General features: G+C 35.3%; 47 protein-coding genes. 13 read left to right on the top strand and 34 right to left on the bottom strand.

Translation table 11 applies throughout. The features are described 5' to 3' along the window. The first annotated feature begins 208 nt into the window (after positions 1-208). Together RTY06_RS14660 and recA are read left to right on the top strand one after the other, a co-directional pair. The gene (locus RTY06_RS14660; RefSeq protein ID WP_312825720.1) at positions 209-367 is read left to right on the top strand and encodes a hypothetical protein; all 159 of its coding nucleotides are present in this window, start codon (positions 209-211) and stop codon (positions 365-367) included. A 377-nt stretch (positions 368-744) separates the two neighbouring features. Continuing rightward, entirely contained in the window at positions 745-1,746 is a 1,002-nt protein-coding gene (gene recA, locus RTY06_RS14655) for a recombinase RecA (RefSeq protein WP_116034683.1), read from the top strand. Positions 1,747-1,784: 38 nt separating this feature from the next. Here recA and RTY06_RS14650 read toward each other — a convergent pair whose 3' ends face one another. The 20 genes from RTY06_RS14650 to RTY06_RS14555 all read right to left on the bottom strand — a co-directional run bounded on the left by RTY06_RS14650 (position 1,785) and on the right by RTY06_RS14555 (position 25,732). Further along, positions 1,785-2,462 (bottom strand): porin family protein, encoded by a 678-nt coding sequence (locus tag RTY06_RS14650; RefSeq protein ID WP_312825719.1) that lies wholly within the window; start codon positions 2,460-2,462, stop codon positions 1,785-1,787. Between the two features lie 106 nt (positions 2,463-2,568). Beyond that, positions 2,569-3,441: a succinate--CoA ligase subunit alpha gene (sucD, locus tag RTY06_RS14645; protein WP_116034687.1), complete on the bottom strand. Its 873-nt coding sequence runs from the start codon at positions 3,439-3,441 to the stop codon at positions 2,569-2,571. Between the two features lie 109 nt (positions 3,442-3,550). Then, the gene (locus tag RTY06_RS14640; protein WP_312825718.1) at positions 3,551-4,453 is read right to left on the bottom strand and encodes an LpxD N-terminal domain-containing protein; all 903 of its coding nucleotides are present in this window, start codon (positions 4,451-4,453) and stop codon (positions 3,551-3,553) included. A 214-nt stretch (positions 4,454-4,667) separates the two neighbouring features. Next, on the bottom strand, positions 4,668-5,231 hold the full coding sequence (efp, locus tag RTY06_RS14635; protein ID WP_027384968.1) for an elongation factor P: 564 nt from the start codon (positions 5,229-5,231) through the stop codon (positions 4,668-4,670). Positions 5,232-5,262: 31 nt separating this feature from the next. After that, positions 5,263-6,051, bottom strand: coding sequence for an acyl-ACP--UDP-N-acetylglucosamine O-acyltransferase (gene lpxA, locus RTY06_RS14630; protein ID WP_312825717.1), 789 nt, complete (start codon positions 6,049-6,051; stop codon positions 5,263-5,265). A 3-nt stretch (positions 6,052-6,054) separates the two neighbouring features. Beyond that, entirely contained in the window at positions 6,055-7,449 is a 1,395-nt protein-coding gene (locus RTY06_RS14625; protein ID WP_312825716.1) for a bifunctional UDP-3-O-[3-hydroxymyristoyl] N-acetylglucosamine deacetylase/3-hydroxyacyl-ACP dehydratase, read from the bottom strand. A gap of 48 nt (positions 7,450-7,497) precedes the next feature. Beyond that, positions 7,498-8,517, bottom strand: coding sequence for a UDP-3-O-(3-hydroxymyristoyl)glucosamine N-acyltransferase (gene lpxD, locus RTY06_RS14620; protein WP_312825715.1), 1,020 nt, complete (start codon positions 8,515-8,517; stop codon positions 7,498-7,500). 73 nt (positions 8,518-8,590) lie between these two features. Then, complete coding sequence (locus RTY06_RS14615; RefSeq protein WP_312825714.1) at positions 8,591-9,805, bottom strand: HD domain-containing protein; 1,215 nt, start codon at positions 9,803-9,805, stop codon at positions 8,591-8,593. A 166-nt stretch (positions 9,806-9,971) separates the two neighbouring features. Next, the gene (locus RTY06_RS14610; RefSeq protein ID WP_312825713.1) at positions 9,972-10,343 is read right to left on the bottom strand and encodes a hypothetical protein; all 372 of its coding nucleotides are present in this window, start codon (positions 10,341-10,343) and stop codon (positions 9,972-9,974) included. A gap of 92 nt (positions 10,344-10,435) precedes the next feature. Beyond that, positions 10,436-11,284, bottom strand: coding sequence for a diacylglycerol/lipid kinase family protein (locus RTY06_RS14605; RefSeq protein ID WP_312825712.1), 849 nt, complete (start codon positions 11,282-11,284; stop codon positions 10,436-10,438). Positions 11,285-11,445: 161 nt separating this feature from the next. Next, complete coding sequence (locus tag RTY06_RS14600; protein WP_312825711.1) at positions 11,446-11,895, bottom strand: DUF6526 family protein; 450 nt, start codon at positions 11,893-11,895, stop codon at positions 11,446-11,448. A gap of 1 nt (position 11,896) precedes the next feature. Further along, a complete protein-coding gene (locus RTY06_RS14595; protein ID WP_312825710.1) occupies positions 11,897-12,691 on the bottom strand; it encodes an RsiV family protein in 795 nt (264 codons plus the stop codon). 89 nt (positions 12,692-12,780) lie between these two features. Further along, complete coding sequence (gene gyrB / locus RTY06_RS14590) at positions 12,781-14,715, bottom strand: DNA topoisomerase (ATP-hydrolyzing) subunit B (protein WP_312825709.1); 1,935 nt, start codon at positions 14,713-14,715, stop codon at positions 12,781-12,783. Positions 14,716-14,937: 222 nt separating this feature from the next. Further along, the gene (locus tag RTY06_RS14585) at positions 14,938-15,528 is read right to left on the bottom strand and encodes a hypothetical protein (RefSeq protein ID WP_312825708.1); all 591 of its coding nucleotides are present in this window, start codon (positions 15,526-15,528) and stop codon (positions 14,938-14,940) included. An 81-nt stretch (positions 15,529-15,609) separates the two neighbouring features. Next, a complete protein-coding gene (locus tag RTY06_RS14580; RefSeq protein WP_312825707.1) occupies positions 15,610-17,037 on the bottom strand; it encodes a glutamate synthase subunit beta in 1,428 nt (475 codons plus the stop codon). After that, the gene (gltB, locus tag RTY06_RS14575) at positions 17,037-21,569 is read right to left on the bottom strand and encodes a glutamate synthase large subunit (RefSeq protein ID WP_312825706.1); all 4,533 of its coding nucleotides are present in this window, start codon (positions 21,567-21,569) and stop codon (positions 17,037-17,039) included. The genes RTY06_RS14580 and gltB overlap by 1 nt, the downstream gene beginning before the upstream one ends. A gap of 545 nt (positions 21,570-22,114) precedes the next feature. Next, positions 22,115-23,815 (bottom strand): lysine--tRNA ligase, encoded by a 1,701-nt coding sequence (lysS, locus tag RTY06_RS14570; RefSeq protein WP_312825705.1) that lies wholly within the window; start codon positions 23,813-23,815, stop codon positions 22,115-22,117. A 163-nt stretch (positions 23,816-23,978) separates the two neighbouring features. Further along, entirely contained in the window at positions 23,979-24,410 is a 432-nt protein-coding gene (locus RTY06_RS14565) for a DUF2314 domain-containing protein (RefSeq protein WP_312825704.1), read from the bottom strand. A gap of 15 nt (positions 24,411-24,425) precedes the next feature. Next, the gene (gene rlmF, locus RTY06_RS14560; protein ID WP_312825703.1) at positions 24,426-25,349 is read right to left on the bottom strand and encodes a 23S rRNA (adenine(1618)-N(6))-methyltransferase RlmF; all 924 of its coding nucleotides are present in this window, start codon (positions 25,347-25,349) and stop codon (positions 24,426-24,428) included. After that, positions 25,349-25,732, bottom strand: a complete 384-nt coding sequence (locus tag RTY06_RS14555; protein WP_312825702.1) for a c-type cytochrome — start codon at positions 25,730-25,732, stop codon at positions 25,349-25,351. The genes rlmF and RTY06_RS14555 overlap by 1 nt, the downstream gene beginning before the upstream one ends. Before the next feature lie 85 nt (positions 25,733-25,817). On the opposite strand from RTY06_RS14555, the gene dusB reads away from it, so the two are divergent. Then, positions 25,818-26,807 carry a tRNA dihydrouridine synthase DusB gene (gene dusB / locus RTY06_RS14550; protein WP_312825701.1) on the top strand — a complete coding sequence of 330 codons (990 nt, stop codon included), beginning with the start codon at positions 25,818-25,820 and terminating at the stop codon, positions 26,805-26,807. Between the two features lie 139 nt (positions 26,808-26,946). On the opposite strand, the gene RTY06_RS14545 is transcribed toward dusB, so the two are convergent. The 7 genes from RTY06_RS14545 to RTY06_RS14515 all read right to left on the bottom strand — a co-directional run bounded on the left by RTY06_RS14545 (position 26,947) and on the right by RTY06_RS14515 (position 37,993). Next, positions 26,947-28,560 carry an MFS transporter gene (locus RTY06_RS14545; protein WP_312825700.1) on the bottom strand — a complete coding sequence of 538 codons (1,614 nt, stop codon included), beginning with the start codon at positions 28,558-28,560 and terminating at the stop codon, positions 26,947-26,949. A gap of 105 nt (positions 28,561-28,665) precedes the next feature. Continuing rightward, on the bottom strand, positions 28,666-29,784 hold the full coding sequence (locus tag RTY06_RS14540) for an HlyD family secretion protein (protein WP_312825699.1): 1,119 nt from the start codon (positions 29,782-29,784) through the stop codon (positions 28,666-28,668). 22 nt (positions 29,785-29,806) lie between these two features. Then, a complete protein-coding gene (locus RTY06_RS14535; RefSeq protein ID WP_312825698.1) occupies positions 29,807-31,117 on the bottom strand; it encodes a TolC family protein in 1,311 nt (436 codons plus the stop codon). 88 nt (positions 31,118-31,205) lie between these two features. After that, positions 31,206-32,051, bottom strand: a complete 846-nt coding sequence (locus RTY06_RS14530) for a helix-turn-helix domain-containing protein (protein ID WP_312825697.1) — start codon at positions 32,049-32,051, stop codon at positions 31,206-31,208. A gap of 135 nt (positions 32,052-32,186) precedes the next feature. Further along, on the bottom strand, positions 32,187-33,590 hold the full coding sequence (locus RTY06_RS14525) for an efflux transporter outer membrane subunit (protein WP_312825696.1): 1,404 nt from the start codon (positions 33,588-33,590) through the stop codon (positions 32,187-32,189). A gap of 20 nt (positions 33,591-33,610) precedes the next feature. Further along, on the bottom strand, positions 33,611-36,757 hold the full coding sequence (locus RTY06_RS14520; RefSeq protein WP_312825695.1) for an efflux RND transporter permease subunit: 3,147 nt from the start codon (positions 36,755-36,757) through the stop codon (positions 33,611-33,613). Positions 36,758-36,844: 87 nt separating this feature from the next. Then, a complete protein-coding gene (locus RTY06_RS14515) occupies positions 36,845-37,993 on the bottom strand; it encodes an efflux RND transporter periplasmic adaptor subunit (protein WP_312825694.1) in 1,149 nt (382 codons plus the stop codon). Positions 37,994-38,378: 385 nt separating this feature from the next. Here RTY06_RS14515 and RTY06_RS14510 point away from each other — a divergent pair, with 385 nt between their 5' ends. Then, positions 38,379-38,930, top strand: a complete 552-nt coding sequence (locus tag RTY06_RS14510) for a hypothetical protein (RefSeq protein WP_312825693.1) — start codon at positions 38,379-38,381, stop codon at positions 38,928-38,930. A gap of 3 nt (positions 38,931-38,933) precedes the next feature. Here the strand turns inward: RTY06_RS14510 and RTY06_RS14505 are convergent, their stop codons facing one another. From RTY06_RS14505 to RTY06_RS14480, 6 genes are all read right to left on the bottom strand, one after another. Next, positions 38,934-39,698: a class I SAM-dependent methyltransferase gene (locus RTY06_RS14505; RefSeq protein WP_312825692.1), complete on the bottom strand. Its 765-nt coding sequence runs from the start codon at positions 39,696-39,698 to the stop codon at positions 38,934-38,936. Positions 39,699-39,816: 118 nt separating this feature from the next. Continuing rightward, a complete protein-coding gene (gene tnpA / locus RTY06_RS14500; protein WP_312825691.1) occupies positions 39,817-40,287 on the bottom strand; it encodes an IS200/IS605 family transposase in 471 nt (156 codons plus the stop codon). Between the two features lie 179 nt (positions 40,288-40,466). Continuing rightward, on the bottom strand, positions 40,467-41,276 hold the full coding sequence (gene map, locus RTY06_RS14495) for a type I methionyl aminopeptidase (protein ID WP_312825690.1): 810 nt from the start codon (positions 41,274-41,276) through the stop codon (positions 40,467-40,469). A gap of 92 nt (positions 41,277-41,368) precedes the next feature. Beyond that, positions 41,369-41,800 (bottom strand): BT0820 family HAD-type phosphatase, encoded by a 432-nt coding sequence (locus RTY06_RS14490; protein ID WP_116034791.1) that lies wholly within the window; start codon positions 41,798-41,800, stop codon positions 41,369-41,371. 182 nt (positions 41,801-41,982) lie between these two features. Then, positions 41,983-43,509, bottom strand: a complete 1,527-nt coding sequence (gene gpmI, locus RTY06_RS14485) for a 2,3-bisphosphoglycerate-independent phosphoglycerate mutase (RefSeq protein ID WP_312825689.1) — start codon at positions 43,507-43,509, stop codon at positions 41,983-41,985. 290 nt (positions 43,510-43,799) lie between these two features. Then, entirely contained in the window at positions 43,800-44,462 is a 663-nt protein-coding gene (locus tag RTY06_RS14480; RefSeq protein WP_312825688.1) for a hypothetical protein, read from the bottom strand. A 511-nt stretch (positions 44,463-44,973) separates the two neighbouring features. Here RTY06_RS14480 and RTY06_RS14475 point away from each other — a divergent pair. The 3 genes from RTY06_RS14475 to RTY06_RS14465 all read left to right on the top strand — a co-directional run bounded on the left by RTY06_RS14475 (position 44,974) and on the right by RTY06_RS14465 (position 47,802). Then, the gene (locus tag RTY06_RS14475; protein WP_116034755.1) at positions 44,974-45,306 is read left to right on the top strand and encodes a translation initiation factor; all 333 of its coding nucleotides are present in this window, start codon (positions 44,974-44,976) and stop codon (positions 45,304-45,306) included. 237 nt (positions 45,307-45,543) lie between these two features. Beyond that, positions 45,544-46,731, top strand: coding sequence for a TIGR03862 family flavoprotein (locus tag RTY06_RS14470; protein WP_312825687.1), 1,188 nt, complete (start codon positions 45,544-45,546; stop codon positions 46,729-46,731). Positions 46,732-46,947: 216 nt separating this feature from the next. Then, complete coding sequence (locus RTY06_RS14465) at positions 46,948-47,802, top strand: nucleoside phosphorylase (RefSeq protein ID WP_312825686.1); 855 nt, start codon at positions 46,948-46,950, stop codon at positions 47,800-47,802. A gap of 69 nt (positions 47,803-47,871) precedes the next feature. Here the strand turns inward: RTY06_RS14465 and RTY06_RS14460 are convergent, their stop codons facing one another. Then, complete coding sequence (locus RTY06_RS14460) at positions 47,872-48,429, bottom strand: DNA-3-methyladenine glycosylase I (RefSeq protein WP_312825685.1); 558 nt, start codon at positions 48,427-48,429, stop codon at positions 47,872-47,874. A 146-nt stretch (positions 48,430-48,575) separates the two neighbouring features. Between RTY06_RS14460 and RTY06_RS14455 the strand changes: the two genes are divergently transcribed. The 6 genes from RTY06_RS14455 to argS all read left to right on the top strand — a co-directional run bounded on the left by RTY06_RS14455 (position 48,576) and on the right by argS (position 55,676). After that, positions 48,576-48,914 (top strand): hypothetical protein, encoded by a 339-nt coding sequence (locus RTY06_RS14455; protein WP_312825684.1) that lies wholly within the window; start codon positions 48,576-48,578, stop codon positions 48,912-48,914. A gap of 91 nt (positions 48,915-49,005) precedes the next feature. Further along, complete coding sequence (locus tag RTY06_RS14450; RefSeq protein ID WP_312825683.1) at positions 49,006-50,166, top strand: M28 family peptidase; 1,161 nt, start codon at positions 49,006-49,008, stop codon at positions 50,164-50,166. A 251-nt stretch (positions 50,167-50,417) separates the two neighbouring features. Beyond that, a complete protein-coding gene (locus RTY06_RS14445; protein ID WP_312825682.1) occupies positions 50,418-51,602 on the top strand; it encodes a sigma-54 dependent transcriptional regulator in 1,185 nt (394 codons plus the stop codon). A gap of 232 nt (positions 51,603-51,834) precedes the next feature. After that, entirely contained in the window at positions 51,835-53,199 is a 1,365-nt protein-coding gene (locus RTY06_RS14440) for an MATE family efflux transporter (protein WP_312825681.1), read from the top strand. Positions 53,200-53,214: 15 nt separating this feature from the next. Beyond that, positions 53,215-53,844, top strand: coding sequence for a hypothetical protein (locus RTY06_RS14435; RefSeq protein WP_312825680.1), 630 nt, complete (start codon positions 53,215-53,217; stop codon positions 53,842-53,844). Positions 53,845-53,912: 68 nt separating this feature from the next. Continuing rightward, positions 53,913-55,676, top strand: a complete 1,764-nt coding sequence (gene argS / locus RTY06_RS14430) for an arginine--tRNA ligase (protein WP_312825679.1) — start codon at positions 53,913-53,915, stop codon at positions 55,674-55,676. The last annotated feature ends 87 nt before the right edge of the window (positions 55,677-55,763 follow it).

The following is a 55,763-nucleotide window of genomic DNA, read 5'->3' as shown; positions in this document are numbered from 1 at the left end:
CTTCTCATAAAAAATGCCCCTAAAAAGTGTATAACTTTTTGGGGGCAGTCCATTTCTGAGGTTTTTTTATATTTTTAAAAGGATAAAATTCACAATTATTCTCTGGAGCAAATAACCATAACTTTATCTGAAAGGAAAAAACAAATTGACAACCACGTTTTAAAGACTCTAAACTCAATTCAGATATTTTTGAGAAATAGGAAACGATATGCATCTAGTAGGATTTCCTAATGCAAAAGTTGGTTTTGAAGGTTTTGAAAAATTCTCTCACTACTTTTATGATACTGATCCAGTTGTAAAAGATATTTATTTTTCACAATCATTTACAGGAATTTTAAAGCAAATCGAGATCTACATCAGAAATTGAAAATCTATAAAATGTTAAGAATTTGCTATAAAACTAGAATAATTTATTCTTATGCTAGACTTTCTATCAAGAAACATTATAAAAACTGGGATACCAAAAACCGAGGAGAGCCTATAAATTCTTGGAATATAAAAAACAAAAAACTGTTCCAAATATCAAAAATAATTTTCAATAAAATCTGCGCAAAATTAGTCGGTAGAAAAATAGAATAAAAAAAGGAGTTAAGGATTAAATGAAAGTCTTAAATGACTATCTAAGTATCATAAAAATTCCAATTTCCTTTAGACACTAGCTAATTCAATAAAAACTCATAAACAAAATAATATTGGATTTTGATTTTAAAATTCCGTATTTTTGAGAATAATTTTTTTGAAATAATGAGTACAGCTGACGATAAGAAAAAAGCATTACAATTGGTGCTTGAAAAACTAGATAAAACCTATGGTAAAGGAACTGTAATGACTTTGGGAGAGGATTCTGTTGATACAACAATAGAAGTAATCCCTTCTGGTTCTTTGGGGATTGACCTTGCTTTAGGTGTAGGTGGATATCCTAGAGGAAGAATCATAGAAATCTATGGGCCAGAATCTTCTGGTAAAACAACCCTCACTCTTCACGCCATTGCAGAAGCTCAAAAAGCAGGAGGAATTGCGGCTTTTATAGATGCCGAACATGCTTTTGACAGAAACTATGCAGCCAAATTAGGAATCGATTTAGAAAACCTAATTATTTCTCAACCAGACAATGGTGAGCAAGCTTTAGAAATTGCTGACAACCTAATCAGATCTGGAGCAATAGATATCGTAGTAATTGACTCTGTTGCCGCTCTTACACCAAAAGCAGAGATAGAAGGTGAAATGGGAGATTCTAAAATGGGACTTCATGCAAGATTGATGTCTCAAGCTCTTAGAAAATTAACAGCTACAATTAACAGAACAAAATGTACTGTCATTTTCATTAATCAGCTTCGTGAAAAAATTGGAGTGATGTTTGGAAATCCTGAAACTACAACCGGAGGAAACGCACTTAAGTTCTATGCCTCTGTAAGAATCGATATCAGAAAAGCAAGTGCACCTATCAAAAATGGAGACGAAGCTATTGGTAGTCGTGTGAAAGTAAAGGTGGTTAAAAATAAAGTTGCACCACCTTTCAAAATGGCAGAATTCGATATTATGTATGGAGAAGGAGTTTCCAAAGTTGGAGAGATCCTTGATACTGCTGTAGATCTTGCCGTAGTTAAGAAAAGCGGATCTTGGTTTAGCTACGAAGATACAAAACTAGGACAAGGACGTGACGCTGTAAAAGAAGTATTGAGAGATAACCCAGAATTATCGGAAGAAATTGAAGGTAAAATCAAAGAAATCATCAAGAATAAGTAATCAAAATAAAAGGCTGTGAATTATTACAGCCTTTGTTTTTATTTGAAGAAGTAAGTCAAACCTAAGCTTAGAACATGCTCCGATTTTTTCTTTTGTGTATCAGGATCCATCGTCCAAGTCTCTACAAGATTAGGATAAGTATTTGATAGTCCAATATCATATTTGAGTGCAATCTCTAGTTGTCTTTTATAGCTAAAACCAATACCCGCACCGATTCCAAAATTGAAAGAATTGGCTTTTCCATTGATATCCGGGTAATCTGGATTTGTTACATTTGGATCATAATATCCTCTTTCAGCTGGTGCGTTCTTTACTTTTTGACTGATCAAAAAATTAAATCTAGGTCCTACCAATCCATAAAACTCAGACTCTGCTTGAGAGAAATAAGCTTTAAAATTAAATGGAACACTCAAGTAATTGTTAGCATAAACTGCGTGCTCCCATCCAACTGTCTTTTCATATTTTCTGTCTCCTCCTTCGCCAGCTCCAAAATACAAAACTTCTGCCTGAATGTAAAATTGTTCATCAATACCTATTGGCACTTGTGCTGTAACTCCACCTAACACAGAGAACCTTGGCCCCGAAGGATTGTGAGCATTTATAACTCTAGAATATGTTCCTCCTGCAACGATACCAAACTCAGTAGATCTGAAATCAATTTGCGCTTGAGAAAAAAACGACATTAACAATAAGGACCCAAAAAGGTTTTTTTTCATAACTTGTGTTTTTATAAATATTTTTCTTTTCAAATTTAAATAAAAAAAATGAGAAGCCCAGAAGAGCTTCTCAAAATATCTTTAAAAGTATTCTAACTAAAGAATTTTATGCTAAAACAGCAGCAACAGTTTTACCAATCTCTGCAGGAGAATCTACAACGTGGATACCGTTTTCTTTCATAATAGCCATTTTTGCTTGTGCAGTGTCATCAGCTCCTCCAACGATAGCTCCTGCGTGTCCCATTGTTCTACCTTTTGGAGCAGTTTGTCCAGCGATGAAACCTACAACTGGTTTTGTAGAACCACTAGCTTTGTACCATCTTGCAGCTTCAGCTTCTAGAGATCCTCCAATTTCTCCAATCATTACAACAGCTTCAGTTTCTGGATCATTGATAAACAATTCCAAAGCTTCTTTTGTAGTAGTTCCGATAATTGGGTCTCCACCGATTCCGATAGCTGTAGAAACACCATAACCAGCTTTTACAACCTGATCAGCAGCTTCATAAGTCAAAGTTCCAGATTTTGAAACGATACCAACTTTTCCTTTTTTGAAAACGAAACCAGGCATAATTCCGATTTTAGCTTCGTCTGAAGTGATGATACCAGGACAGTTTGGACCGATCAAACGAACATCTCTGTCTTGGATATAATCCTTAACTTTTACCATATCAGCAACAGGAATTCCTTCTGTGATACATACAATAACTTTGATTCCTGCTTCAGCAGCTTCCATTACTGCATCTGCAGCAAATGCAGGCGGAACGAAAATAATACTCACATTAGCACCCGCTTTTTCTACAGCTTCTGCAACTGAGTTGAAAACAGGTTTACCAAGGTGCTCAGTTCCTCCTTTTCCCGGAGTTACACCACCAACAACGTTGGTTCCGTAATCGATCATTTGACCTGCGTGAAAAGTACCTTCGTTACCAGTAAATCCTTGTACGATAACTTTAGAATCTTTGTTTACTAATACTGACATTTTTTATTATTATTTATTGATTTTATAAACATTTGTTACTCGCAAAAATAACGATAATTATTCAGAATTTTCTTTATAAAATACTTTTTTTGAATATTAAAAATATGATTTACTTCAGATTTTTGATTTTAACTTCTTTTCTAAGATACTGTTTGAACTCCTCCGCAATCGGACCAAAATAAGTACCTTTTTTCAAATCTCTATTAACACCGACTTTTGCAAGAAGTACTGTTCCTTTTTCGATTCTGACACCAGATGCCATCCCAACTTGCCCCCAAATTGTTACTTCATCTTCAATAATACAACATCCAGCAATTCCAGTTTGTGAAGCTATCAAACATCTTTTTCCAATAATTGTATCGTGTCCAATTTGGATTTGATTGTCTAAAACAGACCCTTCTCCAATGGTTGTAGAATCGGTAACACCTCTATCAATGGTACATCCATTCCCTATTTCAACATTATTTTCGATGACAACGTTCCCTACAGAAATTAATCTATCAAAATTACCATTCAGTTTTCTGTAATAGAAAGCGTCGCCTCCTAAAACTGTATTAGCTTGAATAATAACATTATCTCCTATTACAGTTCTATCACCGATCACAACATTGGGGAAAATATGGCAATTTTTTCCAATTCTTACATCATTTCCAATAACAACAGATGGATGAATGGAAGTCCCGTCTCCTACTTCCAAATCGTGAAGTTCTTCTTTGAAATTTGAAATCCTTGTGAAGTGCGTATTGATTTTATTAAAATCTCGAAAAGGATCATCTGAAACCAAAAGGGCTTTACCTTCCGGACATTCTACTTCTTTATCGATTAAGATGATTGTAGCAGCAGAATTGAGAGCCTTGTCATAGTATTTTGGATGGTTAACAAAAACTATTTCTCCTGGTTTTATCATATGAATTTCATTGGTTCCTAGAACCGGAAAATTTTCGTCTCCGATATATTTTGCACCAATGATATCTGCAATTACTTTAAGTGTTTGAGGTTGATTGAAAGTCATAACTAGATGTTAGAATTTAGACATTAGATTTGGGTAAAATCGTCTTTATGAATACGAATCTGCAGCCCGACTTGAGTGGAGCTCTTTTTCTTTTTTGACAGAAAAAGAAAAAAGCGGGAACGGAAGGCGGATTAAGCTGCCCCAAATAAAAAATAATTGATCTAAAATAAAAATGGAAGTTTGAAGATCAACTCCAGACTTCCATCTTTTAATTTTATTTTACTCTTTCCAAGTAAGAGCCGTCTTCTGTGCTGATTTTAATTTTGTCACCTGGCTCGATGAACAATGGAACCATTACTCTTGCGCCTGTTTCTACGATTGCATTTTTCAAAGCGTTGGTAGCTGTATTTCCTTTAACCCCAGGATCAGCTTCGATAACTTCTAAGTAAACTGACTGAGGAAGTTCCGCAGAAAGTGGCGTTTCATCAGCTTCTTTCAAGATGATTGTTACCTCTTCCCCTGCTTTCATCAAGTTAGAGTTCTCGATCATTTCTTTGTTAAGATAAAGCTGAGAGAAGTCCTCGTTATTCATGAAGTGGAATCCATTCTCATCATCATAAAGATATTGGAATTTTCTTGTGATTACCTTTACCTCATCAATTTTGTGACCTGCTGAAAAAGTATTATCAAGAACTTTTCCATTGGTTACAGATTTTAATTTTGTTCTTACGAAAGCAGGACCTTTACCTGGTTTTACGTGTAGAAACTCGATTACTTTGAAAATATCATTGCTGAATTCTATGCAAAGTCCTTTTCTGATATCGTTGCTTGTTGCCATTAGTTATATATAAACTTATAATTATTTTAAATTATTCTTTTCCAGAACCATAACCTTTTACAATACCTCGAGGAGAATTCTGGATAAATGTAATGATCTCATCTCTCTCCATTGTAGGTAGCATTTCTTTCTCAATGAATTCTATTGCTTGAGTCGTATTCATTTTCATTTGGAAAATAGCTCTGTAGATTTTTTGGATTTCGAAGATTTTGTCATTAGTAAAACCTCTTCTTCTAAGTCCTACAGAATTGATTCCTGCATAAGATATTGGTTCTCTAGCAACTTTAACATACGGTGGGATATCTTTTCTGATTAATGAACCACCGGAAATCATAGCATGTTTTCCAATTTTCCCAAATTGTTGAATCGCTGACAAACCTCCCATGACTGTGAAATCTCCAATTTCTACGTGCCCTGCAATTCCACAACCGTTGGCAATAATCACATTATTCCCAATGATACAGTCGTGAGCAACGTGAGAAGTCGCCATAATCAAGCAGTTCTCTCCTACTTTTGTATAGCCAAGTGCTTTTGTTCCTCGGTTGATGGTAACACATTCTCTAAGAGTTGTCCCGTCACCAATAATGGTTTGAGTATCTTCTCCATCAAATTTAAGATCCTGTGGCACAGCCGAAATAACTGTTCCTGGAAAAATCTTACAATTTTTTCCGATTCTAGCGCCATCCATAATGGTGACATTAGATCCAATCCAAGTTCCTGCTCCTATAACTACGTCTGCTGCGATAGTACTGAACGGTTCTACGGTTACATTTTTACCAATTTTGGCACGTGGATCTACTGCTGTTAGCTGATGAATCATAAATTAAATTTTAGTTTTTGCAACTTGAGCCATCAGTTCTGCTTCAACAACAACACTGTCTCCAACATAACCATAACCTTGCATATGTACAATTCCTCTTCTGATTGGTTCTATTAATTCTATCTTGAAAATAACCTGATCTCCTGGAACCACTTTTTTCTTGAACTTTACGTTATCCATCTTCACGAAGTAAGTAGAATAATTCTCAGGATCTGGAACATTAGCTAAAACCAAAATTCCTCCAACCTGAGCCATCGCTTCGATTTGTAAAACCCCTGGCATTACTGGTTCTTTTGGGAAATGTCCTACGAAGAACGGTTCGTTCATAGTAACATTTTTAAGTCCCACAACATGAGTATCGGATAATTCTAAGATTTTATCTACCAACAAAAAGGGAGGTCTGTGTGGTAATAATCTCATAATTCCGTTGATATCGAAAACAGGCTCAGCCTTCAAATCGAAATCTGGAACGTTTTTTCTTTTTTGCAATTTGTATTGTCTGTTTAGTTTTTTTGCAAACTGAGTGTTTACAAAGTGTCCTGGTTTATTAGCAATAACTCTACCTTTGATTCTAACTCCTACTAAAGCCAAATCACCAATTACATCAAGCAATTTGTGACGTGCAGCTTCATTAGTATAATTAAGGGTTAAGTTATCAAGAATACCGTTTGGACGGATAGAAACTTGGTCTTTTCCGAAAGCAACTTTTAGTTTTTCAAGAGTCTCTGGTGTCAACTCTTTATCAACATAGACAATGGCATTACTGATATCACCACCTTTGATAAGATTGGCATCCAAAAGTTGCTCAAGTTCATGTAAAAAGCTGAATGTTCTAGCAGAAGCAATCTCATCCTTGAACTCGGAAAGATTTTTCATACTAGCATTTTGAGTTCCCAAAACTTTGGTACCAAAATCTACCATTGTTGTAATCTCATAATCGTCAGCAGGAATGACAGTAATTTCAGAACCTGTAGAAGGGTCAATATAGTTCATCACTTCTTTGATCACAAGATATTCTCTAGGAAGTTCTTGTTCCTGAATGCCTACTTTTTCTATCGCTTCTACAAAAAACTTAGAAGAACCGTCCAAAATTGGAGGCTCTGCACTGTTCATTTCAAGAATTGCGTTATCAACATCCATCCCGACCAAAGCAGCTAAAAGATGCTCGCAAGTATGGATTTTAACACCCAGTTTTTCAAGAGTAGTCCCTCTTTCTGTAGTGGTTACGTAATTAACATCAGCCTCAACTTGAGGATGACCTTCTAGGTCTGTTCTTACGAATACAAATCCAGTATTTTCTTTTGCTGGTTTGATTCTCAAATTAACCTCTTTTCCTGTGTGAAGACCTATTCCAGAAAGCTGGATTTCTTCTTTGATTGTTTTTTGTTTATCACTCATTGTAATAGTTTTGAGGCGGGAAGAACTATGTCTTGGCTCCTGATACCTTTACTCTGATTTTTTATTTTCTAAATCGTTTATTCTCTTGACAATATCCGTAAAATTACGAAAATGTACATAGTTTCTTCTATAATCGCTGTAGTTGATTGCAGGCGAACCATAAAGCGTTTCTCCATCTTTTGCAGAAGAATTAACACCACTTTGAGCCTGAATCTTAACTTGATTCCCTATTTTGATATGACCAACAATTCCTACTTGTCCGCCAATCTGATTCCAATCTCCAATAACGGTTGAACCAGCAATTCCTGCTTGTGAAGCTATTACATTGTTCTGGCCTATTTTCACATTATGAGCAATTTGGATTAGATTATCAATCTTAGTTCCTTTTCCAATAATTGTAGAACCGATTGTTGCTCGGTCAATACTGCAGTTAGAACCAATTTCTACATCATCTTCAATGATAACATTTCCTAATTGAGGAATTTTTTTGAAGCCATCAGCAGTCGGCTGGAAACCAAATCCATCTCCACCAACAACTGTATTGGAATGAATCACACAATTATCCCCAACAACACAATAATCATATATTCTTGCGCCACTGTCAATTTTGCAGTTCTTACCAATCTTCACACCTTTCCCGATGTAAACGTGAGGAAAAATCTGTGTATTATCACCAATTTTAGCGTTCTCAGAAACATAAGTAAAAGCGCCGATGTAAACATCTTCGCCTACTTTCGCAGTTTCGTGGAAAAATGAACCAGCTTCTATCCCAATTCTTCTGCCTTGCATCTCTTGATAAAGATTCATCAAAACTTGAAAAGAAAGATATGCATCTTCCACAGCAATAATCACAGGTCTGTAATCTCTGTCTTCCACAAGATTTTCAGAAACGATTAAAACTGCACATTCTGTTTCGTCAATAAAATGAGAAAAACGACTTTGGCCAACGAAAGACAAATGTCCCTGTTCTCCATTTTCTATAGGAGAAACTCCTGTAATAACAGTTTTTCCGTCACCAATGATTTTGCCGTTTATTAATTCTGCAATTTGTTCTGCGCTAAATTCCATAGTTTGCAAAGATAAATATTTTATTAATTATCTTTTAATTTTTTATGACGAATCAAAGTTACTTTTACTTTACTTATATTATTTCTCTAGGAAAATAAATGATATATTTTTTCGTCGCATTCTCCATACAGCCAAATAATATCTGATTTTCAGACTCTTCCAACTTCATCGTTTCTCCTGTTTTGTTCATCAAATAAATTGGTTGTTTTTCTGTATCATAAGGTAAAAGCGAACGAGAAATCTGTCCTACGATTTCCTCTCCATTATCAATTCCGAAAAATTTATTCGTTTTTTCAATTTTATCTTTAATAAAGTCTTCTGAAAAAGGCTTGGAAGAAATAATACTTTTCGGAAAATCTCGATATATGACAATTTTACAAAGTCTGGACAATACAAAATCCTCATTCTCAGCCCATTCTTTGATGGCTTGGTAAACATCCATATCATCCAACATTGTGAATCTTCTGATATCTTCTTCCGTCGCTTCATCGAATTTATTTTTAACCAAGAAATATTTTAGATTAGAGGGCGCTTCCAAATCGACATTTTTAGAAACCAGATATTTGGCTCTATTAAGAATCTGAACTAGAATATGTTCGCCAAGCGCCGCAGTTTTGTGATAATAAACCTGCCAGTACATAAACATTCTCGCTGTCAGATAATTTTCAATTGAATAAATTCCTTTTGCGTCGATGACCAGTTTTTCATCACTCACATTCATCATTGAAATGATTCTTTCTACGTTCACACTTCCTTCGGAAACTCCTGTGTAGAAACTATCTCGTTTCAAATAATCCATCCTGTCGACATCCAATTGAGATGAAATCAACTGATTGAAAAACGGCCTGTGATATTTGCCTTGAAACATTTCGATTGCCAAATCTAATTTCCCCTTGAATTCTTTATTCAAACGGTTCATTAGCAAAATTGAAATTTTCTCGTGATGCCAATCGTCCATCAACATATTTTCCAAAGCGTGCGAAAATGGACCGTGACCAATATCGTGAAGTAAAATTGCCAACATCGCCGCTTTTTCTTCTTCTTTAGAAATTTTCACACCTTTCAGCTTAAGCGTTTCCAAAGCTTTGAACATTAGATTCATTGCACCAAGAGCATGAAGAAATCTGGTATGTTTTGCACCAGGAAAAATGAGGGAAAGAAGTCCGGTTTGAGAAATCCTTCTGAGTCTTTGAAAATAAGGATGTTCTATAATATCGAACAAAATCTCGTGAGGAATTTTGATAAAACCGTGAACTGGGTCGTTGATAATCTTGAGTTTATTCTGCACCTTTCAATATTGATGATTGATACAAAAATAAGGAAATTAAAATGGTTTTATGTAATAAATAATAAGACGAGAATAAAAGAATTAATTATATTGATTGTATATTCGTGATTCTTTCAAGAGCATAATATTAAATAAAAAAACTAATGAGCATCTTTCCTTCAACAATTTATGAATTCAAACTTATTAATGGACAAACTGAAACTTTAGAAAGACTAAATAGAAGAACTGAAGAATCCGAAAGTCTTATATCAAAAGTAACAGAAAAGTCTTTTATTGGAAAAGTAAAAAACAATAACTTTAGAATCATTTCATGAAACATCGGAAAAGGTGCTTTTTGTACATTAACCGGATTTATAAAAGAAGAAAAAGGAGAAGTCTTAGTGGAAATCAATAAACCCTTCAAAATACTTCTTACAATATTGATGCTTTTCCCCTTTGTTGCATTTTTCATCCAATTATTTTCAAAAACAGCTGAATTCAATCCAATATTCATACTAGTTTGTATCGGGCAAGTTTTAATTATTAGATTTTTTTTCATTGGAATATTCTTTAAAATACAATCCAAACAAAGCATCAGCAAACTATCCGACGTTCTTGACACAGAATGGATTAATAAAAAAGAATAAATTCTCAAACCAAAATCCTCAAACTCTTCGGTAAAACTTTGATATGAATAGGAGACTTAATTTTTTTGAATTCTCCATCGATATGCCAAGTTTTTGTATTCACTTTGAACTCAATTTCTGAAACAGGAAGATACGTGACATAATCATCGTCTTTCAAACGTTTTGTAAACATTCTGAAAGCGAAAAAAGGAGAATAAGTCAAAGGAAATTTTTTCACCAAAACCAAATCCACCAAACCATCACTTTTACTCGCCATCGGTGCAATGTACGCGTTGTTACCGAATTGGCGTGTGTTGGCTATGTTCAGCATTAGATATTTGCCGTTGTATTGTTTGTAATCTTCTTCTAGAAATTTGATTTTAATCGGCTTATATTTGAAAAAAGTCTGGATAGAAACTTTGATATAGTTTTTGAAACCTCGACTTGTCTTTTCAAATTCCTTCACCACTTTTCCATCAAAACCGGTTCCTGAAACATTAATCGAAAAATGTTCATTCACCATAAATGTATCTATTTGTCGAGATTGCTTGGTTTCAATTTTTTCTAAAAGACGAGAAATATTTTTGTTGAAATTAGTTTCATTAGAAAATCCATTGCCGGAACCTGCAGGAAAAACTGCGAGAATTTTGTTGGTATTAATGAGTTTTTGAGCAACCACAGAAATAGTTCCATCACCTCCAACAGCCACGAAAACATCGACATCATTCCAAACTCGTCGGATAAACTCATCGGTATCTTCCAAAGATTGGGAAACCAAATAAAGCGGATTATCAACTTTTTTGTGAAGCTCGTCCACAAAAGGCTGATAATTTTTCTTCGCCGAAAAAGGATTGATGATGAAGGCTGATTTCATTTTGTCAAAAATAAAAATACTCTGAGGATTTCAGAGTATTATTTGAATTAATTTTATTTTGAACACAAAGTCCGCAAAGATTTTTTTTATTCTTATTGAAGATATTTTAAGGTTCACAAAGGCGTAAAACTCAACAGAGGTTAAACTAAGAAATTTTAATCCTAAATCCTTCTGTTATCAGCTTTCCAGTTTTTGATATTCTGTTTAATCTTAGAAGAAGACCAATCATTTTCGATAGTTTTATTCATTAATTCAATCAAATCTTCGTCTTCGGAAAATCTTAATGCAAAAATCTGAGCGTCGGAAAATTGATACGGTAAACTTTCTAATGGATTTCCTGTCAAAGCAAAATATCGAAACTTGAATTCATTAATAATAATTCGATCTTGCAATCCCAAAGCATAATGTTGACGCAACATAAACGATAAAACAATTATTGAAATAATAATCACTGAAATAGCCAACCAAATCAAACTTACACCTCTATCATCAACCGCATTATCCCAAAATTCAAAAAGTGACAGTACCAAGAAAATCAACATTATCGGATAGAAAATAAAATGATGAAGCGGATAATATTTTCTGTGATTTTTAAGATTTTGATCGCTCATTTTATTTGATATTATATTGAGTTAAAAACTCCGGTTTCAATTGGTCTTTGATATCTTTGAAATTTAAAGTAATATAAACAACACCAGCCGCATAAGCCGTAATCTCGTATTGATTGTAAACAAATGTGATTTTATCTTTGTCAAAATAGAAATTATTATTGGGTGAGATTTTATCTTCCAAAAGCATTTCTTTTTGTTCCGGTTCATCAAAATGAGCTTTCAAGATTTTATCCCAACTAGCATCCGCAGGATTTTTAAGAATGTCATTTTGAGAAATTACTTTATTATTTTTTAAATCAAAAGTTTTGTAGCTTTCAAAATAATAACCGTGTGCCCCACCAGAATATCCACTTCCAAAGTAGCGCAAAGTAAGAATATAATCCTTATGCGAAACCACCTTCATTGCAGAAGACTCGTCCCAAGTCTGCTTGAATTCTGGAGACCATTCTTCTGAACTTTTCTTGGTATCTGCAAAGCTTTTCTGCATTTGTTTCGTCAAAGCAGCTTTTAGAGAATTAGCGTCGTAAGAAGTTCCGTCGAACTTCAATTCTTTATAAATACTGTCAAGAATAACTTTGTTTTGAATTGATGGAAAAACAAGCAATTGTCTGTCAAATTTGGCTGTCAGATTTTTATTAATCACCAAAGAATCCTGAACTCTCACGGAATCAATCACGAATTCGTTCTTTGTAACAAGACTGTCTGATTTTGAAACTTCTGCAGTTACTTTATTGTTTTTTTTAGAACAAGAAGCCACTAAAATGCCTAAAGACAAAATAACAAATAAATTTTTCATAGTTTTTATATTAATTATTGGTTTGATAACCAATTCTGAAGATAACAAAAAACCTTCCAAAATTGGAAGGTTTGATTTATAAAACTGATTTAAGCATCAATTCTTGCGTAAACCGCATTTTTCTCAATGAATTCTCTTCTCGGTGGAACTTCATCTCCCATCAACATAGAGAATGTTGAATCTGCTTCTACAGCATTGTCAATTGTTACTTGTTTCAAGATCCTGTTTTCTGGATTCAGAGTGGTTTCCCAAAGCTGCTCAGGATTCATCTCTCCAAGACCTTTGTAACGCTGTACTTCTACTCCTTTTCCGTCTGGTGACATTTCCAAAGTGAATTGCTCACGTTCTTTTTCGTTATAAGCGTAAACTTTTTTGTTTCCTTTTTTCAATAAATACAAAGGCGGTTGCGCGATATAAATATATCCGTTCTCAATCAATTCTTTCATATATCTGAAGAAGAACGTCAGAATCAAAGTTGAGATGTGAGAACCATCGATATCAGCATCGGTCATAATTACGATTTTGTGATAACGAAGCTTTGTCATATTCAATGCTTTGGAATCTTCTTCTGTTCCTACAGAAACACCAAGCGCAGTATAGATATTCTTAATTTCTTCATTATCATAAACCTTATGAAGCATTGATTTCTCAACATTCAAAATCTTACCTCTCAATGGAAGAATCGCTTGAAAATGACGGTCACGACCTTGTTTTGCCGTTCCACCTGCAGAATCTCCCTCAACAAGGAAAATTTCAGATTCTGCTGGGTCTTTAGAAGAACAGTCGGATAATTTCCCTGGTAGACCAGAACCTCCCATTGGAGATTTTCTCTGAACCATTTCACGCGCTTTTTTCGCAGCCTGTCTAGCTTTTGCAGCTAAAACCACTTTCTGAACGATTTGCTTCGCTTCTAACGGATTTTCTTCCAAGAAATTAGTCAACATTTCTCCAACGATTTTATCAACCGCTCCCGAAACTTCTGAGTTTCCTAATTTTGTTTTAGTCTGACCTTCGAACTGAGGTTCCATAACTTTTACAGAAACAACAGCCGTCAAACCTTCACGGAAATCGTCTCCGGTAACTTCAACTTTTTCTTTTGCAGGAAGTCCTAATTCATCAGCATATTTCTTAAGAGTTCTTGTCAAAGCTCTTCTGAAACCTGCCAAGTGAGTACCTCCTTCGTGCGTATTGATATTATTAACATAAGAATGAAGATTCTCATTGAAAGATGTGTTATAACGCATCGCAACCTCAACCGGAATATCATCACGCTCGCCTTCCATAAAGATAACGTTCTCCATAATGGACTCACGGTTTCCGTCGATATATTCAACGAATTCTTTCAAACCACCTTCCGAATGGAAAGTTTCCGACTTGAAAGAACCATCTTCCAATTTCTCTCTCTCGTCTGTTAAAGTAATCGTGATTCCTTTATTAAGGTAAGACAATTCTCTAAGACGATTAGCTAATGTATCGTAGTTGTAAACTAATTCAGTAAAAATAGAATCATCTGGTTGGAAAAACTGTTTTGTTCCTCTGTAATCGCTTTTTCCGATTTCTTCAACACCGGTTTGCGCTTTCCCTCTTGAATAAACTTGCTGATAGATGTTTCCGTCTCTGTAAACAGTTGTAATCATCTCGTTGGAAAGTGCATTAACACAAGAAACCCCAACCCCGTGAAGACCTCCGGAAACTTTGTAAGAATCTTTATCGAACTTACCTCCAGCTCCGATTTTGGTCATTACAACCTCTAGCGCAGATTTTTGTTCTTTCTCGTGAAAATCGACAGGAATACCACGACCGTTATCCATAACTTCTACGGCGTTCCCTTCTTTTATCGCGACAGTAATCGTATCACAATATCCTGCCAAAGCCTCATCGATAGAGTTATCCACTACTTCATAAACCAAATGGTGGAGACCTCTGACTCCTACATCACCAATGTACATCGAAGGACGCATACGTACGTGCTCCATTCCTTCCAATGCCTGAATACTACTTGCTGTATATTGTTTTTGACTCATATTGTAAAAGATTCAAGATATAAAACTCAAATTTTCAAATAGTTAGCTTGAGAATTTTTCTTGTTATTTTTCTGTTAATTATTTTGTTAAAGCTTACAAATATCGTTAAAAAAATCGAGATATGAAAGCCTTAAAATCAGTCAAAGATGATAAGTTTTTAACAGGGATGCTTGAGAATTTTGAATAAAAAAAATCGACCCCAAAAGCTCGATTTTATAAAATTTAATTCTCTTCAAATTCTTTTAATATTTCTGCAATTTTCGCATTAGAAATCTCCCTTCCCATATTTTTAATTTTATCTTTCAATTCAGGTTTTGATTCTGTAATTTTAAGCAATTTCCTTTCTATACTACCACCGCCACCAGCATTCCTGACAGGTAAACCATTCTCTTGTATCAGTTCATAATAAACTGCTGGATTCCATTTTCCATCCGTAGTCCATTCTTTGTACAATTTTATTTTTCCATTATAAACAACTGTTCTCAATTTATTTTTACCAGGAATAGAGGTATACAATTTTTTGTTACCGTCCAAATCTAAAAATGAAACTTCCTTAATTTCATTCGGACGTAACACATACAGCTTTTTACCTTCCGCATCTACAATAGTTAATTGTTTATGAAAACTATAATCATCAACAAGTATTTCACCATTACGTCTAGTCATATATACATCCATATCCACTTTTAATGTATCATTATCTTGCTTTATTACAGTAACATTTGTGATTTTATTTTGAGAAAACACCAAGATACTCATTAACAAAAATAAGACACTCAAATTATTCCTTAAAAACTTAAAATTCAAAATCATATAGGTTCAATCTAAATTATTGCAATATCATAAAATTTAATTACAAAAATTGATTTTCTAAAATTAATGTTAATAAAAGTTTTAACTTTTTAAAAACTCATCCACTTTTTTCGCACAATCCCGTCCTTCCGCAATCGCCCAAACAACTAAGCTTTGTCCTTTTCGGGCATCACCACAAGAGAAATATTTGGTTTGATTGGTTCGGAATTCTTTATTATTTCCAATCAGATTTCCTTTTGGGTCAAGATTAATATCCAAAGCTTCTACTAAACCTTTTTGCTCAACGTGCGTGTAACCCAAAGCAATGAAAGCATAATCACATTCGATGACAAATTCCGAGTTTGGTTTTTCTGTGTAGAGATTCCATTTTCCGTCGGCATCTTTTGTCCATTCAGCTTCTACAAGACGAAGACCTGTAAGATTTCCGTTTTCATCTTTCACAAATTCTTTGGAATTGACAGACCACCTTCTCTCGCAACCTTCTTCGTGAGATGACGTAATTTGCAAAGTCATCGGCATTGTCGGCCAAGGCATTGTTTCGTCACGTTTTGTAGGTTGCATTGGTTTATAATAAATCTGATAAACGATTTCCGCTCCTTGACGATTGGAAGTCCCTATACAATCCGAACCTGTGTCTCCTCCGCCAATTACAATTACCTTTTTACCTTTAACATTGAGTTCTTCTTCAGAAAAATCAATTCCGCTGACTTTTTTATTATTCTGAACCAGAAAATCCATTGCGTAATGAATACCTTTTGCATCACGATTTGGAAGCATCAAATCTCGTGGAACCGTACTTCCCAAAGCCAAAACAACCGCATCATAATTCCTGTTCAATTCCTCGACCGAATAATTAACACCAACATTGACATTAGTTCTAAATTCAACACCTTCCAGTTCCATCCACTGAACACGACGTTCAACAATATTTTTATCAAGTTTAAAATCAGGAATTCCAAATCTCAGCAGACCACCAATCTCCGAATCTCTTTCAAAAACCGTCACCTGATGACCGGCCTGATTCAATTGATAAGCAGAAGCCAAACCCGCAGGGCCGGAACCAATAACCGCCACTTTTTTATCCGTTCTGAATTGAGGAACTTTTGGTTTTGCAAATCCTTGTTCAAAAGCAATTTCTATAATATTTTTTTCAATTTCTTCAATTGCAACCGGCAGATTATTAATTCCCAAAACACAAGCTCCCTCGCAAGGTGCAGGACAAATCCGACCTGTAAATTCAGGAAAATTATTCGTTGAAGTTAAAATATGATAAGCCTTTTCCCACTGTTCTTTATAAACTGCATCATTGAACTCAGGAATCACATTTCCCAACGGACAACCGCTCTGACAAAACGGAACGCCACAATCCATACATCTTGCAGACTGCTCTTTCAGAAGCTTTTCAGAAGTTGGTTCATAAAATTCCTTATAATTCTTCAACCTTTCTGAAACCGGAAATTTCGCAGGTAAACTTCTGTCATATATCAAAAAACCATCTATCTTTCCCATTATTTCATTGCATTTATTTGATTCTCCATTACTTTTTTATATTCACGAGGATAAACTTTCACAAAATGTTTCAGATTATTTTCAAAATCGCTTAAAAGATATTCTGCCAAATGACTTCCCGTGATTTCAAAATGTTCTTTGATTAAATCCAAAACCAACTCCACATCTTTCTCCGTCAAGTTTTCCAAATCCGCCATATCAGGATTGAAATTCTTCTCCAAATCTTTTCTAACATCCCAAACATAAGCAATTCCTCCACTCATTCCGGCTCCGAAATTCCGACCAACTTCACCCAGAATCACAACCGTTCCACCTGTCATATATTCGCAACCGTGGTCACCAATTCCTTCCACAACAGCAGTCGCTCCGGAATTACGAACACAGAATCTTTCGCCCGCCATTCCATTAATGAAAACCTTTCCGGAAGTTGCTCCGTACAAAGCCACATTTCCGATAATACTATTTTCATTGGCTTTAATCACCGCTTCTTCTTCCGGAAAAACAGCGAGTTTTGCACCCGACAAACCTTTTCCGAAGTAATCATTCGCATCACCTTCCAAAACCATCGTCATTCCTTGGTTACAAAAAGCGCCAAAACTTTGTCCAGCCGTTCCTTTAAAATTAAATTTCAAAGAATCCTCTTTCATTCCATCTGAATGATAGATTTTCGTTAGTTCGTGTGACAGAATTGTTCCAACTGTCCTGTCCGTATTTTTAATCGAGAAAGAAGCTTCTACATTTCCATTATTTTCTAAAGCCGATTTTGAAACTTCCAGCATTTTCCAAGACAAAGATTCATCCAAACCACTATCTTGTTCTTCCGCTTTTACAATTGGCAAATCGGTTTCCATTTTGAAAAGAAGTCCGCTCAAATCGATGTTTTGATGTTTCCAGAATTTGATTTCTTTTTTCTTTTCCAAACATTGAGATTGGCCGACCATTTCGTCAATCGTTCTGAAACCAAGACTTGCCATTATCTCACGAACTTCCATCGCTAAAAACGTAAAATAACTTACCAAATGCTCTGGTTTTCCTGTGAATTTTTTACGCAACACTTCATTCTGAGTCGCAATCCCGACAGGACAAGTATTAAGATGGCATTTTCTCATCAGGATACAACCTTCCACAATCAAAGCAGAAGTTGCAATTCCCCATTCTTCCGCTCCAAGCAACGTTGCCATTACCAAATCACGTCCGGTTTTCATCTGTCCGTCAACCTGAACCGTAACTCTTTGTCTTAATTTATTTTTAATTAAAGTCTGATGTGTTTCTGCCAATCCTAATTCCCAAGGCAAACCCGTATGACGAACCGAACTCAAAGGCGAAGCTCCTGTTCCGCCATCATAACCGGAAATCAAAATATGGTCAGCTTTTGCTTTTGCAACACCGGAAGCAATTGTTCCAACACCAGCTTTTGAAACTAGTTTAACAGAAATCCTCGCGTGACGATTGGCATTTTTCAAGTCAAAAATTAACTGCGCCAAATCCTCGATAGAATAAATATCGTGATGTGGAGGCGGAGAAATCAAACCAACTCCCGGCGTAGAATGTCGTGTTTTCCCAATCCAAGAATCTACTTTTTCGCCGGACAATTGTCCACCTTCTCCCGGTTTTGCACCTTGCGCCATTTTGATTTGAAGTTCTTCTGCTTCTGCCAAATATCTCGCCGTTACTCCAAATCTACCTGAAGCAACTTGCTTGATTGATGAACGCAGACTATCGCCGTTTTCATTAATAACATATCTGTTTTCATCTTCGCCACCTTCGCCTGTATTACTTTTTGCACCAATTCTATTCATCGCAATCGCCAAAGTCGTATGCGCTTCCCAAGAAATCGAACCAAAAGACATTGCTCCAGTTGCGAAGCGTTTCAGAATATTTTCAATTGGTTCAACTTCCGATAAAGAAATCGATTGACGGTCATTTTTAAACTCCAGTAAACCTCTTAATAATGACGCATTTTCGGTTTGACGATTGACTGCTCGTGAGTATTTTTTGAACGTTTCATAATTATCATTCCAAGTTGCCTGTTGCAAAAGATGAATGGATTGAGGATTAAATTGATGATATTCGCTGTCTTTTCGCCATTGATAAATTCCTCCAGAATCTAAAATTCCAAACGCTGAATCTTTCTCAAACGCTTGGTAATGTTTCGCCAAAGCTTCCTTCGCAATTTCATCAAAACCAATTCCGTTGATTCTGGAAATCGCTCCGGTGAAACAAGTATTAACCAAAGGTTTATTAAGACCAATAATCTCGAAAATCTGTGCGCCGTGATAAGATTGCAAAGTAGAAATTCCCATCTTTGAAAAAATCTTCAGCAAACCATCACCAACTGCTTTTTTATAATTATATTTAAGTTGTTCCAAATCCGCATCGTGCTTGAATTCGCCATCATAAAACATTTGTCTGATACTCGCCAAAGCCAAATAAGGATTAATTGCAGTCGCTCCGAAACCAAGCAAACTTGCAAAATGATGAACCTCCCAAACATCGCCGGCTTCAATCACCAAACCTACCCTTCTACGAACACCTTTTCTTATCAAATGATGATGAACAGCCGAACAAGCCAACAAAGACGGAATCGATGCGTGTTGAGAATCTAACGAACGGTCAGAAAGTATAATTACTTCAAAACCATCTTCAACAGCATCTATCGCATAACGACAAATTCTATCCAAAGCTTTCTTGAGACTTCCTTCTTTTTCATCTGCTTTGAAATAAGTATAAATTGTTTTTGACTGGAATTTCCCCGTATCAACACTTCTTAATTTTTCCAATTGCTCATTATTAAGAATCGGATGCTCAAGTTTTATAGAATGGGCGAAGTTTTTATCATCTTCTAAAAGATTCCCATTTCCGCCGATAATTGTTGTTAATGACATTACCAATTTTTCACGAATCGGGTCGATTGGAGGATTAGTTACCTGCGCAAATAATTGCTTAAAATAAGAACTGAAATGCTGTGGTTTTTCACTCAAAACAGCCAACGGCGCATCAAATCCCATCGAACCAATCGGTTCTTTTCCGTGAACCGCCATTTCTTTGATGACTTTATCCAAATCTTCTCTGGAATAACCAAAAGCTTTCTGATATTTAAAAATATCTTCGGATTGCAATTTATTAAATCTGATTTTCGGGCTTGGCAATTCCTTCAGATTAATATTCATTTTATCCAGCCAATCACGATAAGGCTGTGATGTACAAATTTCTTTTTTAAGTTCGTCATCACTTACGATAACGCCTTTTTTCATATCAACCAAGAACATTTTCCCAGGTTGAAGACGACCTCTTTTGATGACATTTTTTGGATTAACAGGCAAAGCTCCCGATTCCGAAGCCATAATCACCAAATCGTCCGAAGTCACGCAATATCTCGAAGGTCTAAGTCCGTTTCTGTCCAAAGTCGCGCCAATCATTTCACCATCCGTGAAAGAAATAGAAGCTGGGCCATCCCAAGGTTCCATCATACAAGCGTGGAATTCATAGAAATCTTTTTTGTAATCCTCCATTTGTTTGTTGCCGTCCCAAGCTTCGGGAATCAACATCATCATCGTATGAGGCAAAGAGCGACCAGAATGATAAAGCAATTCCACCATATTATCGAGATAGGAAGAATCGGATTGATTGGGTTTTGTCAACGGCAAAATCATATCCATTTCCTGAGGCGTGAAATTGGGATTTGAAAAAGTTTTTTCGGATGACTTTAACCAATTAAGATTTCCCCCGATTGTATTGATTTCGCCATTATGCGCTAGAAATCGAAACGGTTGCGCCAAACTCCAAGTCGGAGATGTATTGGTCGCAAAACGGGAATGAATCATCCCAAACGCAGAGCGTGTTTTAGGATTTGTCAAATCTTTGAAGTAATTACGAATCTGAACAGAACGTAATTGTCCTTTATAAATCAATTTCTTACAAGAAAACGAAGCCACGTAAAAACCAATCGGGTCATTGCTTGTCACACTTGTAATTTGATGCGAAATATAATTTCTGAAAACAAATAACTTTCTTTCAAAATCTTTATCCGTTTCCACATCGAAAGGACGTTCCACAAAAAGCATTTCCATTACAGGTTCAACACTTTTCGCCAAATCTCCCAAATCTATATTACTTACAGGAACGGGACGATAACCCAAAATCTTAAGCCCAAGTTTATCCGCAGATTGCTCAATAATCTCTTTACATTCTTCTCTGATGAAATTATTTTGAGGAAAAAACAACATTCCAACGCCATAATAATCAGGTTCAGGTAAATCAAAACCGAAATTGAGCGCTTCATCATACAACAGTTCGTGCGGAATCTGAATTTGCAAACCTGCGCCGTCACCTGTATTACTTTCATAACCAGTTGCACCGCGATGTTCCATATTTTCGAGCATCGTAATAGCGTCGCTGACGATTTTGAAACTTTTAATTCCTTTTATATTAGCCACAAAGCCGACTCCGCAGGAGTCGAATTCTGTTTCAGGTAAATAAAGTCCTAGATTTTCGGGAATGGATTTTTGGGAAATTTTCCTTGCTCTTTTCATCTACATCAATTTTGGATACTAACAAACTTAATAAAAAAAGAGTCAAAAATGATTTTAAATTACCAAATCAGCAATTATAAAAACCACAAATAAGATTTAAAACAAATAAAACATCTTTTATTTGTCGATAATTTACATTAATTTAATACTAAATAAACACTTGTTAAAATTAAATTAATATTAAAAATACTTAAAATATTAACAATCAGACAATTATTTAAAATCGATATTTCAATTAGGTTCGAAAAAGACTGAAATCGCATCTAATTTTTCTAAAAATCCAGCAAAGTCTAAAAATTAATCAATAAAATAAAAACACCCCTAAATTATTTAGGGGTGAAATATTTTAGAATATAATTTTAATTAAAACGATATCATATTTTCATATCACTATCAGATTGAAACTATTTTTAATTATTTAGAAAATTAAAATAGAAAAACAAAATTCAATTTTAATAATTTAACAACAGTAATTAAAAATACTTGAATAATGAATAAATTAAGTTTTATTTTGAATAGTTTTCGACAACAATTTCAAGAAAACATTAAATCAATTTCATCAACAAAATCTCGTCAATCTTCTCCACTTTCACCAAATTATTCTTAGTTAAAGTTTTAGAAGCTTTGTCCCATTTTTTACCAGAAAGCTGAGAACGTGTTTTTACTTCATTCAATTCCAAAGCATCTTCTTGAGAATTAAGGATTTCAAGAATCACTTTTTCATCTTCTCCTAATTCAACGGTTGGCGCTTTTTTCTCAGGTCTCATTTGAGGGAAGAAAAGAACCTCCTGGATGCTCGGATTATTCGTTAAGAACATAATCAAACGGTCCATCCCGATTCCAAGACCAGACGTAGGCGGCATTCCGTATTCTAAAGCTCTAAGGAAGTCTTCGTCAATAAATTGTCCAGCTTCGTCGTCACCTTTTTCGGATAACAATAATTGATGCTCAAAACGTTGTCTTTGGTCAATCGGGTCATTCAACTCAGAATAAGCATTTGCGATTTCTTTCCCACAAACCATCAATTCGAAACGTTCTGTCAAACCTTCTTGACTTCTGTGTTTCTTCGTCAAAGGCGACATCTCTACAGGATAATCTGTGATGAAAGTCGGCTGAATGAAGTTTCCTTCACATTTTTCTCCGAAAATCTCATCAATCAATTTTCCTTTACCCATTGTTTCATCCACCTCGATTCCGATAGATTTTGCAAAGTCGAATAATTCCTGCTCAGATTTTCCAGTGATATCAAAACCTGTATATTTCTGAATCGCTTCTGTCATAGAAACTCTTGGATAAGGTGCTTTCCAGTTGATTGTATGTTCTCCGAAAACAGATTCCGAAGTTCCGTTAACCGAAGTCGCACAGAATTCCAACAATTTCTCTGTGAAATCCATCATCCAATTGTAATCTTTGTAAGCCACATAGATTTCCATTGCCGTGAATTCTGGATTATGCGTTCTGTCCATTCCTTCATTTCTGAAGTTTTTTGAGAATTCATAAACACCGTCAAATCCACCAACAATCAATCTTTTCAGATATAATTCGTTTGCAATTCTAAGATATAAAGGAATATCTAAAGCGTTGTGATGTGTAATAAATGGTCTCGCTGCCGCTCCACCAGGAATTGATTGCAAAATAGGCGTTTCAACTTCGAAATATCCTGCATCATTGAAGAACATTCTCATCGCATTGAACAATTTTGTTCTTTTCACGAAGATTTCTTTCACGTGAGGATTCACAACCAAATCTGCATAACGCTGTCTGTAACGTAATTCCGCATCTGTGAAACCATCAAAAACATTGCCTTCTGCATCTACTTTTGGAAGTGGAAGCGGACGAAGAGATTTTGTTAGCAAAGTGAAATTTTTCACCATTACCGTCATCTCTCCAACCTGAGTTTTGAACAATTCACCTTCGATTCCGATGATGTCACCGATATCCAAAAGATGTTTGTAAACCTCATTGTATAAAGTCTTGTCTTCACCAGTACAAATCTCGTCACGGTTAAAATAAACCTGAATTCTACCTTCAGAATCCTGCAATTCTGCAAAACTCGCCTTCCCCTGAATTCTTCTGGACATCAATCTTCCAGCAATAACCACCTTTTTTCCTTCTTCGAAATCCTGTTTTATAGATTTTGTGGAATCAGTGATTTTGTATTCAGCGGCCGGGAACGCATCGATTCCCAAATCGGTCAATTTCTGTAGTTTCTCGCGACGGATAATTTCCTGTTCTGATAATGACATTTTAATTCAATTTTTTCGAATTGCAAAAATAGTGATTTTTAAATGTTTATGGAAGTTAAATTTTAATGAGTCATTTCAACGCAAAGAGCGCAAGGTTTTTTTGAAATCATTGAAGATATTTTAAGGTTCGCAAAGGCGCTTTGCTCAGCAAAATTTAGAATAATTAATCAATGGAAAGAATGAATTCTCTGTCAAATATTTCTTTTTCTAATTCTGACATTCGATTACGTATAACCCTAATTGTAAAACCTCCAACTAGCTTTCCTTTTTTCGAAAACATCCAATCAGAAATTTTATCTTTTTCGATTTTAACTTTATCAGTTAATTTTACGTGTGTTACCGAATTGGGCAGATTATCAATAATTCCAAAATAATCATCGCCTATCTTTTCAATATTAACAGCCCAAATATGCTCCGATTTATTATGAAAATCATAACGAATCTTTAAAGCAAAGTTTTCATTCTCTGAAAATTTTAAAGCTTCATCGAAATCCATTAATGTTTTATTTGCCAATTCAATAGCAGAATTCATTTCTTTATCGTCTTCACTTAAAGAAAAAATTATTGGTTCTTCGCCTCTTTCTATTCTATCCATTTTGAAAATATTTATTTAAAACCAATCTTTCCTATTTTCTTTCGGAATAAATGTCCAAGCTAAAATCCTGCTGATTTTCTGACCTTGCGCCATATCAATAATTTTAAACTCTGGCACTTTGAGGTTTTTAAGAAGCGTTGTCAACTGATGCAGATTGTCTTTTTTGGAAACCAAACTCGTGAACCAAAGAACCTGAGACGAGAATTGCACACTTTCATTAATCATTTTTTTGATGAACGCCATTTCGCCACCTTCGCACCACAATTCGGATTGTTGTCCGCTGAAATTGAGATTTGGTTTCTGAGTTTTTGACTTTCTGAGATTGTTATTTTTTCGTCGATTTCCTTGTAAAGCTGACTCTTCGGAATCGTGGAAAGGTGGATTACACATCGAAAATGCGAACTTATCTTCTTTTGAAATTATATTTTTAAAAATGAGTTCTGACTTTGGTTGAAATTTCAAATGAATATTTTCTTTTAAATCAGGATTGCTTTCTAAAATCTTTTGAGCACTAGCCAAAGAATCTTGATTGATATCCGTTCCCAACATTTCCCAGCCATAAGAATGATTCGCAATCAACGGATAAACGAGATTAGCTCCCGTTCCAACATCCAAACCTTTCACTGAATTTCTCGTTGGGATTTTTCCATATTCTTCAGCCAGTAAATCCGCCAAATAATGAACATAATCTGCTCTACCAGGAATCGGTGGACAAAGGTTACCTTCCGGAATATCCCAATCTTTGACATTGTAATATTTCAGAAGCAAGGCTTTATTCAATAATCTAACTGCTTTCGGAATACTGAAATTAATCGTCAAAGTATCGTAATCATTTTTGAAAACGTAATGTTTGAGTTCTGGAACTGAGACAATCAATTCTTCAAAATCATAAGAATTGCGATGGAGATTTCTTGGATGAAGACTGGATTTTTCAGACATTATTTTTCTTTCAAAGAGAGAATATATTGCGCCATAAACTTGGCATTTTCTTTACTGAATCCGTGAGCTGGCATTGGAACATCACCCCAAACCCCAGAACTTCCTTTAAGAATTTTATCTGCTAGCATCTCTACATTTTCTGGCGTGTTTTCATATTTCTCAGCCACTTCTTTATAAGAGGGACCAATCATTTTTTCATCTAATTTATGACAACCGAGACAATCCGAACCCTCAATTAAAGATTGTCCTTCCGCAATTGGGTCAGTTACAACTTTTGGAGCTGGTTCTGGTTCAGAAGTCGTTAAATCTTTATTATCAGAATTTTCATTTTTGGAACAAGAAAATATTACAGTTAAAACAACTGTTAGAAATACTCTTTTCATATTGATTATTATATTACAAATTTATTAAATAAGGAATTAAGACTGATTTTAAATTAGTCAAAATAGGAATTCTTATCTTTGCAGAATGGTAAAAATTGGCAACATAGAACTTCCTGACTTTCCACTTTTGTTGGCGCCAATGGAAGATGTAAGTGATCCACCGTTCAGAAAATTATGTAAAATGCACGGCGCAGACTTGATGTATTCGGAATTTATCTCTTCGGAAGGGTTGATTCGTGATGCAATTAAGAGTCGTAAGAAGCTTGATATTTTCGATTACGAAAGACCTGTTGGAATCCAGATTTTTGGTGGAGATGAAGAAGCAATGGCAATGTCGGCAAGGATTGTGGAAACTGTTGAACCTGATTTGGTGGATATTAATTTCGGTTGTCCTGTAAAAAAAGTCGTTTGCAAAGGAGCTGGAGCTGGTGTTTTGAAAGATATTGATTTGATGGTCAGATTAACAAAAGCTGTAGTGAGTTCTACACATTTGCCAGTAACTGTAAAAACTAGATTAGGTTGGGATAACGATTCAATCAATATTGATGAAGTTGCTGAAAGGTTGCAGGAGGTTGGAATAAAAGCCTTAACAATTCACGCAAGAACACGTGCTCAAATGTACAAAGGCGAAGCAGATTGGGAACACATCTCAAGAATCAAAAATAATCCAAATATCGAAATTCCGATTTTTGGGAACGGCGATATTGATTCTCCACAAAAAGCTCTGGAATATAAAAACAAATACAGCTGCGACGGCGTTATGATTGGTCGTGGTGCGATTGGTTATCCTTGGATTTTCAACGAAGTCAAACATTTTTTTGAGACTGGAGAAATATTACCAGAGCCTACTATTGCAGAAAGATTGGAAGCTGTAAAGAATCACGCACTTTGGTCTGTGGAATGGAAAGGCGAACGTCCCGGAATTGTGGAAATGAGACAGCATTATAGCAACTACTTCCGTGGAATTCCGTATTTTAAAGAATTCAAAACTAAGTTTCTTCAGGCTTTGACACTTGAACAAATTGATGAAATCATTGAAGAAACGAAGCATTTTTATCAAGAAAATATGTTTTAGATAATCATTCATATAAAAAACAAAAACCCTTTCTGAGTTTAAAACTTTGAAAGGGTTTTTCATTTCATATCGAAGTCCAAAAGTGACTTAACCAAAATTAGTAAAAAGCAAAGCCCCGCTTTGAAAACAAAACTGGACTTTACAGGTAAAAACAAGGTTTCTTTATACCGCAGAACCTACGCCGTCTTTCAGGCTTTCTGCGAGTTTTTTTTCTTTCTCTTAAACGTCTTCGGGCGACAACAGATTTACCGCTGAAAACTCTGACCAGTTTATCTAAAGTGAATCTCGGATATCCGAAATGGTGCGTCATCACAAAAGCCAAGACTCCAAAACCGGCAAGAATAACGTAGCCAAAAAGTTTTTTGTTGGCAATAATTATTGCATTCAGCTGAATGGATTTTAAGCTTAAATTGGGTTGTGCATTCAATGTCATTCCATCAATATAAACAGCTAAATCACCTAAGCTTTCAATTTGAAACTGATACTGAGTCCATGAAAATAAGGCTGAGAAAAAACCAGTCGTTACGAAAGTTCTCCACAACAGAAATAAACCAATCGCAGGCAACATCTGGCTAATATCAATTTTATCTAAAGCATAATACCAAACCGAAATGTAAAGTGCCACCATCCCAAATCCTTTCAAAATCATTGGGAAATACCAGCTTTCGTAATTAAACTCCAGCACCATCGAAAAGTACATAATGATACAATACGCCACCATCGCCGAGAAGCCAAAGAAGATAAAGAGTTTCAGTTTTTTTTCTTTTTTAAACCAATACACCGCAAGCGCTCCCGCTGCAATCATTCCTGGAATCATCATCAGGTTGACTTTTGCATTCGTTAATTGGTCGTAACCCAAAACCCCGATTGTGAAAATATTCTGAATAATCGCCGTTGCCATAAACATTCCTAAACACAACAAGAGGAAAAGCCCGACCTGTACGTTGTTTCTGGAGAATATTTCAAATGACAAATAAGGTCTCTTGAGAGTAAACTGACGAACGACCATCAAAGCAAAACTCACAAAAGCAGCAATACTTGCGTTGAGGATATTTTTAGAATGAAACCAATCCTGCTGTTTTCCAAACGAAAAAACATATGCCGAAAACATAAAAGTAGAGATAAACAGAAGAATACTTAGCCAGTCGATATAATGCAGAGGAACTTTTAGGGAAAAATATTTATCGTGCATCACCACCCAGCAAATCATCGCTACAACGAAACACAGAATCGCCACGAAAATGAGGAACTGTCGCCAATTGTATTCTATGGAAAAGTCGGTTGCATAATAGTTGGTTACCTGCGTAATCACGAGAATAAACGTATAAAAAACACCGTAAAAAACACCTCTACCTCCCAACATTGCCATCAACGGAAGAAAGACTTCGATAGTAATAAATGTTTTACAGAAACCTAAAATAAGAGACACAAATACAATCACCATCGGCTCTGAAGTCGTCGCATTAATATAACTGAAAATCCCCAATAGCAAGAGTAAAATCACAACTTTATCTCTTACTTTGAAACGCATTTTAGCCCGCAAAACGATAGGCATCGCCGCCCCCATTCCCACTGTGGTCGCGTAGTTTGCCCACATAAAATATTCGCTCATCACTCCGGTATCGCCAACCATATAGCTTAAACTTCCCGTATAAACCCCACTCACCGGCATAGCGATAAGCGTTAACAGAAAAATCACAAAAAGCTGTAACGGCTTCGGAACCCAGTGACTAAAAAGACCTTGATTGTACATAATTTTTTTTGACTAATAGATGATAGACTGATAGACAATAGACAATTTGAGTTTTTGATAGATTAAAATTTTAATAAAGAAAAAAATCTATAATCTATTCGTCTATTATCTTCTAGTCTCTTTAATAGAAACATTCATATTCATCCCCGCGCTCAGTTTCGCTACATCTTCTTTTTTATTAAAATCTGTAAACTCGATTCTTACGGGGATTCTCTGCTGTACTTTAATGAAGTTTCCGGTAGAGTTATCTGTCGGAACACTTGAGTATCTTGAACCGGTTGCGGCAGAAACCGCGGTAACGATTCCTTCAAAAGATTTTCCACCTAAAGCATCAGCTGTCATCGTCATCTTCTCTCCTATTTTCACATTCGGCATCTGGCTTTCCAGGAAATTGGCAGTAACCCATTTTTGATTATTTAAAACAATCGTCCCTACCTGTTGTCCCGGCTGAATGAGCTGACCTTCAGAAATCAATCTTCTTCCCATCACACCGTCATAAGGAGCAGTGATTACGGTGTAAGAAAGATTAATTTTCGCCATATCCAAAGCCGCTTTTGTTCTTTTAATTTCGGCATCGTTGATTCCTAATTTAGATTTCACTTCGGTGGTTGAAAGATTGGCAGATTGCTTTTGATTAACCAATGTTTCGTACGCTGCTTTTTGGGCATCATATTCGGTTTTCATTTGGTCAAATTGTTGTCTGGTAACAGCTTCTGAAGCTAAAAGATTTTTGTATCGGTTTAAGTTCTGTTCGGCATTCCAAAGTCGGGCTTTTGCTCCGGCAATGTTAGATTCCATTACACTTACATTATTTGAAACGGTATTCACAGATGAACTGGTTGCTGATCTTTGAGCCAAAGCATTCTTATACGCTGCTTCTGCCTGACCAAGTTGGGTGAGGATTTCTCTTTCGTCTAAAACGACCAAAGTGTCTCCTTTTTTTACCTGTTGATGTTCGATGAATTTAATTTCTTTAATATAAGCCGAAACTCTTGTATTGATAGGGTTAATAAACTCTTCCACCTGAGCTGCTTCAGTGTAAGTCTTATCTCCAATGTGAAAATATTCTCTCACCAACCACCACAAACCGAAACCAATCACAGCAAAAACAATCACGTTTGAGATGACGGCTCTTATTTTATTCTTTCTATTTTGTTTTTTCTTAGCTTCTGCACTTGAAACTGCAGGCTTTTTATCTTGAGTATTTTGTTCCTTGTTTTCCATTATCTTGATTTTCAGTTTTAAATTAAAGCGTACCTGTTGATTTCAATAAATTATAATATTGATACAGTACATTGATTTCAGCATTAGCAAAATCCAATTCCGACTGCAGTTTCTGATTTTGCGCATCCAGCATTTCTGCCTGTACTGCTAATTGATTGAGGTATTTTGCTTCTGTAATTTTGTAGTTTTCATCTGCTAGATTTTTAGCATCGTTTAAAATTTCCGCTTGCTGAATAGCTTCTTGGTATTTCACATACGCAGCATTCACTGTCATATCAATGTTTTGTTGTACCAGAGTCAGTGATTCGCTGGCCTGATTTTTCTGCAACTCACCCAGTTTTACTCTTTCTTTGGTTTTATACAAATTATCGATATTGTAGCTTAAAGAGATTCCGCCTTGCCAACCGCTAGAATACATATCCAGAACAGGATTTCTCGTAGTAATTGGTCTTTGCAGAGTATATCCTCCAAAACCGGAAAGTGTCGGCATTTTATCGGTGTTGATGATTTCGATATTTTTTTCAGCAACCGAAATATTGGTTTTAGCAGACTTCATTTGCGGGTTAGAATCGTGGGCTAGATTAATATAATAATCCATTCCGATTCCTGCTTCTTTGTTTTCTAAACTTTCAACCGGAATGATTTCTGTTTCCAAAGGAAGCCCGAGAGCTGTACTTAAATTATAATTAAGGATTTTCTTGTTATTGGTTAACGTAAGAATTCCCTGATCCAGATTTTTGATGTTCAATTCACCACGAATAACCTCGTTTCTGGTAATCATCCCTTGTTTGTAAAAATCTTTGATATTTTCTAATCTTTTCTGAGCCAGTTTTTTGTTGTTTTGAAAAACTTGTTCCTGATTGATGATTTTATAAATATCAAGATAATTTGAAATCACCAAAAGCTTTACATCCTGCTGATTTTTTTCTAAATCTAATTTTGAAAGCTGCTTACGAAGTCCCGCCATTTCAATCGATTTATTCACCAAACCACCCTTAAAGATAAGCTGAGTCGCCTGCACTGCATACGAACTTCCGTAATGCGGCATCTCTATTTTAATAGAGTTTGAAAAATCTTTATCGATTGCAATAGAATTCCCCAAATAAAACTGACTTGTAGAAGCCGTAATCGTAGGAAGTTTCTGCAACTTAGCAATATCAATATTTTGTCTGGCAATATCAATATTCTGGGCAGAAACTTTAAGTTGCTGTTGATTCTGAAGCGCAAGATTGGCGACTTCACTGACGGTCATTTCTTTTATGTTCTGAGAAAAAAACAGCACAGGAAATATCCCCGCCAGAATTGACAGTGCTGTTTTTATTTGCTTAATCATTTTACCTTGTTTTACAGATGCAAAGTTATGGCAAGCATAAGCTCAAACAAATGTTTGATTTTTGGAAAAAGATGTTCAAATGTAAGATTTAACTTTCAAACTGTTTTCTGTAATGACTTGGGCTTTCGCCTAAATGTTTCTTAAAAAAGTGAGAAAATGAGTATTGATCGCTAAAACCCAAGGTTGCAGAAATCTCTGATACAGGCTTTTTGGAAGAGTTTAAAAGAACTTTTGCTTCATTAATTAAAATCAAAGCAATAATCTGACTTGCCGAGCGACCGGTTATACTTTTAATCACAGATGAAAGATGTCGAGTTGTAATAGATTGCCGTTCTGCATAAAACTCTATCTGATGCTCACTGAGATGATATTTACTGGCATCATTCAAAAAAAGAAAAACAATTTCTTCCTGTCTCGACATTTGATTCATCGACTTATTATCTTCACTGGCAATAATTCCCGCCATTTGGTAACAAAAAACAGAAAAAAGGTGTTCCACCATTTCTTTCTTATAGGTCATCTCAGTTTCGGAATCGAGAATATACTTGAGGAAATTAACCGATTTCCAAACTACCTCCATTTCATCTGCATGAAAAGGAACGCCAACATTCATCTGCTGACGAAAATAGCGATAAGTAATAAGCCTATTGAATTTTAAGGATAATGTAGAGATAAATTCTCTCTTGTAAGAAACCATCCTTGACTGAAAATCGTCACTAACAGAAATCAATTCATAGACACTTTGCGGATCTGTAACGATAAAAGTATTGGCAGTCAATTCTAGGTCGCTGAGATGTTGACGAAGCTTGATTACTCCACTTTTAATAAATAGAAAAGCAGGATTTTCTGGGCGAAATGGCTTATCTGTCGCAATTCTCTGATGAATTGTTTCCTGAGTAAAAATCTCGACCCCAAATTGTTCTAAAGCTGTCATTTCGCAAATTTAATGTTTTATGAATTTATAATTTTAAAATAGTACTTTCAATCAACTTTTTGGAGAACTTATTATTAAAACAAAAAACCCAACAAAAATTGCTGGGCTTACAAGTATAGTAAAAAAATTTAGTTTCTAAAACTGTCCACCTCCAAGCGCTCGGTAAAACTCGGTGACCGCTTGAAGTTGTTGTAATTTGTCATTAACAGCAGATAATTTTGCAGCTAGCAAAGATTGTTCTGAAGTTAAAACATTTACATAATTTGTATTAGAAGAGTAAGTCAATAATTCTTTGTTGAACTCCACCGCTTTTTCTAAAGATTGAATCTGAAGAAGTCTTGTTGACTCTTTTTCTTTAGCTTTTTGATAAGACAGCAAAGCATTAGAAACCTCGGAACCAGCTGTTAACAATGTCTTTTCAAAAGTATAATACGCTTGCATTTTACGGGCTTCCATTATTCTAACTTGCGCTTTTCTATTTCCCATTTGGAAGATATTCTGTGTCAAGGTTCCTGCTGCTGTATAGAATAAAGAATTGCTGAAAAAGTTTTCCAAAGTTCTAGATGACAATCCTAAAGTTCCTGTAATATTCAATGTCGGATAAACCTGAGCCATCGCCATATTTTTATTTTCGAACGCCTGACGGAAAGTGAATTCAGCAGCTTGAACATCCGGGCGATTTTTCAATAACGAAACAGGAACGCCAGTTTTCAAATCCGTATAAATTACCTGAGAATCAATAGAGTTTCTCTCGATAGATTGCGGATTTTCATTCATCAAAATACTTAAAGAATTTTCCGCTTGTTGAATCTGTAATTCCAAATCCGGAACCGACAACTGTGCCGAATAAAGATTAGCTTTACTCTGTTCCACATCTGCTCCTGTAAGATACGCTGCATCCATCAACAACTGAACAGTTTCTACATCTTGTTTACGAAGTTCAATTGTCTGTTTTGTAATTTCTAATTGTTTATCCAAAGAAATTAACTGATAATACAACGTTGCCGCTTGTGCTACCATCTGAGTCTGAACCGCTCTTTTTGCAGCATCTGTTTGAAGTAAACCAGCATAGGCTGATTTTTTCACCGATTTGATTCTTCCCCAGATATCCACTTCCCAACCCGTAGAAAGTCCTAACCTGTAAACCAACAAATCTGGCATTACAAAATTACCACCTTGCGCTGCGCCACTATTTTTTGTCTCGGTAGTAGAAGCTGCAATGTCCAAACTTGGAAGATTTTGTAATTTCGATTGTTTGAAAACAGCACTAGCTTCTTGGATTCTTGCAACAGCAACTTTTAAATCAAGATTATTCTGAATGGTTTTATTAATGATATTCTGTAGTTTATCATCAGTAAAAATCTGATTCCACGCCACATTGGCAACCGATATTGTATCATTGCTTGTTTTCTGACGGAAAAGATTATCCTGCCTGCTTTGTTCTATTTCGGGGTTTTTATAAGTATCCGTTACTTTACAAGAGTAAAAGAAACCAGCGATACCAGCCAATAGAACTAAATTTATGATTTTAATTTTCATCTCTTTCTAACTTTTATTGGTTATTCGCTAAGTTCTCCTTCGTATGTTTCAAGATCTTTTTTGCCACTCACTTTTTCCTGCAAATACATAAATACTGCAAATAAAATCGGGATAAAGAACACTCCGAAAATCGTTCCGAATAACATCCCTCCAATTGCTCCAATTCCAATCGATTGATTACCTACAGCTCCTGCTCCTGTTGAAATTGCCAACGGAACCAAACCGAAAATAAAGGCAAAAGATGTCATCAAAATCGGACGAAGTCTTTGTTTTGCACCACTAATTGCAGCGTGCCCAATGGTGTAACCTTTTTTCCTTGCATCCAAAGCAAATTCTACAATCAAAATTGCATTCTTCGCCAAGAGACCAATCAACATAATGAGTGAAATCTGCGTATAAATATTGTTAGAACCTCCAATCCAAGCACTGAACATCATTGCTCCTGCCAAACCAACAGGAAGTGAAAGCATTACCGCAAATGGTAACAAATAACTTTCATATTGTGCTGCCAAAAGGAAATAAACAAATACACAACAAAGTGCAAAAATAAGAGCTGTCTGACTTCCTGCACTTACTTCCTCTCTCGTTAAACCAGAATATTCGAAACCGTAACCTTGCGGAAGTGTTTGAGATGCAACCTCTTGAACAGCATTCAGAGCATCTCCAGAAGAGAATCCTGGATTTGGTGTTCCGTTTATAGAAATCGCAGTAAATAGATTGAAACGTCCAATTGCCTGAGGTCCATAAACTCTTCTAGCAGTAATGAATCTGTTTAACGGTGCCATTTCTCCATTTGCATTTCGAACCTGAATCATATTAAAACTTTCCACGTTCTCTCTAGCTTCATAAGGAGCTTGATAAATTACACGGTATTGTTTTCCAAACAAGTTGATGTTGGATGAATATACTCCACCATAATAACCTTGCATCGTACTCAAGATATCTGAGACTGAGAAACCAGCCGCTTTTGCAGCAGGAATATCAATATCAATCATATATTGAGGATAATTCGGGTTGAAAGAAGTAAACGTCCTCTGAATCTCCGGACGCTGATTCATCTTATCGATAAAATCATTTGTCACTTTATTAAGGTCACTAATATTTCCACCTTTCTGATCCTGAATTTGTAATTCGAAACCAGCCGCATTACCAAATCCCTGCAAAGTTGGTCTTCCGAAGAATGTCATTTTTGCATCTTTGATTCCCGCAGTTTCTTTGTACATTCTTGCAACGAATGACTGCAAATCTTCTCCTTTTTTGGTTCGGTCTTTCCAGTCCTTCAGTTTTACAATCAACATCCCGTTATTAGAACCTGTACCACTAATCATTCCTCGTCCGGAAACTTTGAAAATATGAAGTACTTCCGGTTGTTTCTTTACAATCTCTTCAACTTTGGCAAGAACCTCTTTTGTTCTATTCTCGTTGGAACCAATCGGAAGCGAAATATCCATAAAAATACCACCCATATCTTCACTTGGAACAAAGGATTTAGGCGTTGTATTCATCAACCAAACAAAAAGCCCTGTAAATGCCAAAAGTCCAACAAAAGCCATCCATTTTTTTCTTAATAAGAATAAAACACCTCGGGAATATCTTTTGGTAAAAGCGTCAAAAATAATATTGAAATTAGTAAAGAACCTTTGTATAAAATTCTTTTTCGCTTCTTCGTGAGAGTGAGGCTTCAAGAAAATGGCACATAATGCAGGACTCAGAGTCAATGCATTAACAGCAGATAGTACAATTGAGATTGCCAGTGTTAATCCAAACTGTTTATAGAAAACCCCTGCAGAACCCGTAATAAAACTCACAGGAATGAAAACAGCTGCCATTACCAACGTAATACTGATAATCGCTCCACTAATTTCATCCATCGCATTAATAGAAGCTCTTAGAGGAGATTTCTCACCTTGTTCTAATTTACTATGGACCGCTTCCACAACCACAATCGCATCATCCACCACAATACCAACTGCCAGAATCAACGCGAAAAGCGTTAATAAGTTAATTGTAAACCCGAATATACTCAGGAAAAAGAACGTACCAACAATCGCAACTGGAACCGAAATTGCCGGAATCATTGTAGAACGCCAATCTTGTAAGAATAAGAAAACAACAATAAATACTAGTATAAAAGCTTCAAATAGTGTGTGAATAACTTTTTCAATTGAAGCATCCAAGAAGTCGTTCGCATTAACAAGAGTCACATATTTTACACCTTTTGGAAAAGAAGCTTGAGCCTTATCTAAAACAGCAATCGATTGATTGATTACATCCTGCGCATTGGAACCTGCGGTTTGTGCAACAGCCATACCAATAGATGGGTGTCCGTCTGTATTACTACTACTTGTATAATCTTGCGCTCCAAGTTCTACTTTTGCAACATCTTTCAATCTTAGGATTTGACCGGTTGTTGTAGCTTTGATAACGATATTATCAAACTCAGGAATCTCAGTCAATCTTCCTTTATATTTTAATGTATAACGGAAAGCCTGATTACTTTCGTCACCTAAACTTCCTGGCGCAGCTTCGATATTCTGTTCTGCCAAAACTGTTCTAATATCAGAAGGAATCAATCCGTAAGAAGCCATTTTATTTGGATCCAACCAAATTCTCATAGAGTAATCCTTGGTTCCAAAAACCATTACATCTCCAACACCTGTTACCCTTTTAACCTGAGGAATGATATTAATATTCGCATAGTTTTGAAGGAAAGTCATATCGAATTCCGGATTCTCACTATAAAGCGAGAAAATCAAAACGTTAGAACTTTGTCTTTTCGTAGTTGTAACCCCGGCTTGAGTAACTTCGGCTGGTAACAATGGTGTAGCTCTGGAAACCCTGTTCTGAACGTTTACCGCCGCAATATCCGGATCAACTCCTTGTTTGAAATAAACTGTTACCGAGCCCGTTCCGTCATTGGTCGCCGTAGATGTCATATAAGTCATCCCTTCAACTCCATTGATTTGTTCTTCTAATGGGACTATAACACTTTTAAGAATTACATCGGCATTAGCACCTTGATAACTTGCACTTACAACTACTGTTGGTGGTGCAATGTCGGGATATTGTGAAACCGGTAACGAAACAATTCCCAAAACACCGAGAATTACGATGATAATGGAAATAACCGTAGATAAAACCGGCCTTTCTATAAATTTTTTAAACATATATTATTTGAGATAATAGAGAAAAGATGAAAGAAAAAGTTTACAATGAGAATCCAGTTCTCCCATCTTTCAAATTAAATACTAATGCTATTTTTTGTTGATAACGTTTTGTAATGTCGTTTCTTTCGGAACAACTTCCGTATCATCTTTAAGAAGACCAGTTCCTTCTACAACAACTTTATCACCTTGTTTAAGACCAGAAGTTACTGCATAAGTCAATCCATCTGGCAAATCTTCAACTTTAATTTCTGTAGATTTCACTTTGTTATTACTTCCGATAACATAAGTGAAAACTTTACCTTGTAACTCATAAGTTGCAGATTGTGGAATGATGATTACATCTTCCATATTGTTTGGTAACTGTACAGTTGCACTATATCCACTTCTCAAAAGTCCATTTGGATTGGGGAAAGTTGCTCTCACAGAGAAAGAGCCTGTATTGGGGTCAACCAAACCACTGATGGATTCTATTTTTCCTTTTTCGTTGTATTTGCTTCCGTCAGATAAAATCAAATCTACCAAAGGCGAGTTGTTAATTTTTTCCTGAATTGTAGCTCCGGTTGCGTGCTTAAAAAAGTCTAGCTGTTGTTTTTCATTAATTGAAAAATAAGCGAACACTTTTGAAACATTCGAAACTGTTGTCAATGGTTGTGCAGTTGCGCTGCTGATGTAACTACCAGCTTTGTAAGGAAGTGTACCAACTACTCCACTCACAGGACTAAATAATTTTGTATAACCTTGATTAACCTGCGCATTAGTCAACTGAGCTTGTGTCTCAGCCAAAGCCGCTTTTGCAGATTTAAGTGCTAATTCTGCAGCTTCTAATTCATATGCAGAAATGATTTTTTTATCAACCAAAGGTTTGGTTTTCGTCACTTGCATCTGAGCTGTAGCAACTTGAGCTTTTGCACTGTTCACAGTCGCTTGGGCAGCCAAAACAGACTGCTCGTACTGTGGATTTCTGATAAGGAACAAAAGTTGTCCTTGCTTCACTTGGCTACCTTCATCTACATAAATTCTTTCAACAAATCCGTCAATCTTCGGACGAATTTCTACATTCTGTATGCCTTCCAATCTTGCAGGATATTGTGTAAGATTTTCAGCAGGACCACTTTTCGCAACAATATATTGATATGGTTGTGGTGGCAATTCTTTTTTGTCATCTTTATTTTCTGACTTCGAACAAGATGTCAAAAGACCTAAAACAACAAAAAAACTAATCGCGATATTCCTCATAAATACTATTTTTTTAGACATGTTTTCAAACAAACGTTCAAATTTATTGATTATATATAAATTATACGTTATATAAATAATAATAAAATCTATCAAAGATAATCAAGAAAAACTATTATTATTGATATACAATAAGTTAAAAAATAATTTTAAAGAATATTTAACACAATCCAATCAAACAAACGTTTGAATTAAACATTTAAAATTACCAGAAAATTTGGTTTATGAAAACTTATTGATAGACATTTCCAACAAAGATTCCCAATAAAGCAAAGTTACATCAAGTTTAATTAAAAACTATTACCAGAATTACGGCAAGAATTACCAATTTTACTTTCATTACTAACCTCCAGAATAAAATATTTTTTGCAAATTTGATCGTAATATGAAACCTCAACCGCTTCCAATTCTATTCAGTTTCAATTCGCTTTACTTATCGTTTCTGTACTTTAGGTTATTTTGGATTTCGGAGGGAGAAGAAACGCCCGAACTATTGAATTACAAATATATGTTGTACTCAGTTTTTCTGGTTTATCCGCTGTTTATCTTTTCAACTTTGATTTTTTCAAAGATGAAAAAAGCGAATATGTTTCTTAAATTTTTGATTTTTGGATTGGTTTTATCAGGGTCTGTTTTATATTTTTATTCCTTCGACTTGTTCAAAGAAGAGGAACTTTTGTGTGGATATTTGGTAGTTCTGATTCAATGTTTGATACAATCTCAAAAAATAAAAGATGGAGAAATGACAGCAAGATTTGCAAGTGTTTATGCAGGAAAGTTATTATTATGGTTTTTTCTTTTACTCTTTTCTTTATCTTACTTTTTGTTTGACGACAACGAAATAAAGATGAATATGATGTTTGGCGGAATCTACTATCTCGGCGTAGCAATTTTGGATTACTATGTCAATAAATCTAAATATTTGACAGAAAAATAATTATTATTTCCTCACAACAGGAAGGATCTCATTCTTATTAAGACCAAATCTTTTGATATCAGCTTCTGAGAATTTTTGAGAATAGAAATTGATTTCAGTTTCAAAACCAACACTTTTCAGACGGTCAAAATAATCCATTCCGTACCAACGAACGTGGTCATATTGTCCAAAATGTTTCTGCCGTTCTTTCGGATCTGTGATTGTGAAATCTTCATATGTTTTTTCAAGAGAATTTTTCATCGGAACTTGGACAATTCCCCAACCTCCACTTTTCATTACTCGGTATAGTTCGGACATTGCTTTTCTATCATCAATAATATGCTCCAAAACGTGATTGCAGATAATGACATCATAACTATTATCTTCAAAAGGTAAATCAAGAATATCAGCTTTTACATCCACAATCGGAGAAAACAAATCGGCAGAAGTGTAATCCAAATTCTTCATTTTCTTGAATTTCCTAAGAAATTCTTGCTCAGGCGCAATATGAAGAACCTTTAAATTTGCGGTAAAGAAATTAGTTTCATTCTGAAGATAAAGCCACATTTGACGATGTCTTTCCAAGGATAAAGTTCCTGGAGACAAGGCATTTGCTCGTTGTTTTCCGTAACCGTAAGGCAAAAATTTGCGATAAGACCTTCCGTCGATTGGATCTGTAAAATTATTCCCTTTGAAAAACAATACAATTATAGGACGCAAAAATAGGCTTAGATTAATAAGCGTTGGTCTCGGAATTTTATTGAGCAGGAATTGGGCTAGTTTCTTCAATTTGTATTTTTATAGGAAGCGACGAAGTCGCGAAATGTCGGTAGAAATATTCATTATCAAGACAAAGGTGCGAAGCACCGAAATGTTGGAAGAATTGCGAAGCCCCGACAATTTGGTATTACATTAATTCATTAAAAATATATTCTTCATTATATTCTACACCAAATTTATTCAAAAAATCCAAATATTCATCTTTAAAAGATTTTTTTTGATGATGAATTTCTTGCTTATTGATATAATTAATGACATCTGAAATTTGAGATTTCCCATACGAAAACGCACCATAGCCTTTCTGCCATTCAAACCTTACTGATAAAAAATGCTTATCATTTATCCATTTTGAAGAATTACTCTTAATTTGATTCACCAATTCAGAAAGCGCTTGATTTGGTCTCAATCCAATTAAAATGTGAATATGGTCTGGCATTCCATTTATAGATAATAACTTATGATTGTTATTTTGAACAATGCCTGTGATATATTTATAGAGTTCTTCTTTCCAGTCTTTTTGAATCAAAGCCTCTCGAAATTTAACTGCGAAAACCAATTGAATATGAATTTGAGAATAAGTTGCGTTGGAATCCGCCATAGCAATTGAATTTTAGTTAATAGAATCAACCAACATTTCGGTGTTTCGCACCTTCATAATTACAAATATTTCGTTTCTACTACTACCAATATGTCGCGACTTCGTCGCTCAATACTTACTACAATTTAATTTCTACCAACATTCTACAACTTCGTGGCTTCTATACAATATTTTAAGAATTAAAAATCAACTTGGAAAGCTTTTTCTTCGTCAGATTTAATTCCTAAAGCTTCGTAAATATAATCGTAAGTAGAAAGCAAAACTGGCTTACCATTGTAAACACAAACATCGTGTTCAAAATGCGCAGATGGTTTGTTGTCCAATGTTGTAACCGTCCATCCATCATTATGAAACTTCACTTTTTCTGTTCCAAGGTTAATCATCGGTTCGATGGCAAGACAAATTCCGTCTTTCAGAACTTTCCCACTGCCCGATCTTCCATAATTGGGAACTTGCGGATCCTCATGCATTTGTCTTCCAACACCGTGACCAACTAGCTCACGAACAACACCATAACCTTCTTTTTCGCAATGCTTTTGGATAGCATTGGAAATATCTCCTATACGTTTCCCTCTCACACATTGTTCAATTCCTTTATACAAAGATTCTTTTGTAACTCTCAACAGTTTTTTAACCTCATCAGAAACTTCTCCCACTTCAAAAGTATAAGCGTGATCGCCAACAAAACCATTCCAGAAAACACCACAATCTACGGATAGGATTGTACCTTCTTTAATAGGTTCAGCATTCGGAATTCCGTGAACGACTTGATCATTCGGAGAGATACAAAGTGAGGCAGGAAAACCGCCATAACCAAGAAACGCAGGTTCTGCGCCGTGGTCTTTGATAAAATCGTAAGCCAATTTATCAAGATGAAGTGTTGTAACTCCAGGTTTTATTTCTTTAGCTAACATACCTAGAGTTTGGGAAACTAATCTTGCACTTTGCTTCATCAATCGAAGCTCTTCTATATTTTTGAGTTGAATCATTACTTTATTTTAGATATTTAGATAATAGACGAATAGAAAATAGACACCCAAGTCTATCATCTATTCGTCTATTATCTATTTAGTCTTTAATTTTACCAAAAAAGCCCTTTTTTCTTTTCTTTTTTCATTTTGGAGTAGGCATGAACTTCGCCTCCAGCAACCTGGAATTCTATTCTTTCGTTGATGATTTGATAGATTTCTCCCCAACCTGGGAATCCACCAAGATTTCTATCATCAATGAAAAGGTCTGCATCAATTTTTCTGGATTGTGTTTCGGAATCGAAAACCTCGCCTTCAAAACTGGAATTAACAGCATAAAACTCCAATCCGTTTTTTCTGCAAAACTCTACTGCTTCTTCCAAAGATTTACCGTGACGGTAAGTCCAAAGAATCAATCTATAACCTTCTCCCTGAAGTTTTTTCAAAGTTTCGAATGCAAATGTTTTGGCTTTCCCAATTCCCGGATAAGCATCATCTACAATAGTTCCATCGAAATCGATTGCTAGTTTTTTGTTACTTTTTATCATTATTGTTTTTTTATGAAAATAAGTGAGCAAATATACGAATTATATAAATTCCTTTTTTTGAAATTTATTACAAGGACGTTCAAAGGAAAAGCCGGTTTTAAAACCGACTTTCCTATTTTATTTCTAAATTAAATTTTCTTTTTCCCAACACTAAAGGGAGGAAAACTCCTTATACATTTTTAGTTCGCAAGAATATTTCCTGTCATTTCCTCAGGAATTTCTACACCCATCACACTTAAGATAGTTGGAGCTACATCGCCCAATTTTCCTGGTGTCAAATTCCAAGTGTGGTCTTTGTCCATAACAATGAACGGAACCAAATTCGTAGAGTGTTGCGTGTTTGGAGAACCGTCTGGATTTATCATTACATCAGAGTTTCCGTGGTCTGCCAAGATGAAAACTGCATATCCGTGTTCATAAGCTGTAGTTGCCACTTTTTGAATGCAAGAATCCACAACTTCCGCCGCTTTTACCGCCGCTGAGAAAACGCCTGTATGACCGACCATATCTGTGTTCGCAAAGTTAAGAACTACAAAATCCGCGGATTCTTTTTCCAATTCCGGAACAATGGCGTTGGTAATATCATAAGCCGACATTTCCGGTTTCAAATCGTAAGTTGGAACATCTTTCGGACTTGGACAAAGCAAACGTCTTTCTTGAACGAATTCGGCTTCACGACCGCCTGAGAAAAAGAATGTGACGTGTGGATATTTCTCAGTTTCAGCAATTCTGATTTGAGATTTACCTGCAGATTCCAAAACTTCTCCCATTGTTTTTTGAAGAACATTCTCATCAAAAACAACTTTTACATTCTGGAATGTTTTATCATAATTCGTCAAAGTCACATAGTACAAATCCAGCTTTTTCATTCCATACTCCGGGAAATCCTGCTGAGAAAGTACTTCTGTAATCTCACGACCTCTGTCTGTACGGAAGTTGAAAGAAATCACAACATCGTGGTCTTCGATTTTTGCAATTGGGAAATGGTTTTGAACATTCACGATTGGAAGGATAAATTCATCCGTAACATCCTCGTTATAGGAATCCTGAATCGCCTGAACGAAATCTTTCGACTCTTTTCCAACACCATTTACCATTACATCATAAGCCAGTTTCACACGCTCCCAACGCTTATCTCTGTCCATCGCATAATAACGACCAATCACAGAAGCCAATTTTCCGGTTGTAGATTTCATATGATTTAATAAATCTTCGATGAAACCTTTTCCGGATTTCGGGTCGCAATCACGTCCATCTGTGAAAGCGTGAACGAAAACATTGTCTGTAAATCCAAATTCGTGGGCAGCAGTCAATAAACCTTTCAAATGATTGATATGAGAATGCACACCACCATTGGAAACCAACCCAATGAAATGTACTTTTTTGTTGTTGGCTTTAGCATATTCGAAAGCATCTTGGATGACTTGCTCTTTTCCAAGACTTCCATTTTCTACAGCCATATTTAGTTTTACAAGGTTTTGGTAAACGACTCTACCTGCACCAAGATTCATATGACCAACCTCCGAGTTCCCCATTTGTCCAGCCGGTAAACCAACCGCCAAACCACTCGCTTCAAGTGTTGTATTAGGAAAGTTTTTAAGTGCCGAATCTATGAAAGGCGTATTAGCCTGAGCCAATGCAGAAACTTTGTCATTAAGACCGATTCCCCAGCCATCTAATATTGCAAGAATTGCTTTTTTTGACATTTTTAATTTTGTTTTGTTACTACAAATTTACGAAATGAAAAAGGGTTCTAATAATTTTTGACGATTTTTTTGATTGGATCGCTAGCGCGAGCTTCTAGCTCGTGTCTTTGACATTAGTAAATGAAAAAGGGTTCTAATAATTTTTGATGATTTTTTTGATTGAATCGCTAGCGCGAGCTTCCATCTCGTGTCTTGATATTAGTAGGTCCGAGCGGGACGCTCGCACTAGCATGGGAATTTTGATGGGTATTTTTATATATAAGTTAATTTTCAAAATCTAAAATACCATATCAAAGACTACTTTTCAAATATAAATAAAGTGCATATACAGAATCCTCAAAATTTATAAAATATTTTTTACTAGAATCTTTATCTACATAAAAATATTTTTCTGTATATCCTCCTTTATAAACATTTCCAGATTGTCCATTTGTAAACACTATATGATATTCAACATAATCACCCCAAGTAAAATTCATCTTTTTTCTTTCGTCAATTAGTTTATATCCATATTCTGCATCTAAGTTTATAATTGGTTTATTATATTCCTTAATTTTTTTATAATATTTATTCTCAAGAAACCTTACAACATCATCTATATTATTTAATTCATTATGAAACTTAGTTTCATTAATAAAAAGAACATATCTATCAGTACTATCTTGTTTAAATGCAATTAAATTTTCATCAATAAAGTCCTTTTTAAACAAATAATTACCCTCACTCATTTCTAATAATAAAGAATCATTTCCTAAATATTCCCAGCTACCTTTTTCAACAATTCCATTCTTAGATATTAATAATTTATTTTCATTTCTAAAAATAAAAACACGTTTTACTTCATTAATATCTTCAAGAGAAATCCAATGCTGATTCATTAAGATGGTTAAATCATCAAGACGTTTGCTAAATTTCTTAATCTTAGGGATTATATCTGCAAAATATGTTTTCATAAAATCATTAATATTATCCAAATATACATAATGCTCTTACACAAACACAAATCATCTTAATTGTTGAAAGCTTTTTATGAAATACAATTGAAATAAGCTTCATAATTCCTCTTTATAACTTTCATCAATCAACTAACATCTGTAATTTGAAACCCTCATTTAAAGATACAAAATGGACTTAAGAGACCAACAAAAAAATTCCCTATCTTTACAAAACACACCACCTCCTCCATCCTCGTTCAATCCAGAACAAATCCAATACAACTCCAATACAAGTCCAATAGAGTCCAATAGAATAATGGAGGAGTAATGCTGTTGTATTAGACCAAAATTGGTGTTAGTATATACAGTGGATACAGAAAGAGTACACAAACTCCAAAGAAGCATTCACCACATTCCAAAATAATAAGCCATCAACCTTCATACAACATCCTTTCAAAACAATTCCAAATCTTAACTTTCACCACTCAACTAATATCTGTAATTTTAAAGCCTCATTTAAACAGACAAAATGGACTTAAGAGACCAACTAAAAAACCTTTTCCCCGAACACGAAGAACAGGATTTCCAAATGCCCGATGAAGCAAAAGAAAACTTCAAACAGAAAGAACCTTTGGTCTGCAAATTCGAGAAGAAAGGCAGAAACGGAAAACCTGTTACCCTAATCGAAGGCTGGGAAGGCGATGATGAAGGCTTGAAAGAAATCTCGAAAAAAATCAAAACCAAATTAGGAATCGGTGGTTCGGAAAAAGACGGCGTTATCATCATCCAAGGCGACAACCGTGACAAAATAATGACCATCCTAAAAGAAATGGGTTACAAAACAAAACGTGTTGGAGGATGAGAATAATTATTAATGATAAATTATAAATGATGAATGATTTTATCCTTAGAAGTTAAACACAAAGACACTAAGGATTATTTATTATAAATCATACTTTAAGATACAATGAAAAATCTTTGATTTTTATATCGGCGAAGCTAAACTTTGTGCCTTAAAAACAAAATCCTTTTCATTAATAAACCTTTTGTGCCTTTGTGTAATTTCTAAACTTCTAACTTCCTCAGAAAAAAACAATCTTTGAAACAAATTCCTGACAATCAAATCATCATCATTGGCGCTGGTCCTGCAGGATTGATGGCATCGCAAATTCTTGCGGAGAAAGGTTTTAAAGTTCAAATCTACGAACAAAACAAAGCCTCTGGAAGAAAATTCTTGGTAGCAGGAAATGGTGGTTTCAATCTGACTCATAGCGAAGATTTAGAAACTTTTATCGAAAAATATGATGCGCCAGAAATCCGAAATATTGTAAAGAATTTTGATAATAAAAAAGTTATCGATTGGCTTTCTGACTTGGGCGTTACGACCTACGTTGGAAGTTCTGGGAAAATATTTCCTACGAAAAATTTTAAACCGATTCAGGTTTTGAAAGCTTGGCTGGATAGATTGGAACAATTGGGCGTTACAATTCATTATGAGCATACTTTTTTAGATTTTGACGAAAATTCTATTACGCTTAAAAACAGAGAGAAAGAACTTAAAATTGAATATTCAAAATTGATTTTAGCGATGGGTGGAGGTTCTTGGAAAAAGACAGGTTCCGATGCTAAATGGATTGAGATTTTAAAATCAAAAAACATAGACATCACCCCTTTGGAGTCCGCCAATTCTGGTTATAATACAGATTCGAAATTTCATCAATTACAAGGTCAATATCTTAAAAACATCAAAGTATCTTTTGAGAATAATGATAAAATCGGAGAAGTAGTTTTTACAAAATATGGCATCGAAGGAAGTCCCATCTATTACCTAAATCGCTTCACAAGAAAACACGATTTTCCATTAATCATCAACATCGATTTAAAACCGAATCTTTCAGAAGCAGAAATCTTCGAACAACTCAACGGAAATGAAAAGATTAGTCAGATTTTGAAACGAAAATTAAAGCTTTCAACAACCGCACTCAACCTTCTGAAAACTCTAGACAAAGAAAGCTACACCAACATAGAAAACTTATCGAAAACGATTAAGAAATTCCCAATTGAGATTCTGAGTTTCCGACCAATCGATGAAGTGATTTCGACTTCCGGCGGAGTTTCATTCTCCGCTTTGAATGATAAATTGGAACTTTACAATTTCCCGAATGTTTTCTGCGCTGGCGAAATGATAGATTGGGAAGCGCCAACAGGCGGTTATCTTTTGCAAGCCTGTTTCAGTACAGGATTTTGGGTTGCAAATGAGATTTCAAAATTTAATCAAACCACATAGACACATAGAAATTTCTTATAATAAAGAGAAAATAGAAATTTCGTGACACTATTTCCTCTTTCAAAACTATGTGACTATGTGGTGAAAAGAAGTTTGAAAAGAAATGAAAATGTTTTTTTCAAAATTAAAAAGCATCTATCCTTTTGCGGATGAAGAATTTTGTTAACTTTAAGACCTTTTTATTTTCAAAATATTCAAATAAAATAAATTATAAATATGATAAACAAACTAGCAGATTCCGAATTGGTTCTTAATGACGACGGAAGTGTGTATCACTTGAATCTTCTTCCGGAAGACCTTGCAGACAAAGTACTTCTTGTGGGCGACCCAGACAGAGTTCCAAAAGTTTCTAAATTCTTTGATACTATCGAAATCAAGAAAAATAAAAGAGAATTCTACACACACACTGGAACTTTGCGTGGCGAGAGAATCACGGTAATGTCAACAGGAATCGGGACAGAGAACATCGATATCGTGATGAACGAATTGGATGCTTTGGTTAACATCGATTTGAAGGCAAAAGAATTCAAAAAAGAGCACAAGTCGCTGGAGCTTTTCCGTATGGGAACTTGCGGAAGTGTGAATCCTGATATTGAAGTTAACAATATGCTGGTGACAGAAAATGTAGTTGGGCTTGACGGATTAATGCATTTTTATCAGGATTATAACTTTGAGAATGAATTCAGTAAGAATTTCTTGGAGAAGTTTCCTTATGAGAGAATCAAGCCAATGTTGTATTTCTCAGATTGGGCAGAAGATATCGCTGGTTATTATGCTGATGCAAAATACAGAGGAAACACGGCAACTTTCCCTGGATTCTATGCACCTCAAGGTCGTCAGTTAAGACTGAAAGCTTTGGATGACAAATTCCTTGAAACTTTGAATGACCTTGGTGTTTCTAACTTCGAAATGGAAACTTCGGCAATCTATGGTTTATCCAAATTGTTAGGACACAAAGCAATCACTGTGAACTGCGTTATCGCCAACAGAAGACGTGGCGAATTTGCAAGCGATCATCACGCATCAGAAAAAATGATGATTGAGTGGGTTCTTGACAGAATTATTAAGTAGAAGTTAGAGATTAGACTTTAGATATTAGAAAAGCAATATTCAGAAATGAATGTTGCTTTTTGTTTTTATTTAGTTTCTCACAAAACAACTTTCAATATGGTCATCCACAATTCCGGTAGCCTGCAGATGAGAGTAGATAACCGTAGAACCTAAAAATTTGAATCCTCTTTTCTTCAAATCTTTGCTAATGGCATCAGACAATTCAGTTGTCGCTGGTGCTTCTGTATGAACTTTCCAAATGTTCACAATTCGGTTTCCGCCTGTGAAGGTTGAGATGTAATTATAAAAACTCCCGAATTCTTTCTGAAGTTCCATAAACTTCTGCGCATTGGAAATGGAAGCGTTTACTTTTAATCGGTTTCTCACGATTCCTGTGTCCTGCATCAATTCCTCGATTTTACCTTCGCCATATTTTGCAATCTTCTTATAATCGAAATTATCAAATGCTTTTCTGAAAGTTTCTCGCTTTCTTAGAATCGTAATCCAGCTCAATCCTGCTTGGAAACTTTCGAGAATCAGAAACTCAAACATTGTTGCATCATCGATTACCAATCTTCCCCATTCTTCGTCGTGATACTTTTGATAGAGTTCATCCGTTCCGCACCACGCACATCTAATTTTTTCCATTGCTTTTAATTTTGACGTCAATTTAGGAAACATTATAAATTCAAAACAAAACATTAACGTTCATTAAGATTTCTCGGCATTCTAATTGAATAATTGATTAACATCAAATCAAATTTTTCAATATTAATCACTAAAAACAAAATATTATGAGTACGCACGACGAAAAATACAATGACGCAGAAAGAGCTGTAAACAGAACAGAAAATTCTTTGGAAAGTGCAGCGGATACCGCTAAAAACAAAGTAAATGAGTATGCAGACAGAGCTCGCTCATATATAGATGAGCAGAAAAGGAAAAATGAGGAGCCAACAAGAGACGGTTTCTTCGAAAATCTGAAATCTAATATTTCCGACACTTGGGAAGACACAAAAGACTTCGCAGATAAAGCATGGGAAACAACAAAAGACACAGCTTCTGATGCTTGGGAAAAAACCAAGGACACCGCAGAAGATGTGAAAGCAGAATTCAGAAAAGCAACTAATTAGTTTTAAGTTAGTAATAGTTTTTCACGAAAAGGAGAAGACAACAATTTGTCTTCTCCTTTTTAATTATATTTGCCAATTATTAATAATGAAGATGAAGAACTTACTATTTTCTGTCTTATTTTTAGGATTTTTTGCAAATTCTCAAACATTCAATCAAGATTACGCGAATGTCGCTAATTTGGTTTCTCAGACCAATATCAACACTTATTTACAGGAATTTGAAGCTTTGGGCGTGAAAACCACAGGCTCAACAGCCAACAACAATGCTTATAATTGGTTAAGAAACAAATATCTTTCCTTCGGATATTCGGAAACTGAAATCACAAAAGATTCTTTTAATTACGGCGCGCAATCAACGTCCAATATTATTGTTACAAAAACGGGAACCAAATATCCTAACACTTACATTATTGTTTGCGGACATTACGATACAATTACAGGAACAGGGACTAATGATAACGGAAGTGGTGTTTCCGTAATTCTGGAATTAGCGAGACTACTCAAAAATGTTCCTACAGAATATTCAATCAAATTCATCAATTTTTCAGGCGAAGAACAAGGATTGCTTGGTTCTCAGCATTATGTAACAAGTGTCGTGAATGGAACGTCTCCGAAAATGAGCATTCGTTTGGTTCTTAATATCGATGAAGTTGGCGGAATCAAAGGTCAAACCAATGACACGATTACTTGCGAAAGAGATGAATCTAATAGTCCAAGTTCCAACAACTCGGCGTCCAATACTTTCACACAACAATTGATGAATTGTGTGACGCTTTATTCCACTTTGAAAACCAATTTGAGTTACGCCTACGCATCGGATTATATGCCATTTCAATCAAATGGAGAAATCATCACCGGACTTTTCGAGTACAACGAAACACCTTATGCACACACGGTTAACGACACTTATTCTAATCTAGACCCAGTTTACATTTACAATATTGCGAAGGCTACAACTGGAGCAGTTCAACATTTTGCGATTGCAAGTCAAATGCTAAGCTTAGATACTGCAAAAGAAGCTTTGAAAAATTTCAAAGTTTCCCCAAATCCGGCAAAAGACTATCTTCATCTGGAAATTCCGAGTAATAAAAATCAAAAGTTTAGCTTTACGATAACAAATCTTGAAGGAAAAACAGTCAGTAAAACCGAAAATCAAATAAGGATTGATATTTCCAAACTTCCAAAAGGTGTTTATCTTGGAACTTTTAAAATAGATAACCAACAGATTACTAAGAAAATCATAGTTGAATAAAAGATTGTTCAAAATGACAAACATTCTTTAAACCACAAAAAAATCATCCAAAAGAGCAAAAAACCAAGTTTTATAAAACAACTTTTTCAACTTTTAATATGCTTAAAAAGAACAACAGCTTTTGTGGCTTTTGTGGTTTTAAAACAAGTCAAAAATTCGGCAGGTAATTTGCTATGAAGTTTTTCAAATTTTGAAATAATCAATCGTAATTAATTCGTTTTACGAAATCTAAAATCACTATCTTTGTGCCTATGCAAAAAATCTTAATAGTAGAAGACGAAAAAGCAATTTCCGGAGTTCTACACAGTATTTTATCAGATGAACTACCAGATTACCACTTCGAAATAGCCGAGGACGGTTTGGAAGGTTTCAAATTTCTAGAGAAGGAAGACTTCGCTCTAGTGATTTCTGATATCAAAATGCCAAAAATCTCCGGTACCGAATTACTAAAACAAACACTTCAGATAAAACCAGAAACTACTTTTGTAATGATTTCCGGTCACGCAGATATTGACACTGCCGTCAGCTGTTTGAAAGAAGGTGCGTATGATTTCATTTCCAAACCAATTGACATCAATCGATTGATAACAAGTGTAAAAAATGCGCTTGACAAAGGAAATCTTCAAAAAGCCAACACCAATCTGAAGCAGGAAAATTCTCAACTTAAGAAAAAAGTCAACAAAAAATATCAGATGATTGGTAATTCTTCTGCACTTAAGAGAATCCAAGAAATCATTGATAAAGTGGCTCCTTCCGACGCAAGAGTTCTAATCACAGGACCAAACGGAGCGGGTAAAGAATTGGTAGCTCACGCTATCCACTCCCAAAGCGAACGTTCCCGCGGACCAATGGTAGAAGTTAACTGTGCTGCGATTCCTTCAGAATTGATTGAAAGTGAATTATTTGGTCACGTAAAAGGTTCTTTTACTGGAGCAATCAAAGATAAATCTGGAAAATTTGAGCAGGCTAACGGCGGAACTATTTTCTTGGATGAAATTGGTGATATGAGTTTAGTCGCTCAAGCCAAAGTTCTAAGAGCATTGCAGGAAAGCAAAGTTTCTCCTGTCGGAAGTGACAAAGAAATCAAAGTAGACGTCCGTGTTATCGCTGCAACCAATAAGAATTTGTCTAAAGAAATTGAGCAAGGAAAATTCCGTGAAGATTTGTTTCACAGGCTTTCTGTAATCGAAGTCAATGTTCCATCGTTGAATGACAGGAAAGAAGATATCCCATTATTAGTGGAATATTTCACTCAAGTTATTGCGAACGAAAATGGTTCTGCTCCAAAGAAATTTGATGAGAAATCTATCAAAGCATTACAGCAATTTGACTGGACAGGAAACATCAGAGAACTTAGAAACGTTGTAGAAAGATTAATCATTTTGGGTGCTGACCCTGTGACTGCTGATGACGTCTCGAATTTTGTAAAGAAGTAAGCTTAATTAAATATTATATTTAACCGCAGTTTCTTCTGCGGTTTTTTTTTGAAATTTTTTGAACACAAAGCTCACAAAGAATTTCAAAAAAAGATTATAATCATTTAAGTTCACAAAGGCGTAAAACTTATTAAAGAAAATAAAACCTTGGTTAAGCGAAGCGACTTTGTGAACAAAAAAAATAAAAAACTTTGTGGACTTTGTGTTCAAAAACAAACTTAAAAATAAAAAAATGAACTTTTTAAATAAACAATATACACAGGAAGGACTGAAACTGGCACTTCCTGTAATGCTGACACAAGTTGGACAAGTATCTGTAAACCTGTTCGATAACATCATCGTGGGAAAACTTTTAGGAGCGCAGGCTTTAGCTTCGGTTTCTCTTGGTAATGCCTTATTTTTCTCAATTTTTGTATTGGCTTTGGGATTTTCTTTTGCGATTCCGCCTTTGGTTTCTGAAGCTAATTCTCAAGGGAAACACGACACTATCAATTCGGTTTTCAGACACGGATTTGTGATTAATCTGGGAATCGGGATTTTGCTGATGATAATTTTGTTATCTGCACTTCCATTGATTTATCATCTTGATCAGCCGAAAGAAATTATTCCAAATACAATTAGTTTCTTGAGCATAATGGCTTTTACGATGATTCCGTTTATGATGTTCCAGACTTTAAGAGAAGTTTCGGAAGGATTAGGATTTACCATAGGTGTGACGAAAGCCACGATTATTGCGAACGTTATTAATATTGCATTGAATTACGTTTTCATCAAAGGACTTTTCGGATTGCCTGCAATGGGTGTTCAAGGTTCAGCTTTAGCAACTTTGATTGCCAGAATCTTTATGGTCGTATTCTTATATTTTGTATTGGTAAAAGAACCAAAAACTAGACGATATATCAAAGAATTCTCATTGAAAATTTCAGAATTCAGTAAAGAGATGTTTTCCAAAATGATAAAACTGGGATTCCCAACTGCAATGCAAATGTTCTTTGAAGTTACAGCTTTTGCAGCGGCGGCTTTTATTTGTGGATTAATTAGTTCGACTGACATTGCTTCTCATCAGATTGCGTTGTCTATGGCTTCATTTACCTTTAATCTTTGTATTGGTTTTAGTGTGGCTTCTACGGTGATGATTGGAAACAAAATGGGCGTTGGAGATTATGCAGGTTTAAGAAAAATCGGAATTAATAATTTCAAACTAACTTTAATTTATATGGGATTCTGTGGTTTGATATTCATTCTTTTCAGAAATGTTCTTCCCCATTTTTTCACTAAAGAAAGTGATGTTTTGGTTATCAATTTAGCTTCGAAACTAATGATTATTGCGGCACTTTTCCAGTTATCAGACGGAATTCAGGTTACGGCTTTAGGTTGCCTGAGAGGAATTCAAGATGTGAAAATCCCTAGTATTATTACTTTTGTTGCGTATTGGGTTTTCACGATTCCTGTTGGATTTTTCCTTTGTGTGACAATGAAAATGGGTGCATTTGGGATGTGGATTGCGTTGGGAATTGGATTAACGATTTCTGCGATTCTTTTGGTTATTAGATTTTTGAGGTTGAGCAAGAGGAAAGCTTTGGCTTTGGCTAATTAATAATAAAGAATTAAAATGAAAAAATGTCTTTATTCTATTTTGGCGTTAGCAATAGTAAGTTGTGCAAGTTTATCAACTGATTATCGCTATGACAAAACCGACAAAGGCGAATTATATTTCCCAACTTTCGATGAAACAAAATATAAAAGGGATACAATAAATAGCGGTCCAAACGATTCATTAAGTTCATTTACTAATAAATGGTATTCTAAACATCTTTATACTTTAAAAGAGCCAATTTTATTTAATAAAAAAGGTAAAGAACAAAACATAATAAGATTCACCCATTTAGGAACTTGGTCAAATCCTTATTCATACAGAATTGAGCAAGTTGATGATAAATTTCTATCAATTTATAAACGAACAAATGGTTTAGGTGGTTATGAAACAGGAAATCTAGTTAATAATAAAACCAGAGAAATAAGTTCTAAAAAATGGAATGAGATACTAGAAAAAATTAAAAAAATCAATATTTGGAATTTTCCAACCAATGAAACAAGAATGTACACCGATGGAGAAGAATGGATTTTGGAAATATTAATTGATGGCGAGTATCATTTAATAGTTAGAACTAGTCCGGACAGTAATGAGGATGAAAAAGAATTTGTTGAATTATGTAAACTAATCGAAAAATCAAGTAAATAAAAAACATTTCTTCCTTTAATCTTTAATACAGATTTTAAATTTTTAAATTTGCAACTCAATATTTTACAATGACTATCAAACAACATATACAATCTAAAATATCGGAAATCGTTTCCAAATTATACAGCATCGAGAATGTGACGCTGGAAGTCCAGAAGAACAAAACGGAGTTTGAAGGCGATTTCACAATCGTGATTTTTCCACTGGTAAAACTGGCAAAAAAAAGCCCAGATGTTCTTGGAAATGAACTTGGTGAAGAAATCAAAAATCAAATCGATTTCATAGAAAATTTCGGAATCGTGAAAGGTTTTCTGAATTTGAAAGTTAAAGACTCAGCGTTCTTACAAGAGTTTTCTGAAACGGAAAAGAACTTCGATTCTACACCTTTCAAAAAAGAAACGGTAATGGTGGAATATTCTTCGCCAAATACCAATAAACCGCTCCATTTGGGACACATCAGAAATAATCTTCTCGGTTTTTCTGTGGCTGAAATCCTGAAAGCGGATGGTTATAATGTTATCAAAACTCAAATCATCAACGACCGTGGAATCCACATCTGCAAATCGATGTTGGCTTGGGAAAAATTCGGGAACGGAGAAACGCCTGAATCTACAGGTTTGAAAGGCGATAAATTGGTCGGAAACTATTATGTGGAATTCGACAAATTATATAAATCCGAAATCAAAGCGCAACTTGCTGACGGAATCGACGAAGAAACAGCAAAAAAACAAGCGCCTTCTATCATCGAAGCTCAAGAAATGCTTTTGAAATGGGAACAAAATGATGCTGACGTTCGCAAACTTTGGGAAATGATGAATTCTTGGGTTTATGCAGGATTTAATCAGACTTATGCGAGATTGGGCGTTAATTTTGACCAAGTTCAGTACGAGAGTAACACTTATCTTTTGGGGAAAGATTTGATTCAGCAAGGTTTGGAAAATGGTGTTCTTTACAAAAAAGAAGACGGTTCTGTTTGGTGCGACCTGACGGACGAAGGTCTTGACCAAAAACTATTGTTGCGTTCAGACGGAACTTCGGTTTATATGACGCAGGATTTGGGAACTGCTGTGGAGCGTTTCAAGGATAATAACATCCAAAGATTGATTTACACTGTTGGAAACGAACAGGATTATCACTTCCAAGTTTTGTTCAAAATCTTGAAGAAATTGGGTTATAATTGGGCTGAGCATCTTTATCATTTGTCTTACGGAATGGTTGAATTGCCAGAAGGAAAAATGAAATCCCGTGAAGGAACTGTGGTTGACGCAGATGACCTTGTTCAGGAAATGTATCTGACTGCGAAAGAAAAATCTCAGGAACTTGGTAAGTTGGAGAGTTTAAGTGATGAAGAGAAAGAGCGCTCTTATGAGACGGTTGGATTGGGCGCTTTGAAATATTTCATCTTGAAGGTTGACCCGAAAAAGAAAATGCTTTTCAATCCTGCAGAAAGTATCGATTTTAATGGAAATACAGGTCCGTTTATTCAATATACTTATGCGAGAATTCAGTCGCTTTTGGATAAGGCAAATTATTCTGCAAAAGGGCTTTCTGAGGCTTATCTCCCGAACGTTGGTGAGAAAGATTTGATAATGCTTCTTTCGGAGTTCAAAGATGTTATTGCAAAAGCTTCGGAATCACTTAGTCCTGCGTTAGTTGCAAATTATGTTTATGAATTGGTGAAAGCTTACAACTCTTTCTATCAGAACAATCCAATTTTGAATCAAAATGATGAGAATGCGAAACAATTCCGTCTTCAGATTTCTGATTTGGCTGGAAAAACGATTAAGAAAGGACTTTCTCTTCTTGGAATTAATGTCGTGAATAGAATGTAAAATCATTTGCAATATAAATTTGAAACTCTGCTGATGGACTGCCCCCAAAAAGTTATACACTTTTTAGGGGCATTTTTTATGAGAAGA

This window comes from Epilithonimonas sp., assembly GCF_032055105.1.
Lineage (GTDB): Bacteria > Bacteroidota > Bacteroidia > Flavobacteriales > Weeksellaceae > Epilithonimonas.
Note: the sequence above shows the minus strand (reverse complement) of the source record. Positions and strands in the feature narration are given on the sequence as shown.

Coding starts and splice junctions, on each gene's coding strand:
- RTY06_RS14660 (WP_312825720.1), top strand. CDS start 209: ATGCATCTAGTAGGATTTCCTAATGCAAAAGTTGGTTTTGAAGGTTTT.
- recA (WP_116034683.1), top strand. CDS start 745: ATGAGTACAGCTGACGATAAGAAAAAAGCATTACAATTGGTGCTTGAA.
- RTY06_RS14650 (WP_312825719.1), bottom strand. CDS start 2,462: ATGAAAAAAAACCTTTTTGGGTCCTTATTGTTAATGTCGTTTTTTTCT.
- sucD (WP_116034687.1), bottom strand. CDS start 3,441: ATGTCAGTATTAGTAAACAAAGATTCTAAAGTTATCGTACAAGGATTT.
- RTY06_RS14640 (WP_312825718.1), bottom strand. CDS start 4,453: ATGACTTTCAATCAACCTCAAACACTTAAAGTAATTGCAGATATCATT.
- efp (WP_027384968.1), bottom strand. CDS start 5,231: ATGGCAACAAGCAACGATATCAGAAAAGGACTTTGCATAGAATTCAGC.
- lpxA (WP_312825717.1), bottom strand. CDS start 6,051: ATGATTCATCAGCTAACAGCAGTAGATCCACGTGCCAAAATTGGTAAA.
- RTY06_RS14625 (WP_312825716.1), bottom strand. CDS start 7,449: ATGAGTGATAAACAAAAAACAATCAAAGAAGAAATCCAGCTTTCTGGA.
- lpxD (WP_312825715.1), bottom strand. CDS start 8,517: ATGGAATTTAGCGCAGAACAAATTGCAGAATTAATAAACGGCAAAATC.
- RTY06_RS14610 (WP_312825713.1), bottom strand. CDS start 10,343: ATGAAAAAAAATCTAATAATTAAAACTTGCCCGATACAAACTAGTATG.
- RTY06_RS14605 (WP_312825712.1), bottom strand. CDS start 11,284: ATGAAATCAGCCTTCATCATCAATCCTTTTTCGGCGAAGAAAAATTAT.
- RTY06_RS14600 (WP_312825711.1), bottom strand. CDS start 11,895: ATGAGCGATCAAAATCTTAAAAATCACAGAAAATATTATCCGCTTCAT.
- RTY06_RS14595 (WP_312825710.1), bottom strand. CDS start 12,691: ATGAAAAATTTATTTGTTATTTTGTCTTTAGGCATTTTAGTGGCTTCT.
- gyrB (WP_312825709.1), bottom strand. CDS start 14,715: ATGAGTCAAAAACAATATACAGCAAGTAGTATTCAGGCATTGGAAGGA.
- RTY06_RS14585 (WP_312825708.1), bottom strand. CDS start 15,528: ATGATTTTGAATTTTAAGTTTTTAAGGAATAATTTGAGTGTCTTATTT.
- RTY06_RS14580 (WP_312825707.1), bottom strand. CDS start 17,037: ATGGGAAAGATAGATGGTTTTTTGATATATGACAGAAGTTTACCTGCG.
- gltB (WP_312825706.1), bottom strand. CDS start 21,569: ATGAAAAGAGCAAGGAAAATTTCCCAAAAATCCATTCCCGAAAATCTA.
- lysS (WP_312825705.1), bottom strand. CDS start 23,815: ATGTCATTATCAGAACAGGAAATTATCCGTCGCGAGAAACTACAGAAA.
- RTY06_RS14565 (WP_312825704.1), bottom strand. CDS start 24,410: ATGGATAGAATAGAAAGAGGCGAAGAACCAATAATTTTTTCTTTAAGT.
- rlmF (WP_312825703.1), bottom strand. CDS start 25,349: ATGTCTGAAAAATCCAGTCTTCATCCAAGAAATCTCCATCGCAATTCT.
- RTY06_RS14555 (WP_312825702.1), bottom strand. CDS start 25,732: ATGAAAAGAGTATTTCTAACAGTTGTTTTAACTGTAATATTTTCTTGT.
- dusB (WP_312825701.1), top strand. CDS start 25,818: ATGGTAAAAATTGGCAACATAGAACTTCCTGACTTTCCACTTTTGTTG.
- RTY06_RS14545 (WP_312825700.1), bottom strand. CDS start 28,560: ATGTACAATCAAGGTCTTTTTAGTCACTGGGTTCCGAAGCCGTTACAG.
- RTY06_RS14540 (WP_312825699.1), bottom strand. CDS start 29,784: ATGGAAAACAAGGAACAAAATACTCAAGATAAAAAGCCTGCAGTTTCA.
- RTY06_RS14535 (WP_312825698.1), bottom strand. CDS start 31,117: ATGATTAAGCAAATAAAAACAGCACTGTCAATTCTGGCGGGGATATTT.
- RTY06_RS14530 (WP_312825697.1), bottom strand. CDS start 32,051: ATGACAGCTTTAGAACAATTTGGGGTCGAGATTTTTACTCAGGAAACA.
- RTY06_RS14525 (WP_312825696.1), bottom strand. CDS start 33,590: ATGAAAATTAAAATCATAAATTTAGTTCTATTGGCTGGTATCGCTGGT.
- RTY06_RS14520 (WP_312825695.1), bottom strand. CDS start 36,757: ATGTTTAAAAAATTTATAGAAAGGCCGGTTTTATCTACGGTTATTTCC.
- RTY06_RS14515 (WP_312825694.1), bottom strand. CDS start 37,993: ATGAGGAATATCGCGATTAGTTTTTTTGTTGTTTTAGGTCTTTTGACA.
- RTY06_RS14510 (WP_312825693.1), top strand. CDS start 38,379: ATGAAACCTCAACCGCTTCCAATTCTATTCAGTTTCAATTCGCTTTAC.
- tnpA (WP_312825691.1), bottom strand. CDS start 40,287: ATGGCGGATTCCAACGCAACTTATTCTCAAATTCATATTCAATTGGTT.
- map (WP_312825690.1), bottom strand. CDS start 41,276: ATGATTCAACTCAAAAATATAGAAGAGCTTCGATTGATGAAGCAAAGT.
- gpmI (WP_312825689.1), bottom strand. CDS start 43,509: ATGTCAAAAAAAGCAATTCTTGCAATATTAGATGGCTGGGGAATCGGT.
- RTY06_RS14480 (WP_312825688.1), bottom strand. CDS start 44,462: ATGAAAACATATTTTGCAGATATAATCCCTAAGATTAAGAAATTTAGC.
- RTY06_RS14475 (WP_116034755.1), top strand. CDS start 44,974: ATGGACTTAAGAGACCAACTAAAAAACCTTTTCCCCGAACACGAAGAA.
- RTY06_RS14465 (WP_312825686.1), top strand. CDS start 46,948: ATGATAAACAAACTAGCAGATTCCGAATTGGTTCTTAATGACGACGGA.
- RTY06_RS14460 (WP_312825685.1), bottom strand. CDS start 48,429: ATGGAAAAAATTAGATGTGCGTGGTGCGGAACGGATGAACTCTATCAA.
- RTY06_RS14455 (WP_312825684.1), top strand. CDS start 48,576: ATGAGTACGCACGACGAAAAATACAATGACGCAGAAAGAGCTGTAAAC.
- RTY06_RS14450 (WP_312825683.1), top strand. CDS start 49,006: ATGAAGAACTTACTATTTTCTGTCTTATTTTTAGGATTTTTTGCAAAT.
- RTY06_RS14445 (WP_312825682.1), top strand. CDS start 50,418: ATGCAAAAAATCTTAATAGTAGAAGACGAAAAAGCAATTTCCGGAGTT.
- RTY06_RS14440 (WP_312825681.1), top strand. CDS start 51,835: ATGAACTTTTTAAATAAACAATATACACAGGAAGGACTGAAACTGGCA.
- RTY06_RS14435 (WP_312825680.1), top strand. CDS start 53,215: ATGAAAAAATGTCTTTATTCTATTTTGGCGTTAGCAATAGTAAGTTGT.
- argS (WP_312825679.1), top strand. CDS start 53,913: ATGACTATCAAACAACATATACAATCTAAAATATCGGAAATCGTTTCC.